Origin of the sequence: Cedecea davisae DSM 4568, from assembly GCF_000412335.2 — a bacterium.
GTDB classification, from domain to species: domain Bacteria; phylum Pseudomonadota; class Gammaproteobacteria; order Enterobacterales; family Enterobacteriaceae; genus Cedecea; species Cedecea davisae.
Map to the genome: position 1 here is coordinate 2,744,052 of NZ_KE161030.1, position 55,401 is coordinate 2,799,452.

The following is a 55,401-nucleotide window of genomic DNA, read 5'->3' on the forward strand; positions in this document are numbered from 1 at the left end:
GCGAGGCTATGGGCTACTCCGAAAGCCGCGGCGATACCCTGAACGTGGTTAACTCACCGTTCACCGCCACCGAAGACGACAGCGGCAGCAGCCTGCCATTCTGGAAGTCTGCGGCGTTCTTCGACATGCTGCTCTCCGCCGGCCGCTGGCTGATTGTGCTGATTGTTGCCTGGCTGCTGTGGCGTAAAGGCATTCGCCCGCAGCTGGTTCGTCGCGCAGAAGCAATGAAAGCCGTTACCGAGAGCCAGAAAAACCAGAAAGCCGAAGAGGAAGCCGTTGCCGTCAGCCTGAGCCGCGACGAGCAGCAGCAACAGCGTAAGGCAAACCAGCGCCTGAGCGCAGAAGTGATGAGTCAGCGTATTCGCGACATGTCTGATAACGATCCTCGCGTAGTTGCGCTGGTGATCCGCCAATGGATGAGTACCGAAATATGAGTATTACCGGAACAGAAAAGAGCGCCATCCTGCTGATGACCATTGGCGAAGACCGCGCCGCCGAGGTGTTCAAACACCTCAGCCCGCGTGAAGTGCAGCACCTGAGTGCGGCAATGGCTAACACTCACCAGATTTCTAATAAAGTGCTGACCGAAGTGCTGGCGGAGTTTGAGCAGGAAGCCGAGCAGTTCGCGGCCCTGAGCATCAACGCCAACGACTACCTGCGCTCTGTGCTAATTAAAGCGCTGGGTGAAGAGCGTGCCTCCAGCCTGCTGGAAGACATCCTCGAAACTCGCGATACCACCAGCGGTATCGAGACGCTGAACTTTATGGAGCCGCAGAGCGCCGCGGACCTGATTCGCGACGAGCACCCGCAGATCATCGCCACCATCCTGGTCCACCTCAAACGTGGCCAGGCGGCGGACATTCTGGCGCTGTTCGACGAACGCCTGCGCAACGATGTAATGCTGCGTATTGCCACCTTCGGCGGCGTACAGCCTGCCGCGCTGGCGGAGCTGACCGAAGTGCTGAACAACCTGCTCGACGGCCAGAATCTCAAACGCAGCAAAATGGGCGGCGTGAGAACCGCAGCCGAGATTATCAACCTGATGAAAAGTCAGCAGGAAGAAGCCGTTATCACCGCGGTGCGCGACTTCGACGGAGAACTGGCGCAGAAAATCATCGACGAAATGTTCCTGTTCGAAAACCTGGTGGCCGTGGACGACCGCAGCATCCAGCGCCTGCTTCAGGAAGTGGAGTCCGAATCTCTGCTTGTCGCCCTCAAAGGCGCGGAACAGGCGCTGCGCGAGAAGTTCCTGCGCAATATGTCCCAGCGTGCTGCGGATATCCTGCGCGACGACCTTGCCAACCGTGGCCCGGTACGTCTGTCTCAGGTGGAAAACGAGCAGAAAGCCATCCTGCTTATCGTACGTCGCCTGGCGGAGACCGGCGAAATGGTAATCGGCACCAGCGAGGATACGTATGTCTAATTCGCTGCCATGGCAACGCTGGAAGCCGGACGATTTAGCTTTCCCGACGCCGGTATTCGAAGAAATTTCTATGCCGGAAGCCTCCCCTGCCGCCGAAGAGCAGGAGAGCGAACCTGATTTACAGCAGTCCCTGGCGCTGATGCAGGCTCAGGCCCGCGAACAGGGCTACAGCGCGGGTTTTGCCGCCGGGCACGACCAGGGCGTGGAAGAAGGCCGCAAGGTTGGGCACCAGCAGGGCGTCGAGCAGGGTCTTAACGAAGCCAGACAGCAGCAGGCGCCGGTACACGCGCGCATGCAGCAACTGGTGAGTGAATTCCAGTACACGCTGGACGCGCTGGACAGCGTTATTGCTTCCCGCCTGATGCAGATGGCGCTGGAAGCCGCGCGTCAGGTTATAGGCCAGACGCCTGCGGTCGATAACAACGCCCTGATTAAACAAATTCAGGGCCTGCTGATGCAGGAGCCTCTATTTAGCGGTAAACCACAGCTGCGCGTGCATCCGGACGATTTGCAGCGTGTGGAAGAGATGCTGGGCGCGACGCTAAGCCTGCACGGCTGGCGTCTGCGCGGCGACCCAGGCCTGCATCAGGGCGGCTGCAAAGTCTCCGCCGACGAAGGCGACCTTGACGCAAGCGTTGCCACCCGCTGGCAGGAGCTGTGCCGTCTGGCCGCTCCGGGAGTGCTCTGATGACCGCCCGCCTCACGCGTTGGCTGAACACGCTGGACAATTTTGAAGCGCGGATGACAGAGCTGCCGTCGGTACGCCGCTATGGCCGCCTGACACGCGCAACCGGGCTGGTACTGGAAGCCACCGGGCTTCAGCTGCCGCTCGGCGCAACTTGTATCATCGAGCAACACGACCGTGAAGTTGAATGCGAAGTAGTCGGTTTTAACGGCCACAAGCTGTTCCTGATGCCGCTGGAAGAAGTGGAAGGCATTCTGCCGGGCGCGCGCGTTTATGCCCGCGTCACCACGGCTGAAGGCCTGCACAGCGGGAAAAAACTGCCGCTCGGCCCGGCACTGCTCGGGCGCGTACTCGACGGCAGCGGCCGTCCGCTGGATGGCCTGCCTTCCCCGGATACCGGCCTGATGGGTGCCCTTGGCGCGGCGCCGTTTAACCCGCTCCAGCGAACCGCAATCGAACACGTTCTCGACGTAGGCGTGCGCCCGATCAACGCCCTGCTCACCGTTGGCCGCGGCCAGCGTATGGGCTTGTTTGCAGGCTCCGGCGTCGGTAAAAGCGTCCTGCTCGGCATGATGGCGCGCTATACCCAGGCCGACGTCATCGTGGTCGGGCTTATCGGCGAACGTGGCCGCGAAGTAAAAGACTTTATCGAGAATATTCTCGGAGCCGAAGGCCGTGCGCGTTCGGTCGTGATTGCCGCTCCCGCCGACGTTTCACCTCTGCTGCGTATGCAGGGAGCCGCCTACGCCACGCGTATTGCGGAAGACTTCCGCGATCGCGGCCAGCACGTCCTGCTGATCATGGACTCCTTAACCCGCTATGCCATGGCGCAGCGTGAGATTGCCCTGGCTATCGGCGAGCCTCCGGCAACCAAAGGCTACCCGCCTTCGGTATTCGCCAAGCTCCCCGCGCTGGTTGAACGCGCCGGGAACGGCATTCACGGAGGCGGGTCTATCACCGCATTTTATACCGTGCTCACGGAAGGCGACGATCAGCAAGACCCGATCGCCGACTCCGCGCGAGCCATCCTTGACGGCCACATTGTGCTGTCGCGCCGCCTGGCGGAAGCAGGCCACTACCCGGCCATCGACATCGAAGCTTCCATCAGTCGTGCAATGACATCGTTAATCACCGAGCGGCATTACGCCCGGGTTCGTCGTTTCAAACAGCTGTTATCCAGCTTCCAGCGCAACCGTGATTTGGTCAGCGTGGGGGCTTACGCCAAAGGCAGCGATCCAATGCTCGATATGGCCATTGATCTGTGGCCACAGCTGGAAGCATTCCTGCAACAAGGCATTTTTGAACGCGCAAGCTGGGAAGAAGCCTGCCTCGCACTGGAGGCGCTCTTCCCGACTCTTTGATAAGAGGTGACCATGAACCAAAACAGCGCACTGGATACATTGCGCGATCTCGCCGCCCAGGAAGTTGAAAAAGCAGCGATTCGTTTAGGTGAGATGCGCCGGGGCTGCCAACAAGCGGAAGAGCAGCTCAATATGTTGATTAACTATCAGTTTGAGTACAGCAACAGCCTTAATGACAACATGAGTCAGGGTATCGCCAGCACACGCTGGCATAACTACCAGCAGTTTATCCGCACGCTGGAGAAAGCTATCGATCAGCACCGCCAGCAGCTGATGCAGTGGAGCAACAAAGTAGACCAGGCGCTAAGCTTCTGGCAGGAAAAACAAAAGCGCCTGCAGGCCTGGCAAACCCTGCAGGACAGGAAGGCAGCGGAGCTGTTGCTTGCAGAGAACAGGCTTGATCAAAAACAGATGGATGAATACGCCCAGCGGGCCACACTGAGGAAAGGCGAATGATCACATTGCCACAAATTTTGTTAAGCAACGCGGCCGATGGCGCTGCGGGCGGCGACGCAAAAGGCACCGACGGCAAAGGCGTTGGCGCGGATTTTCTGGAGCTGTTCAGTAAAGCTCTGCCGGGCAAAGTGACGCTTGAAGACGGCAAAACCCTGCCGCTGAGCGCCGCATTAAGCAAAGTGCTGGGCAAAGATAGCGTTCAGGGTGACGGGAAAGAGAGCCAGGCCGCACTCAGCGAACTGCTCAGCAACCCGGGCCAGCCGGAAGCGCTTTCGTCCCTGCTGGCTTCTGTCAGCAAAACCGATGCCAAAGATAAGCTCGACCTGACCGCCAAAGATGACGGCACAGACAAGCCGCTGAGTAATGCCGATCTACAGGCTCTAAGCGCGCTGTTTGCCATGCTGCCGCAGCCCGTTACGACGGCTTCAGCGGCTGCGCTAAGCAAGACCGACGCTGAAACCTCCCCGCTCTCCGGCCCGATCTCTCCTCAGGGAGCCGGCGCTAAGAGCTCGACGGAAAGCCTGCTATCCACCAGCGGCAGCGCGAAAAAAGCGCCAGCAACGGCGGCAACGCTTGCCGAGAGCAAAGCCTCGACCGCTCCGGCTTCTGCGCCAGGCCAGCAGCACGTTGACGATAAAATTCAGCTGGCAGCCAATAGCGACAGCCGCGATAACGCATCGCCGCACGCCAATAACACCGCTCCGGTAACCGCGCAAATCACACCGGCTATCAGCAGCGCGACCGTTGCCGCACCAACCACAACGCACATCGCTACCCCAACCGCGCCGATGATAAGTTCCCAGCTTGGCAGCCATGAATGGCAACAGCAGATTTCTCAGCACGTTACGCTGTTCACCAAGCAGGGCCAGCACAGCGCCGAACTAAGATTGCATCCGGAAGATCTCGGACAGGTGCAAATTAGTCTAAAACTAGAAGATAACCAGGCTCAGCTTCAGATGATGTCGCCGCACAGCCACGTCCGGGCCGCGCTGGAAGCAGCCCTGCCAACGCTGCGTACCGCGCTTGCGGAGAGCGGTATTCAACTGGGCCAGAGCAACATCAGCAGCGAGAGCTTTGCGCAGCAGCAATCCGGCCAGCAGCAACAGCAGCAAACTGCCCGTAGCGCCGAGCGTTTCTCTCTTAACGGCGACGACGCGCAGGCGCTCCCGGTGGCCGAAAGTTTGCAGCGCCTGGCAAGCAACAACGGCGCGGTGGATATTTTTGCCTGAGGCTTACCCACGGGTAAACGCCAGAGCTAGCGACAATAAACGTGTGTTTTCCGGGCTTTGACCGCCCGGATACACGGGATAATCGCCATTCAGCAGTACCGATACAGGAATAAAGCGTTCAATGACTGATACCGCTATCACGAAAGGCCGTAAACGCGCCATCTGGGTGCCGATACTGGTTCTTATCACACTTGCCGCATGCGCTACCGCAGGCTACAGCTACTGGCGGATGCAACAAGCGCCGGCAGCCGCACAGGTTAAAGCTCCTGAGCCACCTCCTGCGCCGGTGTTTTTCGCACTGGATACCTTCACCGTCAATCTGGGTGATGCGGACCGCGTGCTGTACATCGGCGTAACGCTGCGCCTGAAAGATGAAGGGACTCGTCAGCGCCTGAGCGAATTCCTGCCAGAAGTCCGCAGCCGCCTGCTGTTGCTGTTTTCTCGTCAGGACGCCAACCAGCTTGCCACCGACGCCGGTAAGCAGAAGCTGGTCGAAGCAATTAAAACCACGCTGGCTCCTCCGCTGGTAGCCGGTCAACCCCAACAGGTAGTCAGCGACGTGCTGTATACCGCCTTCATTTTGCGGTAACTCCATGGGCGACAGTATTCTTTCTCAGGCCGAAATCGATGCGCTGTTAAATGGCGACAGTGAGAATAACGACGAGCCAAAGGCCGGTGTTGTGGGCGAAACAGATATTCGCCCTTATGACCCGAACACCCAGCGCCGCGTAGTGCGCGAGCGCCTTCAGGCGCTGGAAATCATCAACGAGCGTTTCTCTCGTCAGTTCCGTATGGGGCTGTTTAACCTGCTGCGTCGTAGCCCGGACATTACCGTCGGGGCTATCCGTATTCAGCCGTATCACGAGTTTGCCCGCAACCTGCCGGTGCCGACCAACCTTAACCTGATCCATCTGAAGCCGCTGCGCGGCACCGGGCTGCTGGTGTTTTCCCCAAGCCTGGTGTTTATCGCGGTCGATAACCTGTTTGGCGGTGATGGCCGCTTCCCGACGAAAGTGGAAGGCCGCGAATTCACCCACACCGAGCAGCGCGTTATCAACCGCATGCTGAAGCTGGCGCTCGAGTCCTACAGCGACGCGTGGAAAGCCATCTACCCGCTGGACGTGGAATACGTTCGTTCGGAGATGCAGGTTAAGTTTACCAATATCACCACTTCGCCAAACGACATCGTGGTCAATACCCCGTTCCACGTCGAGATTGGCAACCTGACCGGTGAGTTCAACATCTGCCTGCCGTTCAGCATGATCGAACCGCTGCGCGAGCTGCTGGTGAACCCGCCGCTGGAGAACTCTCGTCAGGAAGACCAAAGCTGGCGCGACACCCTGGTGCGCCAGGTGCAGCATTCCGAGCTGGAACTGGTGGCGAATTTTGCCGATATCCCGCTGCGGTTATCCCAAATCCTAAAACTGAAACCTGGCGATGTGCTGCCCATCGAAAAGCCAGATCGCATTATCGCGCATGTCGACGGCGTGCCGGTGCTGACCAGCCAATACGGCACGGTCAACGGCCAGTATGCCCTGCGCGTAGAACATTTGATCAACCCGATATTGAATTCGCTGAATGAGGAACAGCCCAAATGAGTGATATTAATCAACCGTCCGATGACAATGCAGGCTCAGTGGACGATCTGTGGGCTGATGCGTTAAACGAGCAGAAAAGTTCCGGTAAAAGCGCCGCTGATAACGTATTCCGCGCGCTGGAAGGCAGCGATGTTGCAGGCAACATCCAGGATATTGACCTGATTATGGACATCCCGGTCAAGCTGACCGTGGAACTGGGCCGCACCCGCATGACCATTAAAGAACTGCTGCGCCTGACGCAGGGTTCCGTCGTGGCGCTGGACGGCCTGGCAGGCGAGCCGCTGGATATTCTGATCAACGGCTATCTGATTGCCCAGGGTGAAGTTGTGGTCGTCGCCGACAAATATGGCGTACGTATCACCGACATCATCACGCCGTCGGAACGTATGCGTCGCCTGAGCCGCTAAATGAAAACCGGAGCCACCGTCAGCCAACCGTCCGTTAACGCCAACTCGCCGCTTGTTCAGGTGAGCGGAGCCTTAGCGGGCATTGTTATTTTTATTCTGGTGGCCGCATGGCTGGCGAAACGCTTTGGTTTCACCGGCGCGGGCGTTGGCGTGAAAAAGTCGCTGAACATCAGCGCCAGCGTCAGCGTTGGCCCGCGGGAGCGAGTGGTGGTAATTGACGTCGAGGATGCACGCCTGGTGCTCGGCGTAACCGCCACTCAAATCACCCATCTGCACACTCTGCCGCCCGCACCGGTAACCGAAGAAGCAGAGGCGAAACCCGCCCCTGCCGACTTCCAGAAATTGATGAAGAATTTGCTTAAACGTAACGGGAAAGATTGATGAAACGTTTGCTGCCGCTCTCGTTACTTAGCGCATTATTGCTTATCCCGGTTTCGACCTTCGCCCAGTTGCCGGGGCTGATAAGCCAGCCTCTCGCCAACGGTGGTCAAAGCTGGTCGCTGCCGGTCCAGACTCTGGTCTTTATTACCTCGCTCACTTTCCTGCCGGCTATTTTGCTGATGATGACCAGCTTCACCCGCATCATCATCGTCTTTGGCCTGCTGCGTAACGCCCTGGGAACCCCGTCGGCACCGCCAAACCAGGTGCTGGTTGGCCTGGCGCTGTTTCTGACTTTTTTCATTATGTCGCCGGTTTTTGACAAGATTTATTCCGACGCCTATCTGCCGTTTAGCCAGGACAAAATTTCGATGGAAGTTGCCATCGATAAAGGTGCCCAACCGCTGCGCGAATTTATGCTGCGTCAGACCCGCGAAGCCGACCTCGCGCTGTTTGCTCGCCTGGCCAACACCCAGCCGCTCCAGGGGCCGGAAGCGGTGCCGATGCGCATCCTGCTACCTGCCTATGTCACCAGCGAGCTGAAAACGGCCTTCCAGATTGGCTTTACGGTGTTTATACCGTTCCTGATTATCGACCTGGTGATCGCCAGCGTGCTGATGGCGCTGGGGATGATGATGGTGCCCCCGGCAACCATTGCCCTGCCCTTCAAGTTGATGCTGTTTGTGCTGGTGGACGGCTGGCAGCTGCTGGTCGGCTCGCTGGCCCAAAGTTTCTACAGTTAGCGGAGAGAGAGAATGACGCCAGAATCGGTCATGATGATGGGCACCGAAGCGATGAAGGTTGCCCTTGCCCTCGCCGCGCCTTTACTGCTGGTCGCGCTTATCAGCGGCCTGATAATCAGCCTGCTGCAGGCGGCAACGCAGATTAACGAAATGACGTTGTCGTTCATTCCAAAAATTCTGGCGGTGTTCGTCACGATGGTTATCGCCGGGCCGTGGATGCTCAACCTGCTGCTCGACTATATGCGTTCGCTGCTGACCAATCTGCCGAATATCATTGGATGATCCACGTTGACAGTAATCAGTGGCTTGACTGGTTAAGCCTCTATTTCTGGCCGCTGCTGCGGGTGCTGGCGCTGGTCATGACCGCGCCTATACTCAGCGAGCGCTCAATCCCAAAACGCGTGAAGGTGGCTCTGGGATTGATGATAACTTTTACCGTCGCGCCGACTCTGCCGCTAACCGGCGTGACCATTTTCTCTGCCGCCGGTTTCTGGCTCGCCGTCCAGCAAATTCTTATCGGCGTGGCGCTGGGTTTCACCATGCAGTTTGCCTTTGCTGCGGTGCGCACCGCCGGGGAAATTGTTGGCCTGCAAATGGGCCTCTCATTCGCCACCTTCTTCGACCCCGGCAGCCGCCTGAACATGCCGGTGCTGGCGAGATTTCTTGATATCCTGGCGATGTTGCTCTTCCTCACCTTTAACGGCCACTTATGGCTGATCTCCATGCTGGTGGATACGTTTCATACCCTGCCCATCGGCGGAGAGCCTATCAACAGCAACGCCTTTATGGCCCTGACCCGCGCCGGGGGACTTATCTTCCTCAACGGCATGATGCTGGCCCTTCCGCTTATCACTTTGTTACTTACGCTTAACATAGCCCTGGGTCTGCTAAACCGTATGGCACCTCAGCTATCGGTATTTGTTATTGGTTTTCCCGTAACCCTGTCTATCGGCATGCTAATTCTTATGGCACTGATGCCGCTTATCGCTCCATTCACCGAGCATTTATTCGGCGAGATTTTTGATCTACTGGCGGATATAGTTAGCGAAATTCCCAAAAATTAATCCCCCTGGATTTCATAATGTCTCTCTGAGGATATTCCTAAAAATAATCCCTAATAACATCCGCCACGATATATCTGGCGCGGAATATATGATTTTACCTGGCTCACAATACGTAACATTCACTTTACTTTAAGAACATTCCTGGCAAATTATAGGCAACTTTACGGGATAGTGATTTCGCCTTTTAGATTATTAATAATGGGTTACCCCAAATAATTCGAACTGCGGAAATGCGGCGCACTGGCTTTGCCCTGGGATTGACACGGTCATTCATCTGGTAATACCAGTACAGCTAACAATCTGCTCTCCGGGCTATTGCGGGTATAACGCGCTTAGTGAGGGTTTGCTATGTCAACGATTATTATGGACTTATGCAGCTATACCCGGCTGGGGCTTGTCGGCTATTTAGCCAGCCGCGGGGTTAGAAAACGGCATATTACAGATGTAGAAACGGTAGAGCAGCTGGCACAGGCATGCCGGTTGCAGGCGCCCAGCGTGGTGTTTATTAATGAAGACTGCTTTATTCACGACCCAGAAAGCAGTCAGCAAATAAAGCAGATCATTAATCAGCATCCGGGCACGCTCTTTTTAGTCTTTATGGCTATTGCCAATATTCATTTTGATGAATATCTGTTGGTCAGGGAAAATCTGCTGATCAGTTCGAAATCCATCAAGCCGGAATCATTAGACGATATTTTAGCGGAGTATTTAGCAAAAAATGCACAATGTATTGGACATATTAATTTGCCAACGCTTTCTCTAAGTCGCACTGAATCCAGCATGCTGAAAATGTGGATGTCCGGGCAGGGAACAATTCAAATTTCCGACCAGATGAACATCAAGGCAAAAACCGTTTCGTCGCATAAAGGGAATATCAAACGCAAAATCAAGACCCACAATAAACAAGTTATATATCATGTAGTGCGTCTTACCGATAACGTCACCAACGGTATATTTGTTAATCTTCGGTAGTTTTTTTACTTGCGCCTCCCCCCTACGCCCCTGTGGCCGTAGTATTTAATCTCTGACGCCTGTCAGAGATTAAATACAAGCTAAACAAGATCCACCATTGTAACAAAATAGCAACCATCGCTAAACAAAAGCGGATGAGTCTTACTACGCTTGTAGCGCATGTTTATACAAGGAGAGATTTGCAGTCATGGTTGCCGTCATTATCATTGGCATTTTTGTCATCAGCGTCATCTACGCTCACTCCCGCGGCGTAGAAAAACAAAAACTTTCGCGCCAGCTTTTTGACCATTCAACGTTTATGGCGCCGATTAATATGTTTATGACCCGCTTTTCGCGCCTGCCGCCAAAACAGCCCTATTTCCCGACCGGCGACTTCCCTGAGTTACAAAAACTCACAGACAACTGGGAAATTATCCGCGAGGAGGCGTTACGCCTGCAGGGTCATATAAAGGCCGCGGAAACTCACAATGATGCAGGGTTTAATACCTTCTTCAAGCGCGGCTGGAAACGTTTCTATTTAAAATGGTACAGCGAAGCACACCCTTCGGCTAAGGAACTCTGCCCGGTGACTACCCGCCTGGTCAGCGAGATCCCGTCGGTTAAAGCGGCAATGTTCGCCGAATTACCCGCGGGCTCTCATTTGGGTAAACACCGCGACCCTTACGCCGGTTCAGTTCGCTATCACCTCGGGCTGGCCACGCCAAACGACGACCGCTGCTTTATTGAAGTTGATCGGCAGCGCCACAGCTGGCGCGACGGTGAAGCCGTCATTTTTGATGAAACCTACGTTCACTGGGCGCAAAACCAAAGCGAACAAACGCGAATTATTCTGTTTTGCGATATAGAACGCCCGATGAAGTGGCGCTGGGCGCAGGCGGTAAATCACTGGGTGGGAACAACGCTGATGTCCGCCGCCAGTTCGCCAAATAGCGCAACCGACCGCACCGGCGGGGTGAACAAAATTTTTAAATACGTTTATGCGCTGCGCAATGGCGGGCAGGATCTCAAAAAGCGTAACCGCAAACTTTACTACACGATGAAATATTCCGTCATAACGCTCATCTTTGCGGCAATTATCGCACCAAGCGTAATGTAGGAAAATTTTCCCCTCTTCCTTCCCAGCGGAGGCGAGGGGAAACAATCCCGGCGTGAGTGAATACCCTACTCTTCTTTCTCAACAAAAATACCGTCCTCGTGCCCGGACTCATTAAAGAACCAGATCCCCAGCGGGTAGTCCTCCAACGACACCAGGTACATGGTCCCCTCGTTAAACGGCTCAACCGCCAGCACAACCCCGGAACGTCGCGGCCCGCCATCGGTTTTAACGGTGACTCGGTCATTGATTTGCATCGCAATTTCCTCCAGATTCTTTGCCTGCCATTGTAGATCAAAAAAGGGCTAAACGCCCTGCTCCCCGTGGGACAGGCGCATTATCTATAGCGTCTATACTTACAGATGCACATGGGCGGGAGGTGAATGCAATGAAAACCGTGAAGATGAGCGCCGATGGCGCGCGCCCGCAGGCAGAGATCGATGTTGATGCGCTGCTGGCGGCAATTAATGAGATAAGCGAAAGCAACGTCCAGCATGCCGGAAATGAGGAGCACCCGCAGCGCGTCAGCGTTGATGGTCGGGAATGGCATAGTTACCGGGAGCTGGCAGATGCGTTTGAACTGGATATTCGAGATTTCAGCGTGAATGAGATAAATCGCTGATAAAAGAATCCCGGCCGGGGAGCCGGGATGAAAACTTGCATATGCAAGAAGCATTTTAAATTCGTTACATCAGGAAATCTGATGTGTTGACCACATTACCCTAAATTTTATTGAACACAAGAATATATTCTTTTGGTGAATATTTACCTCGATTGTCATTGATCGAGGGAATTCATTGTAATTGTTGGGAAAATCAGTTTTTTTAGTTACTAATCGCGCTGTAGCTCAAAAAAATGATTTCTTAAAATGGGATTTATCCTAAACATTATGTCACGCCCTCTTATTGCGGATCGGGAACCCCGGCGACCAACGGCTCGCCACTTCGTCTTACCAAACGTAAATGCTTTACGCTTGCTCCGTCCAGAACGGCAGTAGATGAAGTAAAAGCATCAAGATTGTTTATATTACACGCCGGAACTATCCGGCCCGGCTGAACTATCAGCGGCGCAAACCTGATTCCGACCATTTTGCTTGGCCTTATACAGCCGCCCGTCCGCTATCGATTGCAGATGCTCAAAATCATAATCATGCCGCTCGTGGGCGCAGCTCACCCCAAACGATGCGCTGATTTTTATGCTTTGCCCGGCCATCAGCAGCAGCTCTTTATTATTGATTCGTACTCGGATCCGCTCAGCCACGCCCGCCGCCGCCGCGAGGTTCGCCCCCGGCAGCACTACGCAAAACTCCTCGCCGCCCACACGCCCGGCAACATCCTCCTCGCGCAGCGCGGAACTTAGCAGAGCCGCGGCATGAGCCAGAACCTTATCCCCGGCAATATGCCCGTAGCGGTCGTTTATTCCTTTAAAAAAGTCGAGATCCATCTGGATAACCGAAAACGGCTCCTGCCGACGCTGGCAATCGCTCGCAAGAGCGCGGGCCGTCTCGAAAAAGGCCCCGCGGTTATAAATTCGGGTCAGTGTATCGTAGTTAGCCCGCCAGCTCAGCGTCTCCTGTAAGGCCAACATGCTGTTGACCAGACGGCGGATGACCCGCCAGGAGATATACAGCATCAGGGTAAACAGCATCCAGAGCACGGTGAGCACGATACTGATGCGGCCAAACTCGCCGCGCACGCCTTCGTCCAGGGTATGCACCTTGATCAATACGCCGTCAAAATTCGTCAACCTGGCCCAGGTTACGAAGCGGGTATCCATTCTCAGTTCCCCTTCTTGCCCGTCCGCCATCGACCGGGCAATTTCCGCCTGCTGTTTGTCATCGAACAGCGGTCCCGCAGGCACCTTGTCTGCGCCGGTGGCAATCAAATTAAACTGCTTATCAAACAGCATCACCGTGCCTTCATAGCGGTCGCGCGATGAGTTCTGCAAAAATTGATGCATGGCTTCGATAGGAAAATCCATAGCCAATACGCCGTACCAGCGCTGTTCAAAATCCAGCGGTAGTGCGGCGGTAATTATCTGCCCGCTCTGGCTGGAAGGATTGAAGGTATGCGTCCACTGCACGCAGCGGCGGGGATTGTTTTGCGGCGACTGGGCGGCGAAATAGGGCTGGTCAATTAGCCGGTGATACAGCGCGACGATGCCCGGATCGTTTTCCGGCGGCGTGCTTGAAAGGAAGAACCCCGCGCGCGAAGCGTAGAACACTCTGCGCTGCAAATCCCTTTTGCCGTCGGCAAGCTGGATGATATAGCTAAACTCCAGCGCGGCGGCAAGCTCCGGGTGCAGCAGTGCCTCATCGCGTTTCAGCAAAGGGCTACGGGAAACTGACTCATCGGAAATGCCGTTAATCGGCATGCTGCGGTTGATATCGAGCCGAAGCTGCCAGTAAGGCTGGGTGCGCTCAATATCAAAATTCGCCAGCAATTTACGCGAAATGTCGGTAGAAATCGGCGATTGCATCGCGTAATGCATGGTATTGCGATAAAACAGCAAATTATCGATGCTGTGCTGAAGCTGCCTGTCTAAAGCGGTGGCGATGTTGTCCAGGCTGTTGCGCTGGTTGGAGACGTATGCCGACTCGAGGACAGAGACTTCGCGCCAGGTCAACACGGTAGAAAACAACAATACGGCGATAAAACAAATATTTACCACACGTTGAGGTCTTTTGTAGCGGCTTAAAAAACGTTCAAATGCGTTACCGATCAATGTGGGTGCTCCCTGGCGGACGAATCGAGCCGCTATTTTTTCAAACCACCCGTTACGTTTTTTGCGCCTCTCAGGGCGCAACAGCCGCGTATTATGCATAAATAACGCTTACAGCCCTCCAGGAAAAATCCTAACGGGGCTTTTAATACACAGATTCTGCCATTGAGCCGGCGCCTTTATGCGGTGATTACCCAACAAAAAACCCGGTATATACCGGGTTTCAGGTCACCAACATAAAACGAAAGTAAGGCTTCGTCCTGCGGGTGTCAACTAGCTTTGCTGCTGCGCTAAGGCATTAACCGGAGCCAGGTCTTCCTCGCGGAACGCCTCCCGTTTAACGCCAAATCCGTCGTACCAACGGCACTCAACCATGCCACTGGAATAACCTGTGACAACCATGCGTGGGCCACCGTTTTTACGCCGGACCTCATCACTGACCATATAGACCATCGCCGCCTCCGGCATCAGGGGTGAAAACCTCTAAAGTTATAGCCAGGGGTCAGCGTTTTTGCCTGCTTAAAGGGATATTTTTCTGCGAAAAATTAATCCGAAGCGCGTCCCCGCAGGCGGTTTATGCCGTTAACCGCCAGCAACACTATGCCGCCGACGATAAAGCCCAGCACCAGGTTCACAAGCGTCGGCCCCACCAACGCCACAACGCCGCCGAACTGGCCAGCCCCCTGCTCAATAGCATGGTGAAGCGCCGGAATACCGTGCACCAGAATGCCGCCGCCGACGAGGAACATAGCCAGCGTGCCGACAATCGTCAGCGCCTTCATTAGCCACGGCGCCAGCACCAGCAGCCCTTTGCCCACCGCCCGGGCAAGCGCGGCGCGTTTATCCGCCAGCCAGTAACCCAGGTCATCGATTTTGACTATCATCCCCACCAGGCCATAGACGCCGATGGTGACCAGAATCGCTATTCCAGCGAGGATCAGCACCTGGTTAAGCAACGGTGCTTCCGCCACAATGCCGAGCGTAATGGCGACGATTTCCGCAGAAAGTATAAAGTCGGTGCGCACCGCCCCTTTCACTTTCTCTTTTTCAAATGCCATAGGATCCTGGGAGGCGATGGACTCCAGCCGTTCCTGCTTCTCTTCCGCGCTCTCCTTATGCTTACGCGCCTGCAGGCTATGGATAACTTTTTCCACGCCTTCGAAGCAGAGAAATGCCCCGCCCACCATCAGCAAAGGCGTAATCGCCCACGGCGCAAAGGCGCTGATGATAAGCGCCAGCGGGACCAGAATGAGCTTATTGAGAAACGAGCCTTTTGCCACACTCCACACCACAGGCAGCTCGCGGTTGGCCCGCAGGCCAGAAACCTGCTGCGCGTTCAGGGAGAGGTCGTCGCCCAGCACGCCCGCGGTCTTCTTCGCCGCCAGCTTGCCCATCATCGAAATATCGTCCAGCAGCGTGGCAATATCATCGAGCAGAGTCAGTAAACTACTTCCAGCCAAAATAAAGTCCTTCTTGAATGATTTACCTCTCAGTATGAAGCAAAATCGCCGCCGCGAAAATCGAGCCGTCTTGTCAATGAAAATTAACAATATATCAACAAGTATAATGCTCGCTATCACCCCGATTTTGGCGTTAACTATCGGCCTGCTATTGAAGCCTGGTGAGGGATTATGCGTCTTCGTTCTGGTCAATTATTGCCGCTGATTGCGGCGCTTTTCGCACTGTATATCATCTGGGGTTCCACCTACTTCGCTATCGCCATCGGGGTGAAAAGCTGGCCGCCGTTTATGATGGCGGGCGTGCGCTTCCTCTGCGCCGGGGCCATATTAACGGCCATCCTGCTGCTCAGAGGGCATAAGCTCCCTCGCCTGCGGCCGATGTTGAATGCCGCGCTGATAGGCGTTCTGCTGCTGGCGGTTGGCAACGGCTTTGTGACGCTTGCCGAGCATCAGCACGTTCCTTCCGGCATTGCCGCCGTAATGGTTGCCACCGTGCCGCTGTTTACCCTCTGCTTCAGCCGCCTGTTCGGGATTAAAACCCGCAAGCTGGAATGGCTGGGGATTGCTATCGGGCTGGCGGGAATTGTGCTGCTGAACAGCGGCGGCAACCTCAGCGGTAACCCGACGGGCGCGCTGTTGATTTTGATTGGCTCACTGAGCTGGGCGTTTGGCTCGGTTTACGGTTCGCGCATCGAGCTGCCCGAAGGGATGATGGCCGGGGCTATCGAGATGCTGGCGGCGGGCATTGTCGCCCTTTGCGTTTCGGCGCTTAGCGGCGAGCGCTTAACCGCTATGCCGGACGCCGCGGGTTTCCTCGCGGTTGGCTATCTGGCCGTGTTTGGCTCGATGATCGCCATCAGCGCCTATATGTATTTGATTCGCAATGTTTCCCCGGCGGTTGCCACCAGCTACGCCTACGTTAACCCGGTGGTCGCCGTCCTGCTCGGCACCAGCTTTGCCGGGGAGAGCCTCTCCGGCGTTGAATGGCTGGCTCTGGCTATTATCATCTTCGCAGTGGTGCTGGTGACGCTGGGTAAATATCTGTTCCCGGCTCCACCCGTTGTTGCTTCCTGCGAGCCTGAAAAGTAGCTACTCTGCGGCCGGTTGCCCCCGGCCGCCGTCATCAAGCTGATGAATGCCTTTAGTGTCTATTTCTGCTCCCTGCCCGCCGCCGCAAATCCACTCTTCCAGCCGCTCGACCAGCCCGGTATCGCTCATTTTTTCGCGGCCGCGCAGCGCGCACTCCCAGACCACCAGCACCCGCCAGCCCTGCTCCAGCAGCAGCCCGATATCACGTTTATCTCTTTTGACATTACTGTCGATTTTACTCAGCCAGAACTCGGTGCGGGTAGCCGGAACCTTAAACAGGTAGCAGTCGTGGTGGTGCCAGAAGCAGCCATGGGTAAAGATAATGCAGCGGTAATCATCGACCACAAAATCGGGCTTACCCGGCAGCGAGGCGTCCTGCATGCGGAAGCTAAAGCCGCACCCGGCGAGTAAAACCGCAAGGCGTTTTTCAATGGCGGTGTCGTGCGTTGCAATCGCCCGCATGTTTTTACTGCGTATCGCCTTGCTGTGTACGTCCGCCATTGTGCCTCCGCTAGCGCTTTTTCACCGCGCGTTTGATGGTTGGCTCAAGCAGCTTCGCCACGGCGGCAAAAGCCGGAACCACCACCGAGTTGCCAAACTGGCGATAAGCCTGAGTATCGGAAACCGGAATACGGAACGCTTTCCCCTGAGGCGCTTCGAATCCCATCAGCCTTGCGCATTCGCGCGGCGTCAGGCGGCGAGGCCGGTGCAGCTGATTTGTCGGGTCGTTAAAGTCGACTTCTCCCAGCGCTTTGTCCCAGCCGCGATCGATAAGGATTTCCGCCCCGTCTTTATAATATCGGGCCGAAAGCGTGCGGGCGACGCTGGCAGGATTAGTGGGGTCCACCAGCCCATACCCGAACCCGTTGCCCTTGGCCTGGTGCTTCTTCGCGTAGTTGTAGAGGTATTTCCACAGCGTCGGCGTCAGGATGTATTTGGGGTCAACTTCAGGGTCAAGTAACTCGCCAAAGGCGGGACGGCGGGCAGGATAGAATTCGCTAAGCCGGGTCAGCGTGACGTCCGGGTGCAGATTGAGGTCGCGCCGCGTCCCCACCAGCACGATGCGCTCGCGGTGCTGCGGCAGGAAGTTTTTACCGTCGACAATTTTCGGGTCGTCGCGCCCTGTGACCGCCGCGTCCGCTACTTCGTAACCCAGTTCATCGAGGGTCTGCATGATAATGCGGAAGGTGTTGCCCTTATCGTGACTCTTGAGGTTTTTAACGTTTTCCAGCACAAACACCGGCGGACGTTTGGCGGCGATAATCCTCGCCACGTCGAAAAACAGCGTTCCCTGAGTTTCGCAGGCAAAGCCGTGGGCGCGGCCAAGCGCATTTTTCTTCGAGACGCCTGCCAGCGAGAACGGCTGGCAGGGGAACCCGGCGAGCAATACGTCGTGATCCGGCAGCGTGGCCTGAATATGCGCCGTTGCCTGCTCGTCCGTAATTTCGGGGCGATTACTCAACGTAACGTCGCGAATATCTTCATTAAACTGGTGCTCGGCCGGGTCGCAATACCAGTTCGCTTTATAGGTGCGAACCGCGTGTTTGTTCCATTCGCTGGTAAACACGCACTTGCCGCCAATAGCTTCAAAACCGCTGCGAATGCCGCCGATACCGGCAAATAAATCGATAAAGCGAAACGCATAATTTCCGTGATGAGCGGGTGGCGACGGCAGCATACTTTGCAGCATCCGGACTTCCACTTCGGTCAGCCCTCGCGGGCTCGATTTACCGTTATACCAGCGGTTCAGGGACTCACGCGTCCAGTCTCCTCCTACCTGCTTCAGGCGCAGGGCTACGGTTTTCTGATCGTAGATTTCCAGCAGGCGGCTCACCAGAGCGTGGTCTTCTTCTTGCTGAGTCTGTTTATGGCGCAGGGCCTGGAGGGAGAGTTGTTCTGCAATCGCGTCGAGGTCGTTCATTATCAACCAAAAATGGGAAAAGGTAGTGAGACTGTATCACTGATTTGACCCAGAGAGAACGGAAACGGCCCGCGCTAGCGGCGAGCCTTATAGATTAAGCCTGCGGGCGCTAAGGCTGTGATTTAAAACGGCGTATAACCTGGTCGTCCAGCGTCAGATAATCCCCTTTCAGTTCAGCGCACAGCTTAGCCATATAACCGACGAGGAAATCGGCGTTGTGGTGAGCCAGCGCGCGGCCAGCCTCGGTTTGCATTGACCCCGGAAGGCGCAGCAGCTTTCTCTGGAAATGGTCGAGGGAATAAAGCGTGTCGTCCAGCTCGCGGCTTTCAGCAAGCGGGTCCTCACTGTCAAACAGCGAGCGCCCGAGCGCGCCGGAAACGTAAAACACGCGCGCCAGGCCGATAGCGCCAAGAGATTCAAGCCGGTCGGCATCCTGCACAGCTTTGGCTTCCAGCGTCTGCGGCTCAATGGCCGCGCTGAAGCTGTGGGCGCGCACCGCGTGGGCGACGTCGTCGTACAGCTCGCGCGGAAACTCCGGGAAATGAGCGTCAAGAATGCGCAGCGTTTCCTGCGCCGCCTGGGTCGACGCCAGATGGCGCTCCGGGTGATTTTTTGGCAAATTTACGATGTCGTGAAAATAGCAGGCCGTCAACACTACCAGCCTGTCCGCCTCGGTGCCTTCGATAATGTGTTGAGCGGTTTTCCACACGCGCCGAAAGTGCGCCACGTCATGCGCTTTGTCGTCCTGCGCCCAATTTTCAATCAAATACTGCTCAAACTGCTGCTGCCAGTGGGCAATCGGCATACTCGTACTCCCGTTTTCGTGAAAAGCGCATGTCCGAGTATACCCAGATTTATGACGATATCATGACCTCATCCCGCAGCAGGTTGAGCATCTCTCGCGGCGAACCGGCGGCCATAAGGCGTTCGCGGAAGGATTCATGCATCAGCCGCCGGGCTAAAACTGAGAAAATACGCATATGCTGCTGCCCTTCGCCCTCGCTGAGGGTCAGCATAATCACCAGTTTTACCGCCACTCCATTCCCCCACTCCAGCGGCTCGGTCAGCCGTAAAACGGAGATGCTGCTGCGGGTTATTGCCGCCGATTTACAGTGGGGGATAGCGATAGAAAATCCCAGCGCGGTGGTGAAAACTTCCTCCCGCTGCCAGATGGAATGCTCGGCCAGCGTCGCTGAAACAACCCTCTGCTGAACTTCAAGATTATCCGTCAGCCGCTTTATCACCTCGTGTTTGTCACGCAGGTTTTCATTAAGCAGCACCAGCGACTCAGAGAGTATATCCCCCTCCGGCTCGTCACCGCTCGCGGTGGGCAAACGCCGCTGTTTCTCGCCTTCAAGCTGGAACCAGCGCCGGGCGACCTCATCCGGGTCCGACAGCAGCAGGCCACAATCGGCAGCCAGCAAAAGCTCCCCGGCGGGTTGAGCGAATAACTCGCCCGTTGAGTCAGGACATAGCAGCGGAATAGCAAAGACCCCGGCCAGAATAGCGGTGTGGGACGTTTCGCCCCCTTTGGGCATCACAATGCCCCGCAGATTTTCCCCGCGCAGCAGCAGAAGCTGGCCGGGCGTCAGCAGGCCGCGGCATACCAAAATCGAACCTTCGTTCAGCTCTGGCAGCCACATCCTCGCCTCCCCGGTAAGCTGGCAGGCAAGCCGCAGCCCGAGATCGTAAACATCCAGCTCGCGCTGGCGCAGGTAGTCGCTTCCGCTCTGCCGGAACGGTTCCCGCAGCGCGTCAACGGCTCGCGCCAGAGCGGCAATCGCATTAGGCGTTCCCGACTGCCCGAGCAGGCATTCCTCAACGGTTTCATCCTCCAGCAGCTGGCTTTGGGCATCGAGGATCTGCGCCGCCTCCCCTTCGTGGCGGGCAATATCGGCCCGCAATTTCCGGCGGGCATCTTCGAGCGCCTTGCCCAGCTGCCGTTGCTGAACGTCTGGCGGCGTTTCCTCCTGCTGGCGGGCAAGTTCATCGAGGTCTGTATGCTGCAAGTAAACGGCTTTTGCTATGGCAATACCTTTCCTGACGCCGGTTCCCTGCCAGATTTTCGACCGGCTGCGGGAGAGAAAGACCGGCAAAAGCTGCTCGCCGCCTGCGCTTCCCCCGGCCAGCGGCTCATCGCTATGCTCAAATTCATTTTCGATAAAATGCCGCAGCGCCAGCAGCGCCTGTTGCTCGTCCTCGCCCTCTATCTGCAACTGGCATTCATCCCCCGGAGCCACGTCGGCTCCCACCATAGCAAGCACGCTTTTGGCGCTGGCCCGCCGTGATTTAGTCAGGTTTATCAGGGTCACCGTTGCGGCGAACCGCGCCGCCTGCTGCTCCAGCGCGCTGGCGGGCCTGGCGTGCAGCCCGTTGGCTAACCGGCAGCGAAATAAAAGAGTCTGCATAAGTGTTCCACCTTGTTCAGATTATCGAATCAGCCAGGAGATCGGCGTTCCGGCCGCCACAGGGCCCGCAGAATTGCCGACCGGAAGTTCCGCCAGCGTGACCTGCTCCAGCAGCCCGTCAGCTTCCGGGGCAATGTTTTCCAGCGGCTCCAGGCCAGGATTCCAGCCTCTGAGCAGCAGCGCCTCTTCGTTCTGCGCTTTTTTCAGAGTGCTGAAATGCAGCTGACTCTCCCAGTTGAGGACGCTGAAGCGAGAGGGGAAATTTCGACCATGAGGGTTGGTGCGAAAGCGCGACCAGCCGGTGTCCAGATATCCGGAGGCCGGCGTGCGCCATTGCTCAACTGCATGCCAGAATGCGCCATCCTGCCCGTTATTCATCGGCAATACCGCAAGATGGAAGCGGTGAATACCCGGCATTTGCGAGTCTGGCGAAGGGAGCACCATCCCTGAGGCTCGCCCCGGCCGCCACGGCAGCGCCGCCTGCCCCAGCCAGCCCACGCAGCGGAACAGGGTGATTGCCAGGGTGTCCGGCTGCCCGACGGGGATTTCATACTCCCTCAACCCGGCAGTCACCACGCCGAGGCCACGCTGCCCGTCATGGAGCAAAGCAAGGCTTTGCATCGGCCAAAGCGACGCGGGCGCTTCGGTCCAGTTTTCCTGCCGCCAGACCGCTAATGCCCCCGGAATGTTTTCCCGCTGGATCAGGCCAAAAGGCTGGTCGGCAAAGTGAAACGCCTGGTGAATATCCGTCGGCAGTTCCACCTGTAAACGGTGATCGCGCAGCGTATTGTTGACCTCAATTTCCACGTCCAGCCACGCCCTGTCGTGCGGCAGAGAAACGGTCATCGTCACTTCAAGCAGAGCATCCAGGCGGCGTGCGCGACGAGAAGCCGAGTCCACGGGCGCGGGAATACGCCAGTCCAGCTGCAGCGTGTCTTTAAGCGGGCCACGTTCGAGCTTGCTGTGATGCAGGCAGCCGTCGCCGGTAATTTTCCAATCCTCTTCCGGCGGAGAGTAGTTGTAGTTGTCCCCGGCATCTTCACCGTCCACCAACCGCAGAATGTGCGGGTAAACCTCGCCGGAACGCTTATCGATAAGCGTCAGCACGCCGCCATTAATCTCGAGGCGCAGCCAGGCATTTTCCAGGGCGCTAATCTGCGGCTCCGGCAGCTCGAACCCGGCGGACTCCCCTTCCTGAAGGTAAAAAGTTTGATAGCCGCAGGCCGGAAGATCCCGTGCCGCCAGCAGGATCTGGCACTTGCGGTACCAGGTTGGACTGGTGCTGTTGGACAGTTCCTGCACCACCAGCGACATGTCCTGCGGCGCTTCATGCAGCAGTTGCCAGACGCAGGCGTTGCCGTTCTCATCGACGATGCGGAACGCCTGCTCCGGCGTGAACAACGTCAGGCTGACCTCAGCATCTCTGGTACGAGGAAGCGGGTTGAAGACCAGAATTTTTTTACCCTGCTGCCGGGCTTCTATTCCCTCCGCCAGCATTTTCATATTCAGGTCAAACAACTGCTGCGCACTCTCTTTCCCGGACTGCAAACGCCCTTTCACCATTTGATTTACGCGGTCTGAATTACAACCGCCGATGCTGTCGTGGGCGTGGGACTTCATCGCCTCGCGCCAGAGGGTTTCAACCGCATGCTGAGGGTAAGGCAGGCCAAGCCGCCAGCCCACGGCCAGCAAAGGTTCCAGCGTCTGGCTGAGGAACTGCTCCAGCGAGGCGTTGAGCTGTTTAATGTCGGCGCGGGTGGAGAAAATACCGCGGTGGATGCGCATATATTTCGGGCTAAGCAGCTCGCCGTGCCATTCGGGCAGGCTTTCGCCGCTGGCGCGTAAGGCGCTGAAGAAATCGCTGAAGCTGCTGCGCTTGAAGCAATAGTCCTGCTGGCGGGTATTCATCCGCTCCAGCGCCTCAGGTACGCCGTATTCGAAAGGCGACTGATCGTTACCGTTCGGCAACAGCAGGTGATCCGTGGCCGAGAAACGGGCCTGTTTTTTTAGAATGGGCGGCAGCGCTTCGTCCAGTTTTCCCTGCTCGGTCGGGAGCCACTTCGCGCAGCCGTAGCCCCACGGCAGCACCGCGGTTAACACGCTCTGCCCTCCCTGCGCATGCCAGTAAAACTCACTCCTGCCGACGTCGCGTTCGCACCATCCGCGCCAGATAACCGCGCTGTCTATAGCGAATTCGCTAAGGAACATCGGCAGCTGGGCGCTTTGCCCGAAGGAGTCCGGCACATAGCCAACCGGCATATAGCTGCCCCAGGCTTTACAGTCCGCCAGGCCAAACAGCAGGTTACGGGCGATAGACTCCGCGCCAACGACTAAAAAGTCGCTTTGGGTGTACCACGGGCCAATCAACACCCGGCCATCGGTAACTAATTTTTGCAGGCGCTCACGCTGCTCCGGCGCCACCGCCAAAAAATCTTCCAGCATCACCGTTTGCCCGTCGAGAATAAAAGGTCCCAGCGTTTCGTCCTGCTCCATACGGGTAAGTAAATCCAGCATAAAATAATAGAGCACAACTTTTGAATCATTCTCGGTGAAATACCACTCACGATCCCAGTGCGTGTGTTGAACCAAATGTACGGTCTTCATTTTGTCACCTTAATAGCGAAATTCTGGGTGTGAAAAACCTCGGCAGTAAATACTGCCGTGAATATGAAAATTGCCGCCGTGAATTAATCAGGCACGCATCTAACGCCCCACCTTGAATTTATGCGCAGGTGCCGCCGCTTTATTTTCAATAACACTCTCGCCGCGGAAGACTAATAATGAGCCAACGGCAATAATCGCCGATCCGGTAGCAATGGAAAGCACGTATATCGGCCATTTGTCCACCGCCAGCCAGCCGTAAAAACCGGAGATGGGCGCATGATTCACCGCCCCCAGCCCGACAGCCATGGCCGCCCCGGTGGCGGCGCCAATAACGTTGATGAGGATGATTTTTGGGTTGGAAAGCGCAAAGGGAATTGCCCCTTCAGATACGCCGATTAGCCCCATCAGCGTAGAGGCTTTCCCCGCCTCACGCAGCGATACAGGAAAGCGTTTTGACCACAGCAAAGTTGCAACGCCCAGGCCGATTGGCGGGACGATAATTGCCACCTGCGCCGCCGTGTTCGGGTCATAAATACCGGAGGCCAACAGCGCCATAGCGGTTGTTACAGCCGCTTTGTTCACCGGGCCGCCGAGGTCGAAACCCACCATGCCGCCGACTACTGCTGCAAGAACAATTTTGTTGGTACCGGACATCGCCAGCAGCCAGTTTTCCATGCCGTGGTTAAGCGCCGCCAGCGGGTTACCGATGATAAAAGCCATGACAATGCAGGTCAGCAGCGTCCCGCCTACCGGCAAAATAAAGATAGGCCCGGCGGAGGCCAGCACCTTCGGCAGTTTGATATAAGTCGCCAGCCCGCGCACGATGTAGCCCGCCACAAACCCCGCAGCCAGTGCGCCGAGGAACCCGGTGCCGAGGCTGCTGGCAAGCAGGCCGCCAATCATCCCCGGAGCCAGCCCCGGTTTGTTGGCAATGGCAAAACTGATATATCCGGCCACAACCGGCAGCATAAGGGAAAGCGCGAGGCCGCCAAAACCGTCGAATTTATGCAGCGTTTGCACCACAATGCTGGCCGCCTGGGCATGGCTGGCGTCCCAGATATTGTCGATGCCGTACAGGGATGCTCCAATGCGCGCGATGCCCATAATCACCGCCCCGGCGATAACAAACGGCAGCATCCATGACACCCCGGTCATAATGGCATTCTTAATCTCGGTTCCGGTTTGGGATTTCCCCTCTGCCCTGAATTTAGCCATTTGCACACTCCGCCTCTATCGCCTCAAAAACGGCGTCGCCGAACTTGATAGGGTCCGCTACGCTGCACTCCAGCTTCATCATGCCGTCAAAACGTTCCCGGCCGGTAATCGCCACGTCCGCGGCGATGATGACCGCATCGGCTCTGGCGAGATCTTCGGCGCTGATTTCATTTTCAACGCCCATGCTGCCCTGGGTTTCAACTTTAATTTCATGGCCGCGATGTTTGCCGGTCATTTCAAGCGCTTCCGCAGCCATGTAGGTATGGGCGACGCCCGTCGGGCAGGCTGCAACACAAACGATATACATAACAACTCCTTATCTGGCTGAATTTAGTCAATAAAAAAAGCACAATGGCTGAAAAGCGCATTGTGCTTCGGTGTAGAACGACTTGCTGCATAGCTGTATCTCCCGAGTCGCCGCTGGCGTGGAGGCACATCATCAGCTGATGCAGACTGGAAATGCGGAACAGGAAGGCAAGCTCGTAGCGCTTACGGATAGCCAGGCGGCATGGCCGACTGACAGCGCGCTGCGTTTTTAATAACTGAGCATGACCATGGCATAACTCGTTATACAATTTCCCGGCGCTGCACCACAGCCGTGACCAATTTGCGGCGAACTCGTTATCGATGCATTCGGAATAAACTGAGGTATCTTTTTCCAGCTCGTTAACCACGTTGAACCAGCAGCTATTATTCAGACAGATGCGCACCTTGTTGCTGGCGGACAGCAACATCAGGCGGCAAACTATAAAGGTCCGAACAATATAAGCGTGCATGGCTTCTCCTGAAAATATGAGTGCAGTGTAGACAGTTCGAAAAATAACAAACGTGACTTTACGCACAGATATAAACACAGAGTTATATGCCTGTTTTTTACAAGGGATTATTTATAACGAGCTTAACAAATGTTAATTAATAAAAAGAGCGTGCGTGCGGGGAATTAAATCAAAGACCGGAAGAGGTAAACCAGAGGGAGGTTTGCGCTCTGAATCACATGCATAAGGATGCCATTCAGAGCGCAAGTTTTCGAATTCAGCGCAGGTGGTTATCCCTGATGCGGGCCGGATAAGCCCGCGGCCGGGTGTACCACGCAATCCATCCCAGCACGGCCGCCACGGAGCCAAGCACCAGCAGCCCCATTAACGCGCCAAGCAGTTTTCCGCCGAAAGTCCCGAGATCGCCGCCGGTTACGTTGCTGACCACCCAAAAGTAGCGAATCATCGCCCAGACAATGTACAAACAAAAAGCATAAAACAGCCACAGCGCGATTTTACCGCCGGGACTGCGAGTTGGTTTCGCATCCATAACGTTCGACCTAACTTAATAAACTAAACAAGACGGGTTGCCGGCAGCAGTTCCCCTGCCGCCTGAATGTGATTTTTATCACACTAACGGCGTATATCAACCGCCATAAGCGTTAAATTTTGTTTCAAATCAAGGCTTGTGGGCCAAAAATCAGCATTGCAGCCCGGAATTGATTTAGCTTAAGGAAAATTCTTAATGCTGCTTTTGCGGTTGCCTCCTCATCCTTGTTCGTTTTTCCGGGAGGAAGGCAAAAACAGCACGACCGATCGTCCTCTCTCCTTTCGGCCACATGTCCGGGTAAGCCAGACATATTCTCAAATCCCTAATATTTAATTCCTTAACCCTCAATATTTCCTAACTGAAATATAAACGAATAAATTTAATCTTCCCTGACGGGTTGACAATACTATTAGGCATGGGTAGATTTCACGGGCCGAAGTTGCGGCCTTTCCTAACCTGACATAAGAGACTAATGGATACTGAATTTAGTAGCTGCCCGAATATTGCCTTAAAGGCTGTTCGGGAAAGTAAACATGAAATCGATTGTGATCACTTCTTCGTTTTGGTGTGTCTCGCCGGAGCCTGATGCTCTTGTGTTGTCCCACCTCGACCAGGGTTTTCACGGTCCCGAGGTGTGTTATGAACTTCAAATCTACCCTTTTTCCTGGTGTCAAAACAGTGACATCAACTTTGCGTGTCCGGCCGCCCCGCGATCGGGTTTTGTCCGCACGCAAAAAACAGCCAAACTCAATTTTCTCTTCGAAAATCAGTGAGTTGAAGCAACGCATCACTAACTGGCGCGTCAGTCCTGTGACCGGCCAGCTGGAGCGCCGTTGCAGCTTCTCCGATAGCGAAGACCCACAAAGTCGACCCTCCGCCGCCTGATTCAGCCGTTGCGTTGTGATGCCGTGCGCGCTCTACCGAGCCGCCTGCGCCTACACGTTACGCTGAGTTAAGCCATTATTGGTGTCTGAATATTCACTGATGTTTTCACATAAACATCAGGCGGATTAGTCATGCCCAAATAAAAATAAATAATTTTCCGTTCTATTTATTTCAAATAATAAATAGCGGGAAGCCGTGTCCGAAATTAATTTGAAACCGATCGTTTGCGCTACCGCAGACTATTTTCGGCCGCCCTTAATAAGGCGCTAACCGCAAAATGGTCGGCTGCTGCCCGGCGACAGGAGCACCACCATGACCGTACAAACCAAGAACCGTAATAAAAAAAGCACGCTCTCTATGCGTGCGGCCCAGGAAGCCAAAAACGGCATCGCTGAAACATTGGTTAACCTCAACACCACCAGAGAAGGATTACAGGAAGCCCACGCCAGCGCTCGTCTGGAACGAGATGGCCTGAATGAAGTCGCCCACGACAAGCCGCCTCACGCGCTGCTCCAGCTGCTGATGGCATTTAACAACCCGTTTATCTACGTGCTGGCCATTCTGGCCGGTATCAGCTTCTTTACCGACTATTGGCTGCCGACCAGCCACGGCGAAGAAGGCGACCTGACCACGGTTATCATCATCGGCACCATGGTTGCCCTTAGCGGCCTGGTCCGTTTCTGGCAGGAACACCGCTCGGCAAAATCGGCCGAAGCGCTGAAAGCGATGGTACGTACTACCGCAACGGTCGTGCGCCGTGAACACGCAGGGCAAAAAGGAACCCCGCGTGAAATCCCGATGCGCGAGCTGGTGGTGGGCGACATCGTGCAGCTGTACGCCGGGGATATGATCCCGGCAGACGTTCGCCTGATCGAATCCCGTGACCTGTTCATCAGCCAGGCGGTATTGACCGGTGAAGCGCTGCCTATCGAGAAGTACGACACCCTCGGGGACGTGGCGCAGAAGTCCGCTCACGACAAAGCCGACGAGAGCGAAAACCTGCTGGATCTCCCGAATATCTGCTTTATGGGTACCAACGTGGTTAGCGGCACGGCGCTGGCCGTTGTGGTGGCAACCGGGCCACGGACCTACTTCGGCTCGCTGGCTAAAGCGATTGTCGGCACCCGGGCGCAAACCGCCTTTGACCGCGGCGTAAACAGCGTTAGCTGGCTGCTGATCCGCTTTATGCTGGTGATGGTGCCGGTGGTGTTCCTGATTAACGGCCTGATGAAAGGCGAATGGTGGGATGCGCTGCTGTTTGCTCTGGCAGTTGCCGTCGGCCTGACGCCTGAAATGCTGCCGATGATAGTCAGCGCCAATCTGGCAAAAGGCGCGGTCGCCATGGCGAAGCGCAAAGTGGTGGTTAAGCGTCTCAACGCTATCCAGAACCTCGGCGCGATGGACGTCCTGTGTACCGACAAAACCGGTACCCTGACGCAGGATAAAATTATCCTCGAGCATCACGTTGATACCCACGGCCAGAAAAATGAGTCCGTGCTGGCGCTGGCGTGGCTCAACAGCCATCACCAGAGCGGCATCAAAAACCTGATGGACCAGGCGGTGATCTACTTCTCCGAAAATGAGCCGGGCTTTGTGAAACCGCAGGGCTTTAGCAAAGTGGACGAAATGCCGTTCGACTTTGTGCGCCGCCGCCTGTCGATTGTGGTGAAAGATGCCCAGAGCAACCATCTGCTGGTGTGCAAAGGCGCGGTGGAGGAGATGCTGAGCATTGCCACCCACATGGAAGAGAATGGCAAGGTTATCGCCCTCGATCAGCCACGCCGGGACGCCATGCTGGCGATGACAAACGACTATAACAAGGACGGGTTCCGCGTCCTTGTGGTTGCCACACGCGATATTCCTAAAGCCGAAGCTAAAAAACAGTACGGCGCAGATGATGAGCATGACCTGATTATCCGCGGCTTCCTCACCTTCCTCGATCCACCGAAGGAGAGCGCTGGCCCGGCGATTGCCGCTCTGATGGATATTGGCGTGGCGGTAAAAGTGCTGACCGGCGATAACGCGATTGTCACCACGCGTATCTGCCGCCAGGTCGGCCTGGAGCCGGGCGAGCCGGTGCTAGGGCCGCAGATTGAGCAACTGAGCGATGCTTCTCTGCAACAGCTGGTGGAAGAACGCACGGTATTTGCCAAGCTGACGCCGCTGCAAAAGTCCCGCGTACTGAAAGCGTTGCAGGCCAACGGGCACACGGTCGGCTTCCTCGGCGACGGCATTAACGATGCCCCTGCCCTGCGCGATGCCGACGTCGGTATCTCCGTCGACAGCGGCACGGACATCGCCAAAGAGTCCGCCGATATCATCCTGCTGGAAAAGAGCCTGATGGTGCTGGAAGAAGGCGTTATCAAAGGGCGCGAAACCTTCGGCAATATCATGAAGTACCTGAACATGACCGCCAGCTCCAACTTCGGCAACGTGTTCTCGGTGCTGGTGGCGAGCGCCTTTATTCCGTTCCTGCCGATGCTGGCCATTCAGCTGCTGCTGCAAAACCTGATGTACGACATCTCCCAGCTCGCGCTGCCGTGGGACAAAACGGATAAAGAGTTCCTCAGCAAGCCGCGCAAATGGGATGCAAAAAACATCGGCCGCTTTATGGTGTGGATTGGCCCGACTTCATCCATCTTCGACATGACGACCTTCGCCCTGATGTGGTTCGTCTTTAGCGCCAACAGCGAGCATATGCAGACCCTGTTCCAGTCCGGCTGGTTCGTGGAAGGCCTACTGTCGCAGACCCTGGTCGTGCATATGCTGCGTACCCAGAAAATACCGTTTATTCAAAGCACTGCCGCCTGGCCGGTAATGATGATGACCGGGCTGGTTATGGCTGTGGGTATTTACGTGCCGTTCTCTCCGCTCGGGCCGTTGGTCGGGCTGCAGGCGCTGCCGTGGCAGTACTTCCCGTGGCTGGTCGGCACCCTGCTCGCCTACTGCTGTGTGGCTCAGGGAATGAAAACCTTCTACATGCGTCGTTTCAAACAGTGGCACTAAGCTCTTTTTAAAACAATGCCATACGGTGCCGCTGCGGCGGCACCTTTCAGGTAAGCAATAAAAGCTGGAATGCATTATGGAAAAGCACCATTCCATTATTTTCCTGATTAAAAATAGGACCATCGCCTTGATGATTTTATTTTTAATGAAAATAACCCGCACCCTGCGCGTTCGTGCTTTGGCATGGTACGCCGGGGGAAAAATTAACTATCAGCACTCTAAATCACTACTCAATCTCGCCAGCGCCATAAATCGTCTTTCGATCAGGTTACTGCGTTTTGTTACTACACCCGCCCTTAAGAGGGGGAATAAATGATGTCCGGAACTACTCTGTTAATTAACCTGGCTGGCGCCATTGCCCTGCTACTCTGGGGCAGCCATATGATTTCCACCGCGTTACAGCGCGGCTTCGGCACGCCGCTGCGCAACTGGATGGGCCGCCACCTGACCAACCGCTGGACCGCCCTGCTCTCGGGGGTCGGCATTACCGGCATCCTGCAAAGCAGCACCGCGGTCAGCATGATGGCAACCTCGTTTACCGCCGCAGGAACCCTTAGCCTCGCCCCGGCGCTGGCGGTCATGCTCGGCGCGAACATCGGCTCCACGCTGGTGGTACAGCTGATGAGCTTTAATACCGAAATCGCCATTCCGCTGCTGATCCTGGCCGGTTTTGTGGTGTTTAAACTGCGCGATCACTCGAATTTCGAGAGCGTGGGATGCGCGCTGATTGGCCTCGGGCTGATGCTGCTCGCCCTGCATATGCTCGGCAGCACGCTGGGAGAAATTGAAACCACGCCGGTGTTCCACGCCGTAATGCAGGGGCTGGAGGGCGACGTGCTTATCGCGCTGCTGGTTGCCTTAATGCTGACCCTGATTTGCCACTCCAGCGTGGCGATTATTCTGCTGATCGCCTCCCTTGCCGGAACCGGTGCAATATCGCCTGCGACCGCCATGGTCCTGGTGCTGGGTGCAAATATAGGCGGTGCGCTGCCGCCGGTACTGAATGCCGGTTCCGCCGTGGCTCGCCGCCTGCCGATGGGTAACCTGATAGTACGCCTGTCCGGCTGCGCGCTGGCTTTGATTCTGCTGCCGCTGCTGACGGATATAGCTGCGAAAATGGCCCTGAGCACGCCGCAGTTAGTTGTTTGGTTCCATACCGCTTTTAGCGCGGTACTGGCGCTGCTGTTTATCGGCCTGACCGCGCCAATGGCGCGCATGCTGGAGCGTATTTTCCCCGAGGAAGAGCGCGTTGGCGACCCCGGTATGCCGATGTATCTGGACGAGGCCGGGCTGGAGGTGGCCTATATCGGACTCTCTAATTCGGTACGTGAATCGCTGCGGGCGGCGGACATGCTGACCATCATGCTTGACCGCCTGCTGGTGCTGTTTGTCACCCAGGAGAAACAGGCCGCCGATGAAATTCGCCACCTTGACCAGTCGGTTGATCTGCTGAGCGCGGCGGTGCGCGCCTATCTCGCGGACATCGGCCAGGACGGGCTAAACGATGCAGACGCCGACCGCTCGCAAGAAATCCTGATGTTTATCATCAACTTTGAGCATGCCGGAGACATTATTTCCAGCAACCTGACCCAGCTGGCTACGCGCCGGGCGCGACGCGGCGAGCTGTTTAATGATTTTGAGCTGAACAACATCCGCCTGCTGCACGCCGAGATCCTTACCAGCCTGCGGCTGGGGATTGCCGCCTTCATGGGGGAAGATTTGTCCGCCGCGCACCAGCTGGTGCAGCGCAAAGAGACTATTCGCCAGCTCGAAGCCTCTGCCAGCCGCGAGCATTTTAAAAATCTGCGCGACGACAAAAATACCTGGGCTGAATCCGGCGATATTTTCCAGCGCGTGCTGCGTGATTACCGCCGGGTACATCACCACATCGCCGCCGTGGCCTACCCGGTAATTGACCGCCTGGGCGACAAAGAACCGCTGTTTATTGACCCTCCGGCGGAAGTGTAAAAAAACAATAACCGCCGTGCGCGGAAGAACGTTTTTTCAGGGAAAGCAACTTTAAGGTACAGACCAGTGAGAGTATTAATCTGCTCGGGTCGGTTTTATGCCGACACCAATACCGTGACCCGCGTACTGGAGCTTTACGCCAGCACGCAGGGCATCAACGTTTTAATCCACGGCGGCCATCAGGCGCTGGGGGGAATAATCGAGACCTGGGCGCGCGGAACCGATATCCACGTCATCCGCTATCCGGCAAACTGGGCACTGCACGGGAAATATGCCGAAGTGCGCCGTAACCTGTTTATGCTCCAGGACAGCCGCCCCGACGTACTGCTGGCTTTCCCCGGAGGGGAAGATACCGCGGAATGCATAAGAATGGCGCAAAAAGCCGGAATCAGAGTGATTGAGATTTAGTCCCTACAGGAAAACGGCGCTGCTTATCGATCGGCACCGTTTTCCACCGTTGCTCAGGATACAATCGATCCCCCCGCCCAATCGAAAACAATAAAAACATAAAACTACAAAAAACACCAGATTCATAATAAAACTCCAGAAATGAAAGCCGGATAAGTGTAAAATCGCTATGAAATGAGGTTTATCCCTTTTCGTTGAGCCGGTATTTACTCTGTAAGAGGATGATCATTGGGATAAAGAATAATAAACCCTCGTTTTTAGATCATTTTATCTACAGCAAATTAATTTTTTCATAACCGGGTTTGCTGATTCGTTAATTAAGTTTGGGTTGCTTGATGGCCGTTTCCTCACCGAAACGGCGGATCCAGCCCTGGGGTAGCATCGGATGTCCGGGTTCAAAACACGTTTATTTTTTCTGAAAAGAATCAGCGAGCGCCTGCTATTTCTGTGCAGCATAATACTGCCGGGTTTACTGGCTATACTGATAGTTACCGGCATGTTGAAGCTCCCGGTGAAGGCGACAAATGACCTGAATCCTCCGGCTTCCCTGCTTGTTTACACTTGGGAAGCACAGGCCAGCTCGCATTTATCTGCGGCAAAGATTCGCCATACCACCGACGCCGGAACCCGAAAGGATATTTTGCTGATGGTCTGGAACGTTAAGCCCTGCCTGCTGGCCGGTAAAATATCCGTCTCGGCCATGCCCAATCAGGCGATGAAATGGGTACAAAGAGGGCTGAGGGAAACCTTGCGCGTAGCTTTACTTCCCTCTCCTGCTGCCCGCTGCTTGCGCCCTGACGCAGAATCACGGTCTGGCTTCAATAAACAAAGTATCGCCGCAGATAGCAGACCCTATGGGCAAATACATGAGCATTCCGTCATAGAGAGCAATCAGGATGAGGCGCAAATTCAGCCCACCGGAGCCAGCGCCGGGCATCTTTCCTCGCCGAACAAAATTGACACCCGGCATGCGGTCTGAGGGCCGACATACGGCCCCCCTTTGTTTTTCGGCAAAGGGTTGTTAGCATTAAAGCTAAACATAGATCCACAGCGGAATGCAGCGCGCTTTCTCTGAATCAAAAATGGACGAGAAATGAAAACGTATTTCCCCTCCTGGCTACAGCGAACCTTTATCCTGCTCTTGTGGGGCGGGGTATATTATCTCTCGGGACTGATATCGCTTAAATTTGACGATCCAAATTCTGCCATTGCTATCGTCTGGTTTCCTTCCGGCGTTGCCGTAGCGGCTTTTTTGTCCGCCCGCTGGCGCGACTATCCTGTGCTTATTCTTATTTTCGCATTAATGAGCGTGTTGCTTGATGTGGCATGGCAGAGCGTTCCCATATTTGTCACCACGCTGGGGTATTCGCTGCTGGCGATGCCTGCTAACGTGCTCATCGCCTGGATTGTTCGACGCTTCTCGCGCGCTAATGACGACCTGCATGTCATCCTTCTGTGGATATGCTCCACCTTTATTGTCAGCCTGTTAGATGCGCTGCTGGTCGGCGGAGGTTACGCCTTTATCACCGACCAGCCGATGACAAAAACCATCTGGAACGGGTTCGTTGCCGATGTCACGGGGATCTTCTTCGCCACGACCGTGGTGATGGGCTTCGTGAATAAACGTGGGCCCGCGGCTTCCGCCTCCTGGCCCACCCGCCTGGCCGGTCTTGCGCTGCTGCTGTTGCTCTGCGCGGCAACGGCATTTATTTTCGACTACAAGGGGACCTGGCTCAGAACCGAAGCCGCCGCGCTCTATTTCGCTCTCTCCTGCTTGCCGATTGTGCTGACCATGATGCTTTCTCTGGTATGGGGTAACCGCGGCGGGTCCATCGGACTGGTGGCGTTGGGGGCAATCGTTATCCACTTTACCGACCAGCATCAGGGGCCTTTCTTTCTCCATGGCCTCAGCTTCACGGAGTCACTGCTGCTGGCGCTGAGCTATCTCTCAGCCGCGGCTTTGCTTATCGTGTTTGTGCGTGTGGTAAGACGTTCAACTAACCGTTTCAACCCGGACACCGGCAGGCTAGCCGGGAACGGCGTGCTTTATCGACTGGAGCCTGCCACGGGCGTATTTAACTGGGAGAACGATCTCTCTTCCCTGCTGGGTTCAGCCTCCCCGGATGAGTTCAACACCGTGGAGCGAGTGCTCCGGCATGTGCACCCTTCAGATCGGGAAAAACTTCGGCAACACTGGTTTACCCCGGCTAAGGCCAGGCACAGCGCGCTGATATTCCGTATAAAAACGAATAACGACGAGTGGCTGACGCTGGTTGACAGCGGCGGCGTTGCCATGTCCAACGGCGGCTCGCGGATTATTGTCGGAAACTGGCAGACCAGTCATTACGATCTGGCTATCTAAACACGGATGTGATGACTTTTAAGGAGCGGAAAGCTTGTGATTCAGATTGCCCTGTTATTGTTCGGCGTTGATTTTATGCGCTCCCGGGTTAAATACCTGATCCTGCTGGGTGGGCTCTGGGGCCTGCTCGGGCTGGCTATATTTCTTGATGGCCTGGACGGCGTGACCTATTTCCCTCTGCGTTTTTTTGGCCTGCTATTACTGATGGAAAGCCTGGTCACATTGAGCATTGCCTCCGGCGGCGTTGGGGCGCAAAAGGCCGTGCTTTACTTTAAAGGCGGGGTCTTCTGTTTCGTCTCGCTGCTTATCATATCGAATCAATCTTATAGCAACTTGCTGCTGGCAATCGTATTCGGCTTTGCCTACTTCGTGATTGGCCTGTTTGTGATTTTCTCCGCGTGGATTGTTCGTTTCCCGCACTGGAAGAGTACGCTGGTCACCGGCATGGCGCAGATCGTGTTCGCCATTTTCATGTTCAGCCCCTGGCCGACTCACTACAAAGCCACCGTCTCCTTCTTCCTGGGAACGCTAATGATCTTCAGCGGCATCCATACCGTACGGCTTGCGCTTCGTGTGGCACGTCTGAAAGAAGGCACCTCTGTATTTGAGCTTTTGGTGCCCGCGGGAATGAACTTTGAAGTGAAGAAAGGTGCTGAAACAAAAGCTAAGCCGGTAGACTCGTCTGGCGCCGATTTTAGCCAACCATTAACGGTGCATATCTGGACCCCGGAAGGCACGGCCAGCGCTTCGACCATCCCCCGGCCGGTGATCAATCGCTATATCGCCGCCGTGGATACCGAAGGTGTGATTTCAACCGGCCATGCCGCGCTGGAGGTCCCGCCGGGTATCTACATCAGTCTTTATCCGGCAGAGGACATCGACCGCTCACCGTCTGAGTTTTTAAATACCCTCAAGGCAACACGCGATAACGACGTTCCGGGCACGTTCCAGCCGGACTATGCCACGGAGGCAGCTGAGTGGTGCCATTCAGATCGCAAAATCTACTTCCACCAGTACAACGGCAAAGCCTTACAGCGCTTCTGGAGCGCCTACAAGCTCACCAAAACCTATAATCTGACCTATCGCAATTGCTCAAGCAGCGTTGCCTATGCGCTGGAGGCCTCGCTGGATGGCGTGCTGTCCAGGCGCAGTAAAAGCTGGCTATCCATACTCAGAACACTCGCAATGCCCGAACTTTGGATAGCCGCTCAGGTTCGTAAACGCGCCGTGTCTATGGCCTGGACGCCGGGGCTGGTGATGGATTACGCCAGAGCGCTGCGCAGCATCGTTCATCCCGTGCCGGAACCATGGTATCAGCGCGTGTCCTACAAATGGCGCGAAGACAAAAAGGCGGAGAAGTAGCCGCCCTGAAAGTGCCTGTTAATGGGTAACGGACTTCGAAAACAGCTGAATAATCATAATCCCTACGGCAATGAACAGCATGCCTGCCAGGGCCGGGAGATCGAGTTTCTGCTTATAAAACAGGAATGACATCACGGAAACCAGGAAGATCCCCATGCCCGCCCATATGGCGTAAGCGATGCCGATATTCATGGTTTTGACAACCTGCGACAGGCCGTAAAATGAGACGGCATAGCCCACCACCACCACGATGCTGGGTACTAATCGACTGAAACCGTCAGAGGCTTTCATCATGGTGGTAGCCAGCGTTTCTGCGCAGATAGAAATAGCGAGAATAATCCAGGTATTAGGCATTGTTTTTCCTTGAGTTGAAAATCCTGGTTGAATTATAGAACTTAACCCAGGCCAAAATATCAACAAGAAGAAAATGAAAGGCAGATTAAAATAAATGCGATGTTCACGGCAGCAATGCTCCGCGAATGAAGAGGTTACAAGATCTGGTTCACAGAATGAACTAAGGGTGGGTAAACAACTACCCTGCTGCACAAGCCAGGTGATAAGTTGTGCGGCGAAGAATGGCGGAGAGAGGGGGATTTGAACCCCCGGTAGAGTTGCCCCTACTCTAGTTTTCGAGACTAGTCCGTTCAGCCGCTCCGGCATCTCTCCGTTCTGGTGGTTGCCATAATGCCAGGTTATGCGGCATTTTAACAGCCTGCGTTCTTTCGTTTCTGTTCAAACGATGACTTTGCGAGCAAGTAACATGATTAAGTGGCCCTGGAAAGCAAGTGATTCAACCGCTGCCCCGGCTTTGCCGTGGGAGCAGGCGTTAGCCATTCCCGTGCTGGCGCCACTCAGTGAAACCGAGCAGCAAAAACTTATTACCCTTGCCGAGCGTTTTTTACAGCAAAAACGGCTGGTGCCGGTGCAGGGTTTTGAACTGGATGAGCTAAAGTCCGCCCGTATTGCGCTGCTATTTTGCCTGCCGGTTTTAGAGCTGGGTATCGAGTGGCTGGACGGCTTTCATGAAGTGCTGCTCTACCCCGCGCCGTTTATCGTCGATGACGAATGGCAGGACGATTTTGGCCTGGTTCACAGCCAGCGCGTGGTGCAGTCCGGGCAGAGCTGGCAGCAGGGTCCGGTGGTGCTTAACTGGCTGGACGTGCAGGACTCTTTCGACGCCTCCGGTTTTAACCTGATAGTCCACGAAGTCGCCCACAAGCTGGACGCCCGCAACGGCGACCGCGCCAGCGGCGTACCGCTGATTGCCCTGCGCGACGTTGCAGGCTGGGAGCATGACCTCCATGCGGCGATGGACAGCATCCAGGATGAAATCGATATGGTGGGTGAAAACGCCGCCAGCATTGATGCCTATGCGGCCACCGATCCGGCGGAATGTTTTGCGGTGCTCTCCGAATATTTCTTCAGCGCCCCGCAGCTTTTCACGCCTCGCTTCGCCTCACTTTACCAACGTTTTTGCCAGTTCTACGGACAAGACCCGCTGCAACGGCTGGTTGATCGGGAAAACACCCCAGGAGTGGCCGGAAACACGGTGCATTAAATCAACAACACGGCGCAAAATTAATCATACGAATTAATACGTTACTTTTACTGTTGACAGTTTTTATGGCTAACGATAACATGCGCCCCGTTGAAACAATTCCTCTGTAGTTCAGTCGGTAGAACGGCGGACTGTTAATCCGTATGTCACTGGTTCGAGTCCAGTCAGAGGAGCCATATTCGAGAGCCCGCTTAAGGAAACTTAAGCGGGCTTTTTGCTGTTTTGCATTTCAGTTGCGGGCCAAATCATTAAACCGTATTTTGAGAGCGATGCTCCCTGCTGGCTTCTTATTGCTTTAAATGATGAGGAAATATGGATTCGTTATTTGTCTACGGTACGCTGCGCCCCGGTCATTCCAATGCTCACATTATGGAGAACATCGGCGGTGAGTGGCTGCCGGGCTATGTGACCGGTACCTTTTATGAGAGAGGCTGGGGAGCTGCCGCTGACTTCCCCGGCATTGTGCTGGATAAAGATGGCCCTCAGGTTCAGGGCTACCTGTTCTTATCCAGCAATCTCCATGCGCACTGGCCAATGCTGGACGAGTTTGAAGATGGCTACGACCGCGTTAAGGTCGAGGTCACAACCCTCGAAGGCCAGAAGGTTACCGCCTGGATTTACCAGCTACAGCCGCGCTAAAAAAAGCCCACCATGTCCGCCACGGCAGGCTTTGGAATATTCGGACATTAGCTTTAGCTGAAATCGACTTTTAGCTTCGCTTAACGCCAGCCCAATTCAGGCGCGATGTATTTGAGAATAGATTCAATAACGTGCGCGTTATAATCCACGCCCAGCTGGTTCGGGACGGTTAACAGCAGGGTATCGGCTTCGGCGATGGCTTCGTCCTGCGCCAGCTGTTTGATCAGCAGCTCCGGCTCGGCGGCGTAGCTGCGCCCGAAGATAGCTCGGGTTTGCTGGTCGATATAGCCGACCTGGTCACCCTCTTTGCCGCTGCCGCCAAAGTAACTGCGGTCCCGCTGGTCCATCAGGGCGAAGATGCTGCGACTGACAGAAACTCTCGGCTCGCGGGTATGCCCCGCCGCTTTCCATGCTTCGCGGTAGGCGCGGATCTGCTTAGCCTGCTGGATGTGGAACGGCTCGCCGGTTTCATCGTTTTTCAGCGTCGAACTTTGCAGATGCATGCCCAGCTGCGCCGCCCACACGGCGGTGGCGTTAGAGCTTGCACCCCACCAGATACGCTCCCGCAATCCCGCGGAATAGGGTTCCGGGCGCAGCAGGCCGGGCGGATTTGGGAACATCGGCTGCGGGTTAGGCTCCGCGAAGCCTTCCCCCTTCAGCGCTTCAAGAAAGACTTCGGTATGGCGGCGAGCCATATCGGCTTCGGTTTCGCCTTCGGCAGGAACATAGCCGAAGTAGCGCCAGCCGTCGATCACCTGCTCGGGCGAGCCGCGGCTGATGCCGAGCTGTAAACGGCTGCCGGAAATCAAGTCTGCCGCTCCGGCATCTTCCGCCATATAGAGTGGGTTTTCGTAGCGCATGTCGATAACGCCGGTGCCAATTTCTATACGTTTAGTTTTTGCACCAATGGCCGCCAGCAGGGGAAACGGGGAGCTAAGCTGCCGGGCGAAGTGGTGAACGCGGAAATAAGCGCCGTCCGCGCCCAGCTCTTCGGCGGCAACGGCAAGATCGATGGACTGCAACAGCGCGTCGGCCGCTGAACGGATGCCGGACTGGGGAGAAGGCGACCAGTGGCCGAACGACAGAAAACCAATTTTTTTCATCGGGGACTATCCTCAGACTCGAAATCACAGGCTTACAGTGACAAAAATTGCGCCTCCTGCGCCAGCGAAATCTCCGTAAACCGCACTAAACGAAACAGTTACGCCAGCCGCCAGGCTCCCCGACGGCGATTGTAATCAAAAAGTAAATATCGTATAACAGGCACCTCCGAGGGGTGTCCTGTTATGGGCTGAGATGGCGTAAGCCGAACCCTTTGAACCTGATCTGGGTCATGCCAGCGAAGGGACGGTCGGCCATAGCGCTTAGCCTATGGCCTGTTCTCACCCCCAGCGTGCCCGGATCTCCACTTATTCAGGAGGTCCAATGTTCACCCCACTTTTCGAAAAGGGTCTTTACGGACGGTTACGCCAGCAGGCTGGTAGCCACTGGCAGGACTACGTTGCTCACCCGTTTATCCAGCAATTAGCCGTCGGCACACTGCCCGAAGCCGCGTTTCGCCGCTATCTGACCCAGGATTATCTATTCCTGATCCACTTTGCCCGTGCCTATGCCTTGCTGGTCAGCAAACTCCGCACCCTGCCGGAAATGCGCACCGCCACCGCGTCGCTCAATGCCATCGTTGCCGAACTACCGCTGCACATCGCCTATTGCACCCGCTGGGGCTTAAGCGAAGAGCAAATTGTTGCCCAGCAGGAAGCGCCGGAAACCATAAACTACACCCGCTACGTACTGGACATAGGCCACTCCGGCGACACGCTCGATCTGCTGGCAGCCCTGATGCCCTGCGTGGCAGGTTACGCTGAAATTGGTCTGAACCTGCTGCACAGTCCTGCCACGGTGATGGAAGGCAATCCTTATGCTTCGTGGATACGCAATTACGGTGACGAAGGTTATCTGGCCGGAGTGCAGGCCTCTATCAACCTGCTGGAAACCGTCGGCCACCAGCGCGGTGCCGAAAGCCGCTTACCTGAACTGGCGGAGATTTTCACCACCGCCACCCGGCTGGAGTCGGCCTTTTGGCAGATGGGGCTAAACGCCTCATGACCGGCAAGCTAACCCCACCCGGCATTCAGGTGCAGGATCTCAGCCTGCACTTTGGTAAGCAGGTCATTTTCGAGAAGCTGAACTTCGATATTGCAGGCGGCAGTTTTGTTGCCCTGCTCGGGGCCAGCGGCGCGGGAAAAACCAGCCTGCTGAAGATAATCGCCGGGCTTGCGCAGGCTGACGCCGGGAGCGTTACCGGCAGCGATGGGCAGCCCATTGCCGGACGAATGGCCTGGATGGGGCAAAAAGACCTGCTTTATCCGTGGCTGACTATCGAAGAAAACGTGGCGCTTGGCTCACGCCTGCGGGGTGAAACGGTTGACCGGCAATGGGCGGCTCATCTGCTTGAGCGGGTAGGTTTGAGCGGTCACGCTCGCGCCTTACCGGCAGAGCTCTCTGGCGGTATGCGCCAGCGTGCCGCCATCGCACGGACGCTATATGAACGTCGGCCCATCGTGCTGATGGACGAGCCGTTTTCTGCACTGGACGCCATCACCCGCACCGCAATTCAGGATCTGGCCGCCGAGCTGCTGGCGGAGAATACCGTGCTGTTGATAACCCACGACCCGATGGAAGCCTGCCGCCTCAGCCACCGTATCCTGGTGCTGTCGCGCTGGCCTGCGGGTATCGACGATACGCACGTTGTTGCCGGGCAACCTCCGCGTGCGCCGGACGATCCCGACCTGCTGAGAAGCCAGGCCGGGCTGCTGCAACAGCTGATGAGGGCCGCGCAATGACCGGGGAGAAAGAACACGCCCTGGATCGCCTGCGCCGGGGTCTGACGGTATTTGTCGGCCTGGTGGTGCTTTGGTGGCTGGCCACTCTGGGCGATATTCCTGCTTTTCTGCTGCCCTCTCCCACTGCCGTAGCGCAGGCGTTGTGGAATGGCCGGGATTATCTTGCCTGGCACACGCTGGTTACCGCATCTGAAATTATCAGCGGCCTGCTGCTCGGCATACTGCTGGGGGCGCTGCTGGCGCTGGGGATGATTTTCTCGCCCCGCCTGCAACGCTGGCTGATGCCGCTGGTGCTCACCAGCCAGGCGATCCCGGTGTTTGCCCTCGCGCCGCTCCTGGTGCTGTGGTTTGGTTTCGGGATGAGCGCCAAGGTGGCGATGGCGGTGTTGGTTATCTTTTTCCCGGTGGTTTCGGCCTTTTTTGACGGAATGCGCCGGGTCAACGGCGACTATCTCGATCTCGCCCAAACCATGGGCGCTTCACGCCGGGCGCAGTTAAGGCATGTCCGGCTGATGGCGGCGCTGCCCGCATTCGGTTCCGGCCTGCGCATGGCTGCCGCCGTTGCGCCAATCGGCGCGATTATCGGGGAATGGGTCGGCTCGGCCGAGGGGCTGGGTTACGTGATGCTGAACGCCAACGCGCGCATGCAGGCCGACGTTTGCTTTGCCGCGCTGTTTATTCTGGTGCTGATGACCGTCCTGCTTTGGCTGGCGGTGGATGCGCTGCTGAGGCACCTGATTACCTGGGTGCCGGAAAACGAATGATGTCTCTATTTATTAAGGGAACAAAATGCTGAAGAAAACCGCCTTCGGGCTGCTGCTCGGCGCGACGATGGCCGCTCAGGCTGGCGCTGCTGAAAAACTGACTCTGGTGCTCGACTGGTACATTAATCCGGATCACGCGCCAATCCTGGTCGCCGAGCAGATCGGGGCTTTTAAAGAACAAGGATTAGACTTCAAAATTGTCCCGCCTTCCGACCCGGCTCTGCCGCCTCGCCTTGTCGCCGCCGGGCAGGCGGATTTAGCTATTACCTACCAGCCGCAGCTGCATTTCTTTGCCGACCAGGGTCTGCCGCTGGTTCGCGTTGGCACGCTTATCAACACCCCCCTGAACACGGTGATGACCCTGGATAAAAGCATCACTTCCCCGGCGGGCCTGAAAGGCAAAAAAATTGGCTATTCGGTTAGCGGCATCGAACAGGCCACGCTTGCGACTATGGCCGCCCATGAGCATATTTCGCCTGACGATATGAAGTTAATTAACGTGAACTTCCAGCTGACCGGCGCCCTGCTGGCGGGCCAGGTGGATGCGGTAATTGGCGGCTATCGTAATATTGAGGCGCAGGAGCTAAAACTTCAGGGCAAGGATCCGGTCGTGTTCAACGTTGAAGACTACGGCGTACCGGCCTACGACGAGCTGATTATCGTTGCCAACCGTAAAACGACGGCAGAGCCGAAGATAAAGAAATTCCTCGCCGCGCTGAAGAAAGGCAATGAGTATCTTCAGGCACACCCGCAGGAAACCTGGCTGGCATTCGCCAAAAAACATCCTGAGCTAAACACCCCGCTGAATAAACTGGCCTGGCAGGCCAGCCTTCCGCTGTTTGCCGCAGACCCGGCAAAGCTCGATCGCGCACGTTATCAGGCCTACGAGCAGTTCCTGTTTGATAATAAGCTGATTAAGAAAATCACGCCGGTGGACGATTACGCTCTGGAACTGCATTAAACCTGACAAACCCGGCTGCCTTCAGGTTTGGCAGCCGGGCCGGGTAAGGCTTCTGCTATTCAAACCACGCATCAACTGGATCGTAGTATTTCGCCCAGGCTTGCGAACCTTCCGCCATTTCGGTATCGGTGAGCAAAGCATATTCCAGCTTCTCGCGCAGGCCAGCTTCATCCATATCAATGCCAATAAAAACGATTTCCTGGCGCGCATCGCCGATGCCGTCCTTCCAGTTGTTCATGATGTGCCGGAGGCTTTCAGGATCCTGCGGCCACTGTTCGCGGGGAATACTTGCCCACCACATCCCCGCCAGCCCCTGGCGCATCACGCCGCCAGCGTGGGACCACGACCCGGCATACTGCGGGCGGCTCGCCAGCCAGAAGAAACCTTTAGAGCGAAGAACGCCTTTTAACCCAGCATCGGCAACCATCTGGAAACGCGCCGGATGGAAGGGGCGACGAGCGCGAAAAACAAAATTGCGGATACCGTACTCTTCCGTTTCAGGAGTATGTTCGCCACGTAGCTCTTTTAGCCAGCCCGGAGCCTGTGCGGCGGCGTCAAAGTCAAACAGTCCGGTATTCAGAACCTGGTCAAGGCTCACCTGACTAAACGCCGAAGTGATGATTTTGGCCCTCGGGTTGAGGGAATGCAGCACGGACATCAGCCGCTTTTTCTCTTCTTCGCCAATAAGATCCGTTTTATTGAGGATCAGCACGTCACAAAATTCAATTTGGTCGATAAGCAGGTCAACCACCGTGCGTTCGTCGTCTTCCCCCATCGATTCCCCGCGCGACTGAATGCTCTCATAAGATTCATAATCACGAAGGAAGTTAAAACCGTCCACCACCGTTACCATGGTATCGAGCAGCGCGATATCAGACAGGCTTTCGCCTTTGTCATCCACAAAGGTAAACGTCTCTGCGACCGGCAGAGGTTCGGAAATCCCGGTTGACTCAATTACCAGGTTATCAAAGCGCCCTTCCCTGGCAAGCTGGCTAATTTCCACCAGCAGGTCTTCGCGCAGCGTGCAGCAAATGCAGCCGTTGCTCATCTCAACCAGTTTCTCATCGGTGCGCGTCAGGCTTGAGCCACCTTCGCGCACCAGCGCAGCGTCGATATTCACTTCGGACATATCGTTGACAATCACCGCGACGCGTCGCCCTTCCCGGTTATTTAAAATATGGTTCAGTAGCGTGGTTTTCCCGGCGCCCAAAAACCCGGACAGCACGGTAACGGGCAGCTTTTTCGCCCCTTTATTCGCCTGTGTTAACGATGACATTGCAACTCCTTACTGACTTCATAGCCATTATTGATATGTTATAACATAACAATAATGAGTTGTATTGTCATGCCGGAGGCTAAAAAAACGGGCTGGAGAAATGAAAAAAGCCAGCGGATGCTGGCTTAACGGAAGTGACGAGGAGATTACCGCAGGCGGAAAACGCGAACCAGGTCGCGCAGTTGCTGAGCCTGATCGTTGAGCGACGCGGCGGCGGCAACGGACTCTTCCACCAGCGCGGAGTTCTGCTGCGTGGTGGAGTCAATCATGCCGATGGCGCTGTTGATTTGCGAAATACCGTCGGTTTGCTCCTGGCTCGCTTGCTTGATTTCGCCGAGGATACTGTCCATTTCCTGCACGTTGCTGATCATCCCGGCAATCTGGGCGTTTGCCTTCTCAACCAGCCCCATGCCATCGCGGGTTTGAGTGGTGGAGTTTTCAATCAGGCTTCTGATCTCGCTCGCAGAAGAGGCACTTTTCTGCGCCAGCTGGCGAACTTCACCGGCAACCACTGCAAAACCACGCCCATGTTCTCCCGCGCGAGCCGCTTCAACCGCCGCATTCAGGGCCAGAATATTGGTCTGGAAGGCGATGGAGTCGATAAGATTGATAATGTCCGACATACGGTTAGACGTTTCGTTAATCACGCGCATTTTGCTGGTGACCTGGGACATCATCTGGCCATTGTTTTTCACCACAGATGCCGCTTCGGAAGAGAGTTTGGTCGCTTCGTTGGTGTGATCGTAGGTGTTTTTAACCGTCGCGGTTATCTGCTCCATTGAAGCCGCCGTTTGCTCAACCGAGCTGGCCTGCTCTTCGGTTCGCGCCGCCAGATCCTGGTTACCGGCAACAATTTGCGCCGCCGCCGAGGAGATGGTTTCTGACCCCTGCTGAACCTGATGGACAATCTCTTGCAGGCGCACTTTCATGCTCATCAGCGCCTGCAGCAGTTCTCCGGTTTCATCTTTATGGGTTACGGTAATGCTGCGCGTCAGGTCGCCTTCGGCAATCGCCTCGGCAAATTCGACCGCCTGCACCAGAGGGCGGGTAATAGAGCGGACAATGAAGACGCCAATCACCGTACCCAGCGCGATGCTGAGCAGCGTCAGCAGGATCATAATCAGGCGGTTGGAACGGTAATCTTTATCCACACGCTGCCCGGCGGCGTCCATTTTCTGGTTCTGAATAGCGATCAGTTCCTGAACTTTAGCCTTGTATTTCTCCTGTACCTGAATCGTGGTTCCCATCATCTCCTGTAATGCAGCCGGGCGATTGTTTTGCTGCACGGCCTGCAAAATACGGAAGCGGGAGTCCAGGTATTCTTTACGAATGGCGGCCAATTCCTGCAACGCTTTCTGCGAAGCCGCGTCGGTACTTGATTTGCTCAGGTCAGCAAGCAGAGCGGTAATGTGCGCACTTAGCTCACCCAGATGCTTTTCTGACTTCTCACGGAACGTACCGGCATCGTCCAGCAGCATCAATTGCTGGGTGTTAACGAATTCCTGAAAGCTATCAACCAGGTCATTCGCTTTAACCGTGGTGGGGTAATCGCTATTAACAATCGTCTGAATACCGGTATTTGCCCGGTTCAGGCTTAACAAAGAAAGTACCGAACTGAAGACCATCAATAAAATAAAAAAGGCAATCGCCAGCGTTAATTTGCTGCGAATTTTCACATCATGTAGTGACATTTTTTCTCCCTGGGAAGCATATTTTTATGAATGTGCAAAATCCCCTGCGGCCGAAACCACAGAGATGAAATAAACACAAAGGGATGGAATCACCTCGTACAGGCTTATCGGATACATTCAGATTAACTTTATGAATTTGATCGGTTTTTTCGCATGGCCTGGCCACATGGATAGCCCTGGACTATTAATGGCTTAATGATTGATCGATAATTTGCGATAGGGATTATTTTTAAATCATATTTCGCAGAGGGAAGAATTTTTCGCACACTAAATTTTCAAATACAGCAAGAGCACAGTGTATATAAACGCACTGTGCTGCTGCTTTATTTAATTACTTAATATTTCATTAACAATGACTGGAAATACCACAGCGGGGAAAGGGAATTACTAAATCTGATAATCAATCGCAGGTTCTTCCGGCTCCAGCGCCAGGCGTTTGATCTCATCCACCGACAGCTCGGGATTACACAGCTCGATAAAGCGCCAGACATAATTGCGCTGAAGCTGGCCGCGCCGGATACCCAGCCAGACGGTGTTGGCGTCAAACAGGTGGCGGGTATCAAGCCTTACCAGACTACTCCCCTCTTCGCCGCTGGCCTGGTCGGCAACAAGCCCGATGCCTAAGCCAAGTTCAACATAGGTTTTCACCACGTCGGAGTCCTGTGCGCTCAGCACCACGTCCGCCGTCAACCCGCGTCGGGTAAAAGCCTCATCAATACGTGAACGCCCGGTAATTCCCTGCCTGTAGGTAATTAGCGGCCAGCGGCTGATGTCGTCCAGCGTCAGCGGGCTGGCATGAATCAGCGGGTGGCCCTGCGGAACCAGCAGGCTGTGATACCAGCGGAACCACGGGTAGGCGACCACCAGCGGATCTGTACTCAGGCGTTCGCTGGCAATGCCAATGTCCGCCGCGCCGCTGTGCAGCAGAGATTCAATTTCCTGGGGCGTTCCCTGAATCAGTTCAAGGCGAACTTCGGGGAATAATGCGCGGAAGGCTTTGATAACAACCGGCAGGCTATAGCGCGCCTGGGTATGGGTGGTGGCAATGGTCAGTACGCCACTGGTGTCGTTAGTAAATAAATCGGCCAGCCGTCGCACGTTGCTGGCTTCATTTAATATGCGCTCGGCAATCACCAGCAGCGCCTTACCCGGTTCGGTCATACCTAATAACCGTTTGCCACGACGGATGAAAATTTCAATCCCAAGCTCTTCTTCCAGCTCGCGTATATGGCGGCTGACGCCCGACTGAGAAGTGAAAAGCATATTGGCGACTTCGGTGAGATTGTAGTCCCGTCGCGCCGCCTCGCGGATTATTTTAAGTTGCTGGAAATTCACATCGCCCCCGGGATCGTAACTGTTCTTTACACCATTGTTAAAGTCACAGCCCCGGCGGGACAAATAATAAAAACCAGCAACCTATTCCATTTAGTAATAAGCAGGCTTAGCCCACCAACATCAGCTCGCGATTTTCCAGCGCCGGACGGGTCACCAGAGACATAAGAATATCTTTTACCGCCTGGGCCTGCGGCGACAGCGGCAGACGAGCAGAAAGGTTGAGGGAGAGCGGCAAATTAAGCGACGGACTGGTAATACGCGCCATCCAGCCGCCGGAGGAATCAGCCAGCGAACGAGCAGCAGACTCTGGCAGCACGGTGACGCCCATTCCGCTGGCGATAGCCGCCGTTAAGGTCGAAATAGACTCAATTTCGCCGATAATTTTTGCCGTCAGGCGGCGCAGGGAGAAAGCCTCGTCCACGCGCTTGCGCACCGCGCTATAGTCACGCGGCAGGAACAGGTTCATCGCCGCTACGTCGGATAAATCAACCGTGGTTCCGGGGCAATCGCGAGTGCCGACCAGGAACAAATCTTCTTTCAACAGCGGCTGGCTAATCAGCCCCGCCGTCGGCGTGCGATCGTAGAGAACAGCCATATCGAGCTGGCCGCTCAGTAATTTATCATTCAGCTGCGAGCCGCTATTCTCGTGGAGATAAACCTGCACGTCCGGCAGCTCGGCGCGAACCGCCTGTAACAGCGGCATAGTAATTGAGGAAGCCGCCATCCCAGGCGCGAGGCCGATAGCAACCTGCCCGTTTATCGTCTGGCCGACGTTATTCACCGCCAATTGGGCCTGTTCGCACTGGCGCAGAATAGTGCGCGCGTGGGCATAAAGAATTTTGCCTGCTTCGGTCGGCGTGACGCCGCGCTTGGTGCGGATCAACAGTTGTTGGTCCAGCTCCCCTTCGAGCGTGGCAACCTGCTGGCTCAAAGCCGGCTGTGCGATGTGCAGTACTTCTGCGGCCTGGGTCAGGCTGCCAATATCAACAATTTTCACGAAGTACTTCAGTCGTCTTAAATTCATTTTGCCCCCTATTACGGAATGCCAGTGCCAGTCATGGCAGTGATGTCGTAATGGGTTTTGCAATATGCTTGCCACATTTCTCGTTTATGGCACAAACGCGTTAACAGGCTGGATAATAAGAGAAACTAATAAAGACTTCGGGGATGATTAATGAAACTGGGGTTTTGCTTATGCCCCATAAGAGGTATGAATGCACCACGAAGGTGCATTCTGAGACTGAAAACAGCGTGCCGGATAGGTTCCGACACGCCCGGTCACACTCCGGCCCACCACAGGCGCAGTTTCATGCCCCAGTAACTGGTCCAGCCGCTGGTGCTGGAGACCACTTTACCCTTATCTACCACCACCAGCGTTGGCGTTACGCCAATCTGCCAGCTTCGGGAAATAGCGCCGTCCGCGTCGTTAACCACCGGGAAGCTCGCGCCTTTACGCGCCAGCCAGCGGGCAACTTCGCTTTCATTCCCGGAACGAAGCGCAATCGTCATGACGTTGTTCCCTTCAGCTTGCAGCTTTGCCACATCCGGCGTAGTAAAGCGGCAAACCGCGCACCAGCTGGCCCAAAAATAGACCAGCAGCGGGCGTTCAGCACTAAGCGCCCCCAGCGTGACGGTCTGCCCGTCGAGAGTGTGCAGCGGCGTGCTGTCAAAAGCCGGCGGCGAGTGCGGCGCTCGCCACCAGTCCATCGCCAGCATCACGGCGGCCAGCAGCATCAGCAAAATCAATCCTTCGCGCAGCCAGCGCCTCAGCTTACTGACCATTGGCCGCCGCCAGTTTTTCTTTTACTACTGCCTCAAGCGTTTCCCACGGCACCGCGCCGGGGATCATCTCATCGCCAATAATGGTGGCGGGCGTTCCCTGAACCCCAACAATCCGGGCCAGTTGGAGGTTAGTACTCAGCGTTTCCATGCTTTTTTCATCCGGCGTAACCGGCGTTGCGCCGCTCTTCTCAACCGCAGCGGCGATGCTTGCGGCATCGTGGTAGCCTTTTTTCTGCATCAGTTTTTCATGCAGAGCCAGGAACTGGTCAGGATGCTGCCGCCAGGTGGTCAACACGGTACGCGCGGAGAGCACCGAACTTTCTCCTTTAAACGGCAGCGGTTTCACAATCACCGCAACCTGCGGATACTTCTGGACGATTTTTTCCAGCATCGGGTCCAGCTGCTTGCAGTAAGGACAGTTGTAATCGGTGAAGTTGACCAGGGTTAAAACCGGCTTTTTCGCCCCAAAGCTCGGGCTGGCCGGATCGTTAAACAGCGCCTGCTCAATCAGCACCTCCAGCTGTTTTTGCTGCTCGGCGGAAAACGGCGCGGCCGGCTCTTTAGCGGCCATAGTCAGCCCGGAGAACAGCGCGAAAAACAGAATGAAGAGATATTTCATGGTTTAGATCCTTTGGCATCGTCCAGGGTGCTCAGCACCGAATCGCGAGACAGCAGCGTCGGCAGCACTTTGCCTTCCGGCAGCCCCGGGCCATAAATTTGGTTGAAAGGCACGGCAACCTGGCCGCGGCTTCTTAAGAAATCGGTAATTTTCGGGGAAGGCAGCGTCCAGTCGCCGCGCAGGGCAACCACGTCCGGGGCCTGCAATGCGGCCTGCACATCTTCTTTATTCAGCACGTTGTATTTATTGGCCTTGCAGGTGATACACCAGTCGGCCGTGACGTCGATAAATACCCGCTTGTGTTGGGCAAGCGCGTCCTGAATAGCCTGCTCGCTGAGCGGCTGCCAGGCGATGTTCTCCTGCGCAGGCTTGCCGGAGGAAATGCCAAAATGCACCAGCAGCAGGCTCGCCAGCCAGATAGCGGAGCCGAGCATCAGCAGGCCGAGGATCCGGCGCAGCCAGTTCATCCATTTGCCCGGACGAGGCAAGCGCATGGCAAGCCCGGGGCGCAGAGCTATCAGTAGCCACGGCAGGCTCATACCCAGCCCTAAGGCCAGGAACAGCCCCCACAGCACCGGATAAGAAGCGGTCAGCGCCACGGCAACTGCCGTCCCCAGGAACGGAGCGCTGCAAGGCGTAGCGAGCAGCGTGGCAAATGCGCCCTGCCAGAAATGCCCCGCCATGCCGCTGCCGCCCTGCGTTGCCAGGCGGGTGTTCATATTCGAAGAAAGACGGAACTCAAACAGGCCAAACAGACTGGCGCTGAACACCAGCATCACTACCGCCATAAACCCGATGAACCACGGGTTCTGGAACTGAATACCCCAGCCCAATGCCTGATTCGTCAGGCGCAGGACCGTCATCAGCAGCGCCAGCACCATAAAGGAGGCGAGAATACCCGCCACGGAGGCAAGAAACTGGCGGCGAACCAGGCCGCGGTCTTTTTCCTGCACCAGCAGGATCGAGCCGAGCTTCATGCCCAGCACCGGCAGCACGCAGGGCATGAGGTTAAGGATAAGCCCGCCGACCAGCGCCATCAGCACGACCTGCCAAAGCGGAATGCCGCTGTTGCCTCCTGCGCCAGCAGAAGCGGAGCCGATAGTCAGCGTACTTTGCTGGGCAATACCGCCGTCTTCCAGCACCAGGGTAAGCGCTTTACCCCGCAGGTCCGGCGTGCCTTCGCCCCAGCTGTCGCTAACCGGCACCGTCGCCTGAAGGCTATCGCCTTCGATACGGAACTGCGGTTTGCCGAGGTCCGCGTCTTCCGGCGGGTCGAGATAAAGACCGGGCTTATTCCAGCCCCCCGCACGCACGGCATCCACTACCAGCTCGCCCTGGCGATAGCCCACTTTCAGAGAGTCCGTCAGCCCGCTGGCAACCGGCACCTGCCCCATTGCCTGGGCGAAGTCATGGTCAAACTGAGCGTCCTGATGCGTAGGCGTTACGCTGAAGTGATAATCGGTCAGCAGGCAGACGTTGCTACAGGTGGATAGCGTCAGCACGCCGCTTATAGCCTCCGGCGCGGTGCCTTTGATAACCATCGGGAGGGTGACCTGGTTGTGGTAGCCCTGGGTCGTTATCCCGGCAACATCAAAGCGCGCCGGCGTTGGCCAGAACCACTCCACCTTTGGCATTTCTCCCTGCCAGGCAATAGACGGCGCAACGCCGCCCTCGCCCGGCGAGCGCCAGTAGGTTTTCCAGCCTTTCTCCAGCTTCACGTCCAGCAGCAGGCGAGTTTCGTTATTAGGTGCGGTATCCGCGCGCAGCCTGACGCTGGCGTGATCGTTGTCCGGCGAAGTCAGCCAGCCGGTTTCCGCCGCCCAGGATACGGGCAGCCAAAGCAATAGCAAGCTGAGCAGCGCCAGCCTGAAGCGAGTAAACATGTTTTTTCTCCGTAAATGATTAACTAACTGTCGGTAACAGCCGGTTTTTCATTCACGGAATACGCAGAAGCGTAGATGCACCCTGAGGGTGGGAGATGAAGTGGCTCTGGGGGTCAAGAACGGCATGCGCGTGGAGCGCACCGGTGCCAGCAGAGAAAGCAGCAGGCAAAGCGCAAGCAGCGCGCCTTCAAACAGTACCGGCGGCACGCTCAGCAACGACTTGGCGCTGAGTTCACAAGGGGTCACCGGGGCGGCGTCTTCAGCCTGCGGGTTATCCTGCTGGGCAACCAGGGTAGTAGCGGCGGCTTCCATTTGCAGCGCGTGCATACCCGCCATGCGCTGCGCGGTACACACCAGTACCACTACACATGCCAGGCAGAGAAACCAAATCCCTATACGCTGCTGTTTGACCATTACGCCCTCACTGTTTAACCCGGCTTATCTTAACCGCTGGCGAAATATTGGCAATCTTTGCCCTGTAAAGTTATGTCTGAGCGCGATTTATCGCCCGGTTTGCTTGTTTTATCGGCAAACGATTCAAAAGGCGCATTGCAGGCTTTGACAAGCCTGACCTGCCTCGCTAATATTCGCCCCGTTCACACGATTCCTCTGTAGTTCAGTCGGTAGAACGGCGGACTGTTAATCCGTATGTCACTGGTTCGAGTCCAGTCAGAGGAGCCATATCTTAGTTCTCATGCATGTTTGCGAATCTTTATGTGTTTTAGATTCAATAATTTGGCGTGAAAACTCTTCCCGATGCATTTTCAGTTATCCCTCCGCATCGGGAAACATTGGTGGTCTGATCTGGGGTCATTTCAGTTCGATTATGGAGTGACCACCCTATGTCTCTCAACGACACGAAAATCCGCAGTCTCAAATCTTCAGATAAACCTTTTAAAGTCTCCGATTCTCACGGTTTGTACCTCTTAATCAATCCCAGCGGTTCACGTCTTTGGTATCTCAAATACCGTCTTAATGGTAAAGAATCCCGGCTTGCTTTAGGCCCCTATCCTATCGTCTCATTAGCTCAGGCACGCCAGCAGCAGGAAGAGATCCGTAAACAACTTACACAAAATATCAATCCTGCCCGGCAACGCATGGTTGATAAAACACGGCTCTTACCGGAACAATCCTTTAAGGCAATAGCCCTGGCCTGGCACAAGAACAACCGAAGCTGGTCAGAAAATCATGCAACACGCCTGCTCGCCAGTATGAATAACCACATCTTCCCGATAATTGGGCACCTGCCGGTTACAGAACTAAAAAGCCATCATCTTATTCATTTATTGAAGGATATTGAGAAGAAAGGTTTGCTGGAAGTTGCGTCACGAACCCGACAGCAGCTGTGCAGCATTATTCGCTATGCCGTACACCAGGAACTGATTGATAATAATCCGGCAGCAAATCTAAGAGGAGTAACAACGCCTCCCGTCCAACGACACTACCCTGCCCTTCCGCTGGAACGTTTGCCTGAACTTCTGAAGCATATTGGTGGCTATCGGCAAGGGAGAGTGTTAACCCGGCTGGCACTGTCGCTTACCCTGCATCTTTTTATTCGCTCCAGCGAGTTAAGATTCGCACGCTGGACTGAATTTGATTTCAGGCACAACATCTGGACAATCCCTGCCACACGTCAAACCATCCCTGGCGTCCGTTATTCAGGACGAGGCACAAAAATGCGTACAACGCATATTGTACCGTTATCCCAACAAGCTATTGATATTCTAAAACAGATAATGAAAATCTCTGGTCATCTGGAACTGGTATTTCCCGGCGACCATAATTCGCTCAAGCCAATGTGTGAGAACGCTGTCAACAAGGCGCTAAGGTTGATGGGTTTCGATACGAAAAATGAAATCTGCGGTCATGGTTTCCGGGCAATGGCCTGTAGTGCGCTAATGGAGTCCGGCCTGTGGCCTCAGAATGTTGTCGAGTGTCAGATGAGCCACCAGGAACGCAACAGTGTACGCGCAGCTTATACCCATAAGGCAGAGTACCTGGATGCCCGGAGAAACATGATGCAATGGTGGTCAGATTATCTGGATATAAACCAGGAAGAATATATTGCACCTTATATTTATGCACATTCCTATGAAAACATTAGAACAACCTGATCGTTAACAATGTGAAAAGAACAGTTCCTTTATCGGGGCTGTTCTTGAGCATATAGAAAATATATCGCGCTATTGTGGGATAATCATTAATGCTGAATTAGGGTTATTCTTCTTGTAACGATGGTACTGTAAAATGAGCGTGGCAAGATCTTCATCCACCGCATAAAAATAAGCTTCCGGTACATCCAATACCTCAGCAAATCGGCAAACTAATCCAAAATCTGGCGAGCTGATCTCTCTTTCATACTGACTTACGCGGGAACTGGCCGTTTCTTCATCTATTCCAGCGAGGCAACCGAGTTCAACCTGCTTTAGCCCCGCGTTCACCCGCGCTAGTCTTAATCGTTTACCAATCACACTAACACCTGCTTCCCTGATTAACATACAGCGATTATCACGGTTCAAGGCACGTCTATCTTGAATTGATTCTCTTCTGAATAAAGCAAAAATTTATTTTGGTGTATTTTTAGCTCAAAATTGAAGAAAAAATTTACTAATGACAGAGATAATCAAATTTGAACAAAAAACAGTCAAAAAAGTAACCCCGGAGAATACCTGCTTCAGTGAGGAGTAATAAGAATAGTGGACTGTGGATTGGCTTTTCTGAAGCGATGATACTGTATAATCAAGGCTGCAAGATCGTCATCTACTGCATAGAAATAAGCTTCCGGGACATCCAATACCTTTGCAAACTCACACACCAACCTAAAATCTGGCGCACTCACCTCTCTTTCATATTGGCTCACACGAGAACTTGCAGTTTCCTCATCCAGTCCAGCGAGACATCCGAGCTCTGCTTGCTTTAAGCCTTTGTTCACACGAGATAATTTTAATCTTTTACCAATCATTATGTTACTCACGATATCGATCCATATAGACCGATTATCTCTCCTCGCGGAAACCCGTTCTTAAATAAATTCTTTCTTTAATGAATTTAAACTTCATTTTTGATTGTTTTTGATTCAAAAATGAAGCTATTCTTTACCAGGGAAAGTAAAAGTCAAATACCAAAGGAGAATGTATGCACATTGAACAGAAAGAGAAACGAGCAGACTGGCACCCCGCCGACATCATTGCAGCGCTCCATAAGCGCAAAACCAGCCTTGCCGCCGTATCACGCGCAGCAGGTCTCAGCTCTTCGACACTTGCAAATGCTCTCACGCGCTCATGGCCAAAGGGAGAGCAGCTTATTGCGGAAGCACTGGAGTTACAGGCCAGCGAAATTTGGCCTAATCGTTATTTTGATTCACAAGGTCAATTAATTTCGCGAAAAATTCGCCATGTATGCAATTAATTGATAAGAGGTTTCTGTTATCCTGTCGTTCAGAAAACCAAAGCAATAACTTTGACTCTCGACTGATTAAGCCTTACAGCATCATCAATTGGTTCAATATAGTTCATGAACCAATTGATATGCTCGTTTTCTTTTCAAACCTACCCTCTGTACAAAGAAATGTGCCTCAGATTATCTAACCACATTCAGATGCAATTAAGTTTTTTAAACTATTTTTTTGGTTATATTTAAAAATCACCAATTACTCTCTTTTTTGTATTTTCATTTTATATATAAATTATTCTTCAGATATGGATATTTTTATCTTTCACGATGAAGGTGTCGTCCTATAAAAGGAGATGAGCGGTGGCGATTAATGATAAGGTGTCCCTCCCGAAAAATGATGAGCTTAACTGGCTAACAATACAAGAAGCACTGGCTATATCAAGTCATCAAAAAAGCAAACAACTGACAGAGGCAGATATCTACCGCCATGTTTTATATGGCGGGATCAGCCTTTCTATATATTTTCAATCACCC

Annotated in this window: 57 protein-coding genes, 3 tRNA genes and 1 riboswitch (2 of these 61 running past the window's edge); of the genes, 35 read left to right on the forward strand and 25 right to left on the reverse strand. The window is 55.1% G+C overall.

Features of this window, described 5'->3' with window-relative positions:
* From fliF to lpxO, 15 genes are all read left to right on the forward strand, one after another.
* Positions 1 to 434, forward strand: partial view of a flagellar basal-body MS-ring/collar protein FliF gene (fliF, locus tag HMPREF0201_RS12505; RefSeq protein ID WP_016537055.1) — the end only. It extends 1,261 nt beyond the left edge of the window; 434 of the gene's 1,695 nt are visible here — the last part of the coding sequence; its start codon lies beyond the left edge, outside the window; it ends in the stop codon at positions 432 to 434.
* Positions 431 to 1,423 (forward strand): flagellar motor switch protein FliG, encoded by a 993-nt coding sequence (fliG, locus tag HMPREF0201_RS12510; RefSeq protein WP_016537056.1) that lies wholly within the window; start codon positions 431 to 433, stop codon positions 1,421 to 1,423. The genes fliF and fliG overlap by 4 nt, the downstream gene beginning before the upstream one ends.
* Positions 1,416 to 2,111, forward strand: coding sequence for a flagellar assembly protein FliH (fliH, locus tag HMPREF0201_RS12515; RefSeq protein ID WP_016537057.1), 696 nt, complete (start codon positions 1,416 to 1,418; stop codon positions 2,109 to 2,111). The genes fliG and fliH overlap by 8 nt, the downstream gene beginning before the upstream one ends.
* Positions 2,111 to 3,469, forward strand: coding sequence for a flagellar protein export ATPase FliI (gene fliI, locus HMPREF0201_RS12520; RefSeq protein WP_016537058.1), 1,359 nt, complete (start codon positions 2,111 to 2,113; stop codon positions 3,467 to 3,469). Before fliH ends, fliI begins: the two co-directional genes overlap by 1 nt.
* A gap of 12 nt (positions 3,470 to 3,481) precedes the next feature.
* A complete protein-coding gene (fliJ, locus tag HMPREF0201_RS12525; RefSeq protein ID WP_016537059.1) occupies positions 3,482 to 3,925 on the forward strand; it encodes a flagellar export protein FliJ in 444 nt (147 codons plus the stop codon).
* On the forward strand, positions 3,922 to 5,154 hold the full coding sequence (locus HMPREF0201_RS12530) for a flagellar hook-length control protein FliK (protein WP_016537060.1): 1,233 nt from the start codon (positions 3,922 to 3,924) through the stop codon (positions 5,152 to 5,154). The genes fliJ and HMPREF0201_RS12530 overlap by 4 nt, the downstream gene beginning before the upstream one ends.
* Positions 5,155 to 5,275: 121 nt before the next feature.
* Positions 5,276 to 5,743: a flagellar basal body-associated protein FliL gene (gene fliL, locus HMPREF0201_RS12535; RefSeq protein ID WP_016537062.1), complete on the forward strand. Its 468-nt coding sequence runs from the start codon at positions 5,276 to 5,278 to the stop codon at positions 5,741 to 5,743.
* Between the two features lie 4 nt (positions 5,744 to 5,747).
* The gene (gene fliM / locus HMPREF0201_RS12540; protein WP_016537063.1) at positions 5,748 to 6,752 is read left to right on the forward strand and encodes a flagellar motor switch protein FliM; all 1,005 of its coding nucleotides are present in this window, start codon (positions 5,748 to 5,750) and stop codon (positions 6,750 to 6,752) included.
* Positions 6,749 to 7,159, forward strand: coding sequence for a flagellar motor switch protein FliN (fliN, locus tag HMPREF0201_RS12545; protein WP_016537064.1), 411 nt, complete (start codon positions 6,749 to 6,751; stop codon positions 7,157 to 7,159). The genes fliM and fliN overlap by 4 nt, the downstream gene beginning before the upstream one ends.
* The gene (gene fliO / locus HMPREF0201_RS12550) at positions 7,160 to 7,540 is read left to right on the forward strand and encodes a flagellar biosynthetic protein FliO (protein ID WP_016537065.1); all 381 of its coding nucleotides are present in this window, start codon (positions 7,160 to 7,162) and stop codon (positions 7,538 to 7,540) included.
* Complete coding sequence (gene fliP, locus HMPREF0201_RS12555) at positions 7,540 to 8,280, forward strand: flagellar type III secretion system pore protein FliP (RefSeq protein WP_016537066.1); 741 nt, start codon at positions 7,540 to 7,542, stop codon at positions 8,278 to 8,280. Before fliO ends, fliP begins: the two co-directional genes overlap by 1 nt.
* Before the next feature lie 12 nt (positions 8,281 to 8,292).
* Positions 8,293 to 8,562: a flagellar biosynthesis protein FliQ gene (fliQ, locus tag HMPREF0201_RS12560; protein WP_016537067.1), complete on the forward strand. Its 270-nt coding sequence runs from the start codon at positions 8,293 to 8,295 to the stop codon at positions 8,560 to 8,562.
* Positions 8,559 to 9,344: a flagellar biosynthetic protein FliR gene (gene fliR / locus HMPREF0201_RS12565; RefSeq protein WP_016537068.1), complete on the forward strand. Its 786-nt coding sequence runs from the start codon at positions 8,559 to 8,561 to the stop codon at positions 9,342 to 9,344. Before fliQ ends, fliR begins: the two co-directional genes overlap by 4 nt.
* Before the next feature lie 348 nt (positions 9,345 to 9,692).
* Positions 9,693 to 10,316, forward strand: a complete 624-nt coding sequence (gene rcsA, locus HMPREF0201_RS12570) for a transcriptional regulator RcsA (protein ID WP_016537069.1) — start codon at positions 9,693 to 9,695, stop codon at positions 10,314 to 10,316.
* Positions 10,317 to 10,503: 187 nt separating this feature from the next.
* Positions 10,504 to 11,412 (forward strand): lipid A hydroxylase LpxO, encoded by a 909-nt coding sequence (gene lpxO, locus HMPREF0201_RS12575; RefSeq protein ID WP_016537070.1) that lies wholly within the window; start codon positions 10,504 to 10,506, stop codon positions 11,410 to 11,412.
* A 65-nt stretch (positions 11,413 to 11,477) separates the two neighbouring features.
* Here lpxO and dsrB read toward each other — a convergent pair whose 3' ends face one another.
* Positions 11,478 to 11,666: a protein DsrB gene (gene dsrB / locus HMPREF0201_RS12580; RefSeq protein WP_016537071.1), complete on the reverse strand. Its 189-nt coding sequence runs from the start codon at positions 11,664 to 11,666 to the stop codon at positions 11,478 to 11,480.
* Positions 11,667 to 11,797: 131 nt separating this feature from the next.
* On the opposite strand from dsrB, the gene yodD reads away from it, so the two are divergent.
* Positions 11,798 to 12,031, forward strand: a complete 234-nt coding sequence (yodD, locus tag HMPREF0201_RS12585; RefSeq protein ID WP_016537072.1) for a YodD family peroxide/acid resistance protein — start codon at positions 11,798 to 11,800, stop codon at positions 12,029 to 12,031.
* Between the two features lie 404 nt (positions 12,032 to 12,435).
* Here the strand turns inward: yodD and dgcQ are convergent, their stop codons facing one another.
* From dgcQ to HMPREF0201_RS12600, 3 genes are all read right to left on the reverse strand, one after another.
* Positions 12,436 to 14,232, reverse strand: coding sequence for a cellulose biosynthesis regulator diguanylate cyclase DgcQ (dgcQ, locus tag HMPREF0201_RS12590; protein WP_016537073.1), 1,797 nt, complete (start codon positions 14,230 to 14,232; stop codon positions 12,436 to 12,438).
* Between the two features lie 171 nt (positions 14,233 to 14,403).
* Positions 14,404 to 14,583, reverse strand: coding sequence for a YodC family protein (locus HMPREF0201_RS12595; RefSeq protein ID WP_039898372.1), 180 nt, complete (start codon positions 14,581 to 14,583; stop codon positions 14,404 to 14,406).
* 92 nt (positions 14,584 to 14,675) lie between these two features.
* Positions 14,676 to 15,593, reverse strand: coding sequence for a DUF808 domain-containing protein (locus tag HMPREF0201_RS12600; RefSeq protein ID WP_115586391.1), 918 nt, complete (start codon positions 15,591 to 15,593; stop codon positions 14,676 to 14,678).
* A 168-nt stretch (positions 15,594 to 15,761) separates the two neighbouring features.
* On the opposite strand from HMPREF0201_RS12600, the gene yedA reads away from it, so the two are divergent.
* Entirely contained in the window at positions 15,762 to 16,679 is a 918-nt protein-coding gene (gene yedA, locus HMPREF0201_RS12605) for a drug/metabolite exporter YedA (protein ID WP_016537076.1), read from the forward strand.
* Here the strand turns inward: yedA and HMPREF0201_RS12610 are convergent, their stop codons facing one another.
* The 8 genes from HMPREF0201_RS12610 to drpB form a co-directional block, all read right to left on the reverse strand.
* On the reverse strand, positions 16,680 to 17,180 hold the full coding sequence (locus HMPREF0201_RS12610; RefSeq protein WP_016537077.1) for a very short patch repair endonuclease: 501 nt from the start codon (positions 17,178 to 17,180) through the stop codon (positions 16,680 to 16,682).
* A gap of 10 nt (positions 17,181 to 17,190) precedes the next feature.
* On the reverse strand, positions 17,191 to 18,600 hold the full coding sequence (locus HMPREF0201_RS12615; protein ID WP_016537078.1) for a DNA cytosine methyltransferase: 1,410 nt from the start codon (positions 18,598 to 18,600) through the stop codon (positions 17,191 to 17,193).
* Between the two features lie 109 nt (positions 18,601 to 18,709).
* Positions 18,710 to 19,405 (reverse strand): phosphohydrolase, encoded by a 696-nt coding sequence (locus HMPREF0201_RS12620; protein WP_016537079.1) that lies wholly within the window; start codon positions 19,403 to 19,405, stop codon positions 18,710 to 18,712.
* Between the two features lie 49 nt (positions 19,406 to 19,454).
* Positions 19,455 to 21,008, reverse strand: coding sequence for a fructose PTS transporter subunit IIA (locus HMPREF0201_RS12625; RefSeq protein WP_016537080.1), 1,554 nt, complete (start codon positions 21,006 to 21,008; stop codon positions 19,455 to 19,457).
* Between the two features lie 21 nt (positions 21,009 to 21,029).
* On the reverse strand, positions 21,030 to 23,612 hold the full coding sequence (locus tag HMPREF0201_RS12630) for a glycoside hydrolase family 38 N-terminal domain-containing protein (protein WP_016537081.1): 2,583 nt from the start codon (positions 23,610 to 23,612) through the stop codon (positions 21,030 to 21,032).
* 99 nt (positions 23,613 to 23,711) lie between these two features.
* A complete protein-coding gene (locus tag HMPREF0201_RS12635; RefSeq protein WP_016537082.1) occupies positions 23,712 to 24,827 on the reverse strand; it encodes a PTS fructose transporter subunit IIC in 1,116 nt (371 codons plus the stop codon).
* The gene (locus HMPREF0201_RS12640) at positions 24,820 to 25,134 is read right to left on the reverse strand and encodes a PTS fructose transporter subunit IIB (RefSeq protein ID WP_016537083.1); all 315 of its coding nucleotides are present in this window, start codon (positions 25,132 to 25,134) and stop codon (positions 24,820 to 24,822) included. The genes HMPREF0201_RS12635 and HMPREF0201_RS12640 overlap by 8 nt, the downstream gene beginning before the upstream one ends.
* A 725-nt stretch (positions 25,135 to 25,859) precedes the next feature.
* Positions 25,860 to 26,132, reverse strand: a complete 273-nt coding sequence (drpB, locus tag HMPREF0201_RS12645; protein ID WP_016537085.1) for a cell division protein DrpB — start codon at positions 26,130 to 26,132, stop codon at positions 25,860 to 25,862.
* 1,197 nt (positions 26,133 to 27,329) lie between these two features.
* Between drpB and mgtA the strand changes: the two genes are divergently transcribed.
* The 7 genes from mgtA to HMPREF0201_RS12680 all read left to right on the forward strand — a co-directional run bounded on the left by mgtA (position 27,330) and on the right by HMPREF0201_RS12680 (position 36,123).
* The gene (gene mgtA / locus HMPREF0201_RS12650) at positions 27,330 to 30,023 is read left to right on the forward strand and encodes a magnesium-translocating P-type ATPase (protein WP_016537087.1); all 2,694 of its coding nucleotides are present in this window, start codon (positions 27,330 to 27,332) and stop codon (positions 30,021 to 30,023) included.
* A 76-nt stretch (positions 30,024 to 30,099) separates the two neighbouring features.
* Positions 30,100 to 30,339 (forward strand): hypothetical protein, encoded by a 240-nt coding sequence (locus HMPREF0201_RS12655; protein ID WP_016537088.1) that lies wholly within the window; start codon positions 30,100 to 30,102, stop codon positions 30,337 to 30,339.
* Positions 30,339 to 31,991 carry a Na/Pi cotransporter family protein gene (locus HMPREF0201_RS12660; protein ID WP_039899349.1) on the forward strand — a complete coding sequence of 551 codons (1,653 nt, stop codon included), beginning with the start codon at positions 30,339 to 30,341 and terminating at the stop codon, positions 31,989 to 31,991. Before HMPREF0201_RS12655 ends, HMPREF0201_RS12660 begins: the two co-directional genes overlap by 1 nt.
* Before the next feature lie 66 nt (positions 31,992 to 32,057).
* On the forward strand, positions 32,058 to 32,399 hold the full coding sequence (locus HMPREF0201_RS12665; protein WP_039898378.1) for a DUF2493 domain-containing protein: 342 nt from the start codon (positions 32,058 to 32,060) through the stop codon (positions 32,397 to 32,399).
* Positions 32,400 to 32,895: 496 nt separating this feature from the next.
* Entirely contained in the window at positions 32,896 to 33,378 is a 483-nt protein-coding gene (locus tag HMPREF0201_RS12670) for a hypothetical protein (protein WP_244878513.1), read from the forward strand.
* Positions 33,379 to 33,492: 114 nt separating this feature from the next.
* Complete coding sequence (locus tag HMPREF0201_RS12675) at positions 33,493 to 34,761, forward strand: MASE1 domain-containing protein (RefSeq protein ID WP_016537093.1); 1,269 nt, start codon at positions 33,493 to 33,495, stop codon at positions 34,759 to 34,761.
* A gap of 36 nt (positions 34,762 to 34,797) precedes the next feature.
* The gene (locus HMPREF0201_RS12680) at positions 34,798 to 36,123 is read left to right on the forward strand and encodes an HdeD family acid-resistance protein (protein WP_016537094.1); all 1,326 of its coding nucleotides are present in this window, start codon (positions 34,798 to 34,800) and stop codon (positions 36,121 to 36,123) included.
* Positions 36,124 to 36,141: 18 nt separating this feature from the next.
* Here the strand turns inward: HMPREF0201_RS12680 and HMPREF0201_RS12685 are convergent, their stop codons facing one another.
* Both HMPREF0201_RS12685 and HMPREF0201_RS12690 read right to left on the reverse strand, forming a co-directional pair.
* Complete coding sequence (locus HMPREF0201_RS12685) at positions 36,142 to 36,477, reverse strand: DMT family transporter (RefSeq protein ID WP_016537095.1); 336 nt, start codon at positions 36,475 to 36,477, stop codon at positions 36,142 to 36,144.
* A gap of 222 nt (positions 36,478 to 36,699) precedes the next feature.
* A tRNA-Ser gene (locus HMPREF0201_RS12690) sits at positions 36,700 to 36,789 on the reverse strand.
* A gap of 94 nt (positions 36,790 to 36,883) precedes the next feature.
* Here HMPREF0201_RS12690 and mtfA point away from each other — a divergent pair.
* From mtfA to HMPREF0201_RS12705, 3 genes are all read left to right on the forward strand, one after another.
* On the forward strand, positions 36,884 to 37,681 hold the full coding sequence (gene mtfA / locus HMPREF0201_RS12695) for a DgsA anti-repressor MtfA (protein WP_016537096.1): 798 nt from the start codon (positions 36,884 to 36,886) through the stop codon (positions 37,679 to 37,681).
* Between the two features lie 100 nt (positions 37,682 to 37,781).
* Positions 37,782 to 37,857 (forward strand) — tRNA-Asn (locus HMPREF0201_RS12700).
* A gap of 136 nt (positions 37,858 to 37,993) precedes the next feature.
* On the forward strand, positions 37,994 to 38,320 hold the full coding sequence (locus HMPREF0201_RS12705) for a gamma-glutamylcyclotransferase family protein (protein ID WP_016537097.1): 327 nt from the start codon (positions 37,994 to 37,996) through the stop codon (positions 38,318 to 38,320).
* 80 nt (positions 38,321 to 38,400) lie between these two features.
* On the opposite strand, the gene HMPREF0201_RS12710 is transcribed toward HMPREF0201_RS12705, so the two are convergent.
* Positions 38,401 to 39,423, reverse strand: coding sequence for an LLM class flavin-dependent oxidoreductase (locus tag HMPREF0201_RS12710; protein ID WP_016537098.1), 1,023 nt, complete (start codon positions 39,421 to 39,423; stop codon positions 38,401 to 38,403).
* A 159-nt stretch (positions 39,424 to 39,582) separates the two neighbouring features.
* Positions 39,583 to 39,685, forward strand: a riboswitch (TPP riboswitch).
* Positions 39,686 to 39,745: 60 nt separating this feature from the next.
* On the opposite strand from HMPREF0201_RS12710, the gene tenA reads away from it, so the two are divergent.
* Genes tenA through HMPREF0201_RS12730 form a run of 4 tightly spaced genes read left to right on the forward strand, consistent with a single transcriptional unit; the run spans position 39,746 to position 42,888 of the window.
* Positions 39,746 to 40,426: a thiaminase II gene (gene tenA / locus HMPREF0201_RS12715; protein ID WP_016537099.1), complete on the forward strand. Its 681-nt coding sequence runs from the start codon at positions 39,746 to 39,748 to the stop codon at positions 40,424 to 40,426.
* Complete coding sequence (locus tag HMPREF0201_RS12720; protein ID WP_016537100.1) at positions 40,423 to 41,163, forward strand: ABC transporter ATP-binding protein; 741 nt, start codon at positions 40,423 to 40,425, stop codon at positions 41,161 to 41,163. The genes tenA and HMPREF0201_RS12720 overlap by 4 nt, the downstream gene beginning before the upstream one ends.
* Positions 41,160 to 41,927, forward strand: coding sequence for an ABC transporter permease (locus HMPREF0201_RS12725; protein ID WP_016537101.1), 768 nt, complete (start codon positions 41,160 to 41,162; stop codon positions 41,925 to 41,927). Before HMPREF0201_RS12720 ends, HMPREF0201_RS12725 begins: the two co-directional genes overlap by 4 nt.
* A 25-nt stretch (positions 41,928 to 41,952) precedes the next feature.
* Positions 41,953 to 42,888, forward strand: coding sequence for an ABC transporter substrate-binding protein (locus HMPREF0201_RS12730; RefSeq protein WP_016537102.1), 936 nt, complete (start codon positions 41,953 to 41,955; stop codon positions 42,886 to 42,888).
* Between the two features lie 55 nt (positions 42,889 to 42,943).
* Here the strand turns inward: HMPREF0201_RS12730 and zigA are convergent, their stop codons facing one another.
* From zigA to HMPREF0201_RS12770, 8 genes are all read right to left on the reverse strand, one after another.
* Positions 42,944 to 44,164 (reverse strand): zinc metallochaperone GTPase ZigA, encoded by a 1,221-nt coding sequence (zigA, locus tag HMPREF0201_RS12735; RefSeq protein WP_016537103.1) that lies wholly within the window; start codon positions 44,162 to 44,164, stop codon positions 42,944 to 42,946.
* A gap of 146 nt (positions 44,165 to 44,310) precedes the next feature.
* A complete protein-coding gene (locus HMPREF0201_RS12740) occupies positions 44,311 to 45,855 on the reverse strand; it encodes a methyl-accepting chemotaxis protein (RefSeq protein ID WP_016537104.1) in 1,545 nt (514 codons plus the stop codon).
* A 387-nt stretch (positions 45,856 to 46,242) separates the two neighbouring features.
* Entirely contained in the window at positions 46,243 to 47,190 is a 948-nt protein-coding gene (gene cbl / locus HMPREF0201_RS12745; protein WP_039898381.1) for an HTH-type transcriptional regulator Cbl, read from the reverse strand.
* Between the two features lie 106 nt (positions 47,191 to 47,296).
* A complete protein-coding gene (nac, locus tag HMPREF0201_RS12750; protein WP_016537106.1) occupies positions 47,297 to 48,214 on the reverse strand; it encodes a nitrogen assimilation transcriptional regulator NAC in 918 nt (305 codons plus the stop codon).
* A 254-nt stretch (positions 48,215 to 48,468) separates the two neighbouring features.
* Positions 48,469 to 48,972, reverse strand: a complete 504-nt coding sequence (locus HMPREF0201_RS12755) for a protein disulfide oxidoreductase (protein WP_016537107.1) — start codon at positions 48,970 to 48,972, stop codon at positions 48,469 to 48,471.
* Positions 48,962 to 49,591: a DsbA family protein gene (locus tag HMPREF0201_RS12760; protein ID WP_016537108.1), complete on the reverse strand. Its 630-nt coding sequence runs from the start codon at positions 49,589 to 49,591 to the stop codon at positions 48,962 to 48,964. Before HMPREF0201_RS12760 ends, HMPREF0201_RS12755 begins: the two co-directional genes overlap by 11 nt.
* Complete coding sequence (locus HMPREF0201_RS12765) at positions 49,588 to 51,474, reverse strand: protein-disulfide reductase DsbD family protein (RefSeq protein ID WP_016537109.1); 1,887 nt, start codon at positions 51,472 to 51,474, stop codon at positions 49,588 to 49,590. Before HMPREF0201_RS12765 ends, HMPREF0201_RS12760 begins: the two co-directional genes overlap by 4 nt.
* A gap of 48 nt (positions 51,475 to 51,522) precedes the next feature.
* Positions 51,523 to 51,888 carry a hypothetical protein gene (locus HMPREF0201_RS12770; RefSeq protein ID WP_016537110.1) on the reverse strand — a complete coding sequence of 122 codons (366 nt, stop codon included), beginning with the start codon at positions 51,886 to 51,888 and terminating at the stop codon, positions 51,523 to 51,525.
* A 191-nt stretch (positions 51,889 to 52,079) separates the two neighbouring features.
* On the opposite strand from HMPREF0201_RS12770, the gene HMPREF0201_RS12775 reads away from it, so the two are divergent.
* A tRNA-Asn gene (locus tag HMPREF0201_RS12775) sits at positions 52,080 to 52,155 on the forward strand.
* Positions 52,156 to 52,316: 161 nt separating this feature from the next.
* The gene (locus HMPREF0201_RS12780) at positions 52,317 to 53,588 is read left to right on the forward strand and encodes a tyrosine-type recombinase/integrase (RefSeq protein ID WP_016537112.1); all 1,272 of its coding nucleotides are present in this window, start codon (positions 52,317 to 52,319) and stop codon (positions 53,586 to 53,588) included.
* Positions 53,589 to 53,657: 69 nt separating this feature from the next.
* Here the strand turns inward: HMPREF0201_RS12780 and HMPREF0201_RS12785 are convergent, their stop codons facing one another.
* Both HMPREF0201_RS12785 and HMPREF0201_RS12790 read right to left on the reverse strand, forming a co-directional pair.
* Positions 53,658 to 53,972, reverse strand: coding sequence for a helix-turn-helix domain-containing protein (locus tag HMPREF0201_RS12785; RefSeq protein ID WP_016537113.1), 315 nt, complete (start codon positions 53,970 to 53,972; stop codon positions 53,658 to 53,660).
* 176 nt (positions 53,973 to 54,148) lie between these two features.
* Positions 54,149 to 54,436: a helix-turn-helix domain-containing protein gene (locus HMPREF0201_RS12790; RefSeq protein ID WP_016537114.1), complete on the reverse strand. Its 288-nt coding sequence runs from the start codon at positions 54,434 to 54,436 to the stop codon at positions 54,149 to 54,151.
* Between the two features lie 173 nt (positions 54,437 to 54,609).
* Between HMPREF0201_RS12790 and HMPREF0201_RS12795 the strand changes: the two genes are divergently transcribed.
* Both HMPREF0201_RS12795 and HMPREF0201_RS12800 read left to right on the forward strand, forming a co-directional pair.
* Positions 54,610 to 54,882: a helix-turn-helix domain-containing protein gene (locus HMPREF0201_RS12795; protein WP_016537115.1), complete on the forward strand. Its 273-nt coding sequence runs from the start codon at positions 54,610 to 54,612 to the stop codon at positions 54,880 to 54,882.
* A 345-nt stretch (positions 54,883 to 55,227) separates the two neighbouring features.
* Positions 55,228 to 55,401, forward strand: partial view of a hypothetical protein gene (locus HMPREF0201_RS12800; protein ID WP_016537116.1) — the 5' end (the start) only. It continues 741 nt past the right edge of the window; only the first 174 of its 915 coding nucleotides appear in the window; the start codon lies at positions 55,228 to 55,230; its stop codon lies beyond the right edge, outside the window.

Bases quoted from the DNA above. Each gene is read 5' to 3' on its own strand.
- mgtA (WP_016537087.1), top strand. From the start codon at position 27,330: ATGACCGTACAAACCAAGAACCGTAATAAAAAAAGCACGCTCTCTATG.
- dsrB (WP_016537071.1), bottom strand. From the start codon at position 11,666: ATGCAAATCAATGACCGAGTCACCGTTAAAACCGATGGCGGGCCGCGA.
- fliR (WP_016537068.1), top strand. From the start codon at position 8,559: ATGATCCACGTTGACAGTAATCAGTGGCTTGACTGGTTAAGCCTCTAT.
- lpxO (WP_016537070.1), top strand. From the start codon at position 10,504: ATGGTTGCCGTCATTATCATTGGCATTTTTGTCATCAGCGTCATCTAC.
- HMPREF0201_RS12655 (WP_016537088.1), top strand. From the start codon at position 30,100: ATGGAAAAGCACCATTCCATTATTTTCCTGATTAAAAATAGGACCATC.
- HMPREF0201_RS12685 (WP_016537095.1), bottom strand. From the start codon at position 36,477: ATGCCTAATACCTGGATTATTCTCGCTATTTCTATCTGCGCAGAAACG.
- fliP (WP_016537066.1), top strand. From the start codon at position 7,540: ATGAAACGTTTGCTGCCGCTCTCGTTACTTAGCGCATTATTGCTTATC.
- HMPREF0201_RS12640 (WP_016537083.1), bottom strand. From the start codon at position 25,134: ATGTATATCGTTTGTGTTGCAGCCTGCCCGACGGGCGTCGCCCATACC.
- HMPREF0201_RS12595 (WP_039898372.1), bottom strand. From the start codon at position 14,583: ATGGTCTATATGGTCAGTGATGAGGTCCGGCGTAAAAACGGTGGCCCA.
- HMPREF0201_RS12790 (WP_016537114.1), bottom strand. From the start codon at position 54,436: ATGATTGGTAAAAGATTAAAATTATCTCGTGTGAACAAAGGCTTAAAG.
- HMPREF0201_RS12630 (WP_016537081.1), bottom strand. From the start codon at position 23,612: ATGAAGACCGTACATTTGGTTCAACACACGCACTGGGATCGTGAGTGG.
- HMPREF0201_RS12710 (WP_016537098.1), bottom strand. From the start codon at position 39,423: ATGAAAAAAATTGGTTTTCTGTCGTTCGGCCACTGGTCGCCTTCTCCC.
- HMPREF0201_RS12625 (WP_016537080.1), bottom strand. From the start codon at position 21,008: ATGCAGACTCTTTTATTTCGCTGCCGGTTAGCCAACGGGCTGCACGCC.
- HMPREF0201_RS12675 (WP_016537093.1), top strand. From the start codon at position 33,493: ATGAAAACGTATTTCCCCTCCTGGCTACAGCGAACCTTTATCCTGCTC.
- fliO (WP_016537065.1), top strand. From the start codon at position 7,160: ATGAAAACCGGAGCCACCGTCAGCCAACCGTCCGTTAACGCCAACTCG.
- yedA (WP_016537076.1), top strand. From the start codon at position 15,762: ATGCGTCTTCGTTCTGGTCAATTATTGCCGCTGATTGCGGCGCTTTTC.
- tenA (WP_016537099.1), top strand. From the start codon at position 39,746: ATGTTCACCCCACTTTTCGAAAAGGGTCTTTACGGACGGTTACGCCAG.
- HMPREF0201_RS12755 (WP_016537107.1), bottom strand. From the start codon at position 48,972: ATGGTCAGTAAGCTGAGGCGCTGGCTGCGCGAAGGATTGATTTTGCTG.
- HMPREF0201_RS12740 (WP_016537104.1), bottom strand. From the start codon at position 45,855: ATGTCACTACATGATGTGAAAATTCGCAGCAAATTAACGCTGGCGATT.
- fliH (WP_016537057.1), top strand. From the start codon at position 1,416: ATGTCTAATTCGCTGCCATGGCAACGCTGGAAGCCGGACGATTTAGCT.
- HMPREF0201_RS12670 (WP_244878513.1), top strand. From the start codon at position 32,896: ATGTTGAAGCTCCCGGTGAAGGCGACAAATGACCTGAATCCTCCGGCT.
- fliI (WP_016537058.1), top strand. From the start codon at position 2,111: ATGACCGCCCGCCTCACGCGTTGGCTGAACACGCTGGACAATTTTGAA.
- nac (WP_016537106.1), bottom strand. From the start codon at position 48,214: ATGAATTTAAGACGACTGAAGTACTTCGTGAAAATTGTTGATATTGGC.
- HMPREF0201_RS12780 (WP_016537112.1), top strand. From the start codon at position 52,317: ATGTCTCTCAACGACACGAAAATCCGCAGTCTCAAATCTTCAGATAAA.
- fliJ (WP_016537059.1), top strand. From the start codon at position 3,482: ATGAACCAAAACAGCGCACTGGATACATTGCGCGATCTCGCCGCCCAG.
- HMPREF0201_RS12635 (WP_016537082.1), bottom strand. From the start codon at position 24,827: ATGGCTAAATTCAGGGCAGAGGGGAAATCCCAAACCGGAACCGAGATT.
- HMPREF0201_RS12760 (WP_016537108.1), bottom strand. From the start codon at position 49,591: ATGAAATATCTCTTCATTCTGTTTTTCGCGCTGTTCTCCGGGCTGACT.
- HMPREF0201_RS12705 (WP_016537097.1), top strand. From the start codon at position 37,994: ATGGATTCGTTATTTGTCTACGGTACGCTGCGCCCCGGTCATTCCAAT.
- mtfA (WP_016537096.1), top strand. From the start codon at position 36,884: ATGATTAAGTGGCCCTGGAAAGCAAGTGATTCAACCGCTGCCCCGGCT.
- HMPREF0201_RS12795 (WP_016537115.1), top strand. From the start codon at position 54,610: ATGCACATTGAACAGAAAGAGAAACGAGCAGACTGGCACCCCGCCGAC.
- fliQ (WP_016537067.1), top strand. From the start codon at position 8,293: ATGACGCCAGAATCGGTCATGATGATGGGCACCGAAGCGATGAAGGTT.
- fliN (WP_016537064.1), top strand. From the start codon at position 6,749: ATGAGTGATATTAATCAACCGTCCGATGACAATGCAGGCTCAGTGGAC.
- fliG (WP_016537056.1), top strand. From the start codon at position 431: ATGAGTATTACCGGAACAGAAAAGAGCGCCATCCTGCTGATGACCATT.
- HMPREF0201_RS12765 (WP_016537109.1), bottom strand. From the start codon at position 51,474: ATGTTTACTCGCTTCAGGCTGGCGCTGCTCAGCTTGCTATTGCTTTGG.
- HMPREF0201_RS12720 (WP_016537100.1), top strand. From the start codon at position 40,423: ATGACCGGCAAGCTAACCCCACCCGGCATTCAGGTGCAGGATCTCAGC.
- HMPREF0201_RS12770 (WP_016537110.1), bottom strand. From the start codon at position 51,888: ATGGTCAAACAGCAGCGTATAGGGATTTGGTTTCTCTGCCTGGCATGT.
- HMPREF0201_RS12620 (WP_016537079.1), bottom strand. From the start codon at position 19,405: ATGCCGATTGCCCACTGGCAGCAGCAGTTTGAGCAGTATTTGATTGAA.
- yodD (WP_016537072.1), top strand. From the start codon at position 11,798: ATGAAAACCGTGAAGATGAGCGCCGATGGCGCGCGCCCGCAGGCAGAG.
- fliM (WP_016537063.1), top strand. From the start codon at position 5,748: ATGGGCGACAGTATTCTTTCTCAGGCCGAAATCGATGCGCTGTTAAAT.
- HMPREF0201_RS12725 (WP_016537101.1), top strand. From the start codon at position 41,160: ATGACCGGGGAGAAAGAACACGCCCTGGATCGCCTGCGCCGGGGTCTG.
- HMPREF0201_RS12660 (WP_039899349.1), top strand. From the start codon at position 30,339: ATGTCCGGAACTACTCTGTTAATTAACCTGGCTGGCGCCATTGCCCTG.
- dgcQ (WP_016537073.1), bottom strand. From the start codon at position 14,232: ATGCATAATACGCGGCTGTTGCGCCCTGAGAGGCGCAAAAAACGTAAC.
- rcsA (WP_016537069.1), top strand. From the start codon at position 9,693: ATGTCAACGATTATTATGGACTTATGCAGCTATACCCGGCTGGGGCTT.
- HMPREF0201_RS12785 (WP_016537113.1), bottom strand. From the start codon at position 53,972: ATGTTAATCAGGGAAGCAGGTGTTAGTGTGATTGGTAAACGATTAAGA.
- HMPREF0201_RS12530 (WP_016537060.1), top strand. From the start codon at position 3,922: ATGATCACATTGCCACAAATTTTGTTAAGCAACGCGGCCGATGGCGCT.
- drpB (WP_016537085.1), bottom strand. From the start codon at position 26,132: ATGGATGCGAAACCAACTCGCAGTCCCGGCGGTAAAATCGCGCTGTGG.
- HMPREF0201_RS12615 (WP_016537078.1), bottom strand. From the start codon at position 18,600: ATGAACGACCTCGACGCGATTGCAGAACAACTCTCCCTCCAGGCCCTG.
- fliL (WP_016537062.1), top strand. From the start codon at position 5,276: ATGACTGATACCGCTATCACGAAAGGCCGTAAACGCGCCATCTGGGTG.
- zigA (WP_016537103.1), bottom strand. From the start codon at position 44,164: ATGTCATCGTTAACACAGGCGAATAAAGGGGCGAAAAAGCTGCCCGTT.
- HMPREF0201_RS12610 (WP_016537077.1), bottom strand. From the start codon at position 17,180: ATGGCGGACGTACACAGCAAGGCGATACGCAGTAAAAACATGCGGGCG.
- HMPREF0201_RS12730 (WP_016537102.1), top strand. From the start codon at position 41,953: ATGCTGAAGAAAACCGCCTTCGGGCTGCTGCTCGGCGCGACGATGGCC.